Origin of the sequence: Streptococcus sp. oral taxon 061, assembly GCF_964211575.1 — a bacterium.
GTDB lineage: Bacteria > Bacillota > Bacilli > Lactobacillales > Streptococcaceae > Streptococcus.
Genome location: NZ_CAXOQQ010000011.1, coordinates 1 through 55,635, shown reverse-complemented (window position 1 = coordinate 55,635; position 55,635 = coordinate 1). Strand labels below are relative to the sequence as shown.

50 protein-coding genes, 1 tRNA gene, 1 rRNA gene and 3 pseudogenes are annotated in these 55,635 nt (G+C 39.1%); 50 read left to right on the top strand and 5 right to left on the bottom strand.

Annotation, left to right across the window (positions count from 1 at the left end):
* The coding region (locus tag AB8E63_RS08155) for a G5 domain-containing protein (protein ID WP_368910771.1) at positions 1 to 1,806 on the top strand (1,806 nt) is incomplete at its 5' end.
* A 113-nt stretch (positions 1,807 to 1,919) separates the two neighbouring features.
* Here the strand turns inward: AB8E63_RS08155 and AB8E63_RS08150 are convergent.
* Positions 1,920 to 2,771 carry a MurR/RpiR family transcriptional regulator gene (locus AB8E63_RS08150; RefSeq protein WP_368910769.1) on the bottom strand — a complete coding sequence of 284 codons (852 nt, stop codon included), beginning with the start codon at positions 2,769 to 2,771 and terminating at the stop codon, positions 1,920 to 1,922.
* A 193-nt stretch (positions 2,772 to 2,964) separates the two neighbouring features.
* Between AB8E63_RS08150 and pbp2b the strand changes: the two genes are divergently transcribed.
* From pbp2b to rpsI, 8 genes are all read left to right on the top strand, one after another.
* The gene (gene pbp2b, locus AB8E63_RS08145; RefSeq protein WP_368910767.1) at positions 2,965 to 5,010 is read left to right on the top strand and encodes a penicillin-binding protein PBP2B; all 2,046 of its coding nucleotides are present in this window, start codon (positions 2,965 to 2,967) and stop codon (positions 5,008 to 5,010) included.
* Between the two features lie 10 nt (positions 5,011 to 5,020).
* Positions 5,021 to 5,617, top strand: a complete 597-nt coding sequence (gene recR / locus AB8E63_RS08140; protein WP_000966747.1) for a recombination mediator RecR — start codon at positions 5,021 to 5,023, stop codon at positions 5,615 to 5,617.
* 166 nt (positions 5,618 to 5,783) lie between these two features.
* Complete coding sequence (locus tag AB8E63_RS08135) at positions 5,784 to 6,827, top strand: D-alanine--D-alanine ligase (protein ID WP_070678819.1); 1,044 nt, start codon at positions 5,784 to 5,786, stop codon at positions 6,825 to 6,827.
* Between the two features lie 53 nt (positions 6,828 to 6,880).
* Positions 6,881 to 8,254, top strand: coding sequence for a UDP-N-acetylmuramoyl-tripeptide--D-alanyl-D-alanine ligase (gene murF / locus AB8E63_RS08130; RefSeq protein ID WP_368910765.1), 1,374 nt, complete (start codon positions 6,881 to 6,883; stop codon positions 8,252 to 8,254).
* Positions 8,241 to 8,852 (top strand): NUDIX hydrolase N-terminal domain-containing protein, encoded by a 612-nt coding sequence (locus AB8E63_RS08125; protein ID WP_368910763.1) that lies wholly within the window; start codon positions 8,241 to 8,243, stop codon positions 8,850 to 8,852. Before murF ends, AB8E63_RS08125 begins: the two co-directional genes overlap by 14 nt.
* A gap of 120 nt (positions 8,853 to 8,972) precedes the next feature.
* A complete protein-coding gene (locus AB8E63_RS08120) occupies positions 8,973 to 9,680 on the top strand; it encodes a TIGR02206 family membrane protein (protein WP_368910762.1) in 708 nt (235 codons plus the stop codon).
* A 159-nt stretch (positions 9,681 to 9,839) separates the two neighbouring features.
* Positions 9,840 to 10,286, top strand: coding sequence for a 50S ribosomal protein L13 (gene rplM / locus AB8E63_RS08115; protein WP_002876943.1), 447 nt, complete (start codon positions 9,840 to 9,842; stop codon positions 10,284 to 10,286).
* Positions 10,287 to 10,304: 18 nt separating this feature from the next.
* Positions 10,305 to 10,697, top strand: coding sequence for a 30S ribosomal protein S9 (rpsI, locus tag AB8E63_RS08110; protein WP_002893764.1), 393 nt, complete (start codon positions 10,305 to 10,307; stop codon positions 10,695 to 10,697).
* 109 nt (positions 10,698 to 10,806) lie between these two features.
* Here rpsI and AB8E63_RS08105 read toward each other — a convergent pair whose 3' ends face one another.
* Together AB8E63_RS08105 and AB8E63_RS08100 are read right to left on the bottom strand one after the other, a co-directional pair.
* On the bottom strand, positions 10,807 to 11,028 hold the full coding sequence (locus tag AB8E63_RS08105) for a tyrosine-type recombinase/integrase (protein WP_002893762.1): 222 nt from the start codon (positions 11,026 to 11,028) through the stop codon (positions 10,807 to 10,809).
* A 244-nt stretch (positions 11,029 to 11,272) separates the two neighbouring features.
* Positions 11,273 to 11,881: a DUF1269 domain-containing protein gene (locus AB8E63_RS08100; protein WP_368910759.1), complete on the bottom strand. Its 609-nt coding sequence runs from the start codon at positions 11,879 to 11,881 to the stop codon at positions 11,273 to 11,275.
* Positions 11,882 to 12,234: 353 nt separating this feature from the next.
* Here AB8E63_RS08100 and AB8E63_RS08095 point away from each other — a divergent pair.
* The 8 genes and pseudogenes from AB8E63_RS08095 to glmS form a co-directional block, all read left to right on the top strand.
* Positions 12,235 to 12,360: pseudogene (locus AB8E63_RS08095) on the top strand (IS982 family transposase); the annotation flags it as partial.
* A gap of 18 nt (positions 12,361 to 12,378) precedes the next feature.
* Positions 12,379 to 12,712, top strand: a pseudogene (locus tag AB8E63_RS08090) (diacylglycerol kinase family lipid kinase); the annotation flags it as partial.
* Between the two features lie 467 nt (positions 12,713 to 13,179).
* Positions 13,180 to 13,677 carry a DUF6287 domain-containing protein gene (locus AB8E63_RS08085; RefSeq protein ID WP_368910757.1) on the top strand — a complete coding sequence of 166 codons (498 nt, stop codon included), beginning with the start codon at positions 13,180 to 13,182 and terminating at the stop codon, positions 13,675 to 13,677.
* 355 nt (positions 13,678 to 14,032) lie between these two features.
* Entirely contained in the window at positions 14,033 to 14,719 is a 687-nt protein-coding gene (locus tag AB8E63_RS08080; protein ID WP_006152803.1) for an XRE family transcriptional regulator, read from the top strand.
* A gap of 3 nt (positions 14,720 to 14,722) precedes the next feature.
* Positions 14,723 to 16,138: a Y-family DNA polymerase gene (locus AB8E63_RS08075; RefSeq protein WP_368910755.1), complete on the top strand. Its 1,416-nt coding sequence runs from the start codon at positions 14,723 to 14,725 to the stop codon at positions 16,136 to 16,138.
* Complete coding sequence (locus AB8E63_RS08070; RefSeq protein ID WP_223334619.1) at positions 16,135 to 16,497, top strand: hypothetical protein; 363 nt, start codon at positions 16,135 to 16,137, stop codon at positions 16,495 to 16,497. Before AB8E63_RS08075 ends, AB8E63_RS08070 begins: the two co-directional genes overlap by 4 nt.
* Before the next feature lie 37 nt (positions 16,498 to 16,534).
* Positions 16,535 to 17,080: pseudogene (locus tag AB8E63_RS08065) on the top strand (ADP-ribosylglycohydrolase family protein); the annotation flags it as partial.
* A 273-nt stretch (positions 17,081 to 17,353) separates the two neighbouring features.
* Positions 17,354 to 19,162, top strand: coding sequence for a glutamine--fructose-6-phosphate transaminase (isomerizing) (glmS, locus tag AB8E63_RS08060; RefSeq protein ID WP_368910752.1), 1,809 nt, complete (start codon positions 17,354 to 17,356; stop codon positions 19,160 to 19,162).
* A gap of 30 nt (positions 19,163 to 19,192) precedes the next feature.
* Here glmS and AB8E63_RS08055 read toward each other — a convergent pair whose 3' ends face one another.
* Both AB8E63_RS08055 and AB8E63_RS08050 read right to left on the bottom strand, forming a co-directional pair.
* Positions 19,193 to 20,668 carry a M protein trans-acting positive regulator PRD domain-containing protein gene (locus AB8E63_RS08055; RefSeq protein WP_368910751.1) on the bottom strand — a complete coding sequence of 492 codons (1,476 nt, stop codon included), beginning with the start codon at positions 20,666 to 20,668 and terminating at the stop codon, positions 19,193 to 19,195.
* Between the two features lie 156 nt (positions 20,669 to 20,824).
* Entirely contained in the window at positions 20,825 to 22,309 is a 1,485-nt protein-coding gene (locus tag AB8E63_RS08050) for a DUF1846 domain-containing protein (protein ID WP_368910749.1), read from the bottom strand.
* Between the two features lie 149 nt (positions 22,310 to 22,458).
* Here AB8E63_RS08050 and AB8E63_RS08045 point away from each other — a divergent pair, with 149 nt between their 5' ends.
* From AB8E63_RS08045 to AB8E63_RS07885, 33 genes are all read left to right on the top strand, one after another.
* Positions 22,459 to 24,069 (top strand): alpha-glucosidase, encoded by a 1,611-nt coding sequence (locus AB8E63_RS08045; RefSeq protein ID WP_368910747.1) that lies wholly within the window; start codon positions 22,459 to 22,461, stop codon positions 24,067 to 24,069.
* Positions 24,070 to 24,237: 168 nt separating this feature from the next.
* Positions 24,238 to 26,205 carry a peptide ABC transporter substrate-binding protein gene (locus AB8E63_RS08040; RefSeq protein ID WP_368910745.1) on the top strand — a complete coding sequence of 656 codons (1,968 nt, stop codon included), beginning with the start codon at positions 24,238 to 24,240 and terminating at the stop codon, positions 26,203 to 26,205.
* A 160-nt stretch (positions 26,206 to 26,365) separates the two neighbouring features.
* Complete coding sequence (locus AB8E63_RS08035; RefSeq protein ID WP_368910744.1) at positions 26,366 to 28,324, top strand: peptide ABC transporter substrate-binding protein; 1,959 nt, start codon at positions 26,366 to 26,368, stop codon at positions 28,322 to 28,324.
* Positions 28,325 to 28,522: 198 nt separating this feature from the next.
* The gene (locus tag AB8E63_RS08030) at positions 28,523 to 29,971 is read left to right on the top strand and encodes an LCP family protein (RefSeq protein ID WP_368910742.1); all 1,449 of its coding nucleotides are present in this window, start codon (positions 28,523 to 28,525) and stop codon (positions 29,969 to 29,971) included.
* A 1-nt stretch (position 29,972) separates the two neighbouring features.
* Complete coding sequence (cps4B, locus tag AB8E63_RS08025; protein ID WP_368910740.1) at positions 29,973 to 30,704, top strand: capsular polysaccharide biosynthesis protein Cps4B; 732 nt, start codon at positions 29,973 to 29,975, stop codon at positions 30,702 to 30,704.
* 8 nt (positions 30,705 to 30,712) lie between these two features.
* Positions 30,713 to 31,405, top strand: a complete 693-nt coding sequence (locus AB8E63_RS08020) for a Wzz/FepE/Etk N-terminal domain-containing protein (protein ID WP_368910738.1) — start codon at positions 30,713 to 30,715, stop codon at positions 31,403 to 31,405.
* Between the two features lie 10 nt (positions 31,406 to 31,415).
* A complete protein-coding gene (locus tag AB8E63_RS08015; protein WP_368910737.1) occupies positions 31,416 to 32,108 on the top strand; it encodes a tyrosine-protein kinase in 693 nt (230 codons plus the stop codon).
* Positions 32,109 to 32,131: 23 nt separating this feature from the next.
* The gene (locus AB8E63_RS08010; protein WP_368910735.1) at positions 32,132 to 33,502 is read left to right on the top strand and encodes a sugar transferase; all 1,371 of its coding nucleotides are present in this window, start codon (positions 32,132 to 32,134) and stop codon (positions 33,500 to 33,502) included.
* 4 nt (positions 33,503 to 33,506) lie between these two features.
* A complete protein-coding gene (locus AB8E63_RS08005; RefSeq protein ID WP_368910773.1) occupies positions 33,507 to 34,292 on the top strand; it encodes a phosphorylcholine transferase LicD in 786 nt (261 codons plus the stop codon).
* Between the two features lie 19 nt (positions 34,293 to 34,311).
* Positions 34,312 to 35,034 carry a WecB/TagA/CpsF family glycosyltransferase gene (locus AB8E63_RS08000; protein ID WP_223334654.1) on the top strand — a complete coding sequence of 241 codons (723 nt, stop codon included), beginning with the start codon at positions 34,312 to 34,314 and terminating at the stop codon, positions 35,032 to 35,034.
* Entirely contained in the window at positions 35,009 to 36,094 is a 1,086-nt protein-coding gene (locus AB8E63_RS07995) for a glycosyltransferase family 4 protein (RefSeq protein ID WP_223334539.1), read from the top strand. The genes AB8E63_RS08000 and AB8E63_RS07995 overlap by 26 nt, the downstream gene beginning before the upstream one ends.
* Positions 36,091 to 37,179, top strand: a complete 1,089-nt coding sequence (wecB, locus tag AB8E63_RS07990; protein WP_368910733.1) for a non-hydrolyzing UDP-N-acetylglucosamine 2-epimerase — start codon at positions 36,091 to 36,093, stop codon at positions 37,177 to 37,179. The genes AB8E63_RS07995 and wecB overlap by 4 nt, the downstream gene beginning before the upstream one ends.
* A 5-nt stretch (positions 37,180 to 37,184) precedes the next feature.
* Complete coding sequence (locus tag AB8E63_RS07985) at positions 37,185 to 38,150, top strand: glycosyltransferase family 2 protein (RefSeq protein ID WP_223334535.1); 966 nt, start codon at positions 37,185 to 37,187, stop codon at positions 38,148 to 38,150.
* A 6-nt stretch (positions 38,151 to 38,156) separates the two neighbouring features.
* Positions 38,157 to 39,572 carry a flippase gene (locus AB8E63_RS07980; protein ID WP_368910731.1) on the top strand — a complete coding sequence of 472 codons (1,416 nt, stop codon included), beginning with the start codon at positions 38,157 to 38,159 and terminating at the stop codon, positions 39,570 to 39,572.
* Positions 39,573 to 39,789: 217 nt separating this feature from the next.
* Positions 39,790 to 40,938 carry a polysaccharide polymerase gene (locus tag AB8E63_RS07975; protein WP_223334531.1) on the top strand — a complete coding sequence of 383 codons (1,149 nt, stop codon included), beginning with the start codon at positions 39,790 to 39,792 and terminating at the stop codon, positions 40,936 to 40,938.
* A gap of 128 nt (positions 40,939 to 41,066) precedes the next feature.
* A complete protein-coding gene (gene glf, locus AB8E63_RS07970; protein ID WP_223334529.1) occupies positions 41,067 to 42,164 on the top strand; it encodes a UDP-galactopyranose mutase in 1,098 nt (365 codons plus the stop codon).
* 15 nt (positions 42,165 to 42,179) lie between these two features.
* On the top strand, positions 42,180 to 43,235 hold the full coding sequence (locus AB8E63_RS07965) for a galactofuranosyltransferase (RefSeq protein ID WP_223334527.1): 1,056 nt from the start codon (positions 42,180 to 42,182) through the stop codon (positions 43,233 to 43,235).
* Positions 43,236 to 43,629: 394 nt separating this feature from the next.
* Positions 43,630 to 44,997 carry a cell division protein FtsA gene (ftsA, locus tag AB8E63_RS07960; RefSeq protein WP_004254135.1) on the top strand — a complete coding sequence of 456 codons (1,368 nt, stop codon included), beginning with the start codon at positions 43,630 to 43,632 and terminating at the stop codon, positions 44,995 to 44,997.
* A gap of 16 nt (positions 44,998 to 45,013) precedes the next feature.
* A complete protein-coding gene (gene ftsZ / locus AB8E63_RS07955) occupies positions 45,014 to 46,267 on the top strand; it encodes a cell division protein FtsZ (RefSeq protein WP_368910728.1) in 1,254 nt (417 codons plus the stop codon).
* Between the two features lie 5 nt (positions 46,268 to 46,272).
* A complete protein-coding gene (locus AB8E63_RS07950; protein WP_368910726.1) occupies positions 46,273 to 46,944 on the top strand; it encodes a YggS family pyridoxal phosphate-dependent enzyme in 672 nt (223 codons plus the stop codon).
* A 9-nt stretch (positions 46,945 to 46,953) separates the two neighbouring features.
* A complete protein-coding gene (locus tag AB8E63_RS07945; protein ID WP_368910724.1) occupies positions 46,954 to 47,502 on the top strand; it encodes a cell division protein SepF in 549 nt (182 codons plus the stop codon).
* On the top strand, positions 47,502 to 47,762 hold the full coding sequence (locus AB8E63_RS07940) for a YggT family protein (protein WP_006153053.1): 261 nt from the start codon (positions 47,502 to 47,504) through the stop codon (positions 47,760 to 47,762). The genes AB8E63_RS07945 and AB8E63_RS07940 overlap by 1 nt, the downstream gene beginning before the upstream one ends.
* The gene (locus AB8E63_RS07935) at positions 47,759 to 48,544 is read left to right on the top strand and encodes an RNA-binding protein (RefSeq protein WP_368910722.1); all 786 of its coding nucleotides are present in this window, start codon (positions 47,759 to 47,761) and stop codon (positions 48,542 to 48,544) included. Before AB8E63_RS07940 ends, AB8E63_RS07935 begins: the two co-directional genes overlap by 4 nt.
* Before the next feature lie 7 nt (positions 48,545 to 48,551).
* Positions 48,552 to 48,806 carry a DivIVA domain-containing protein gene (locus tag AB8E63_RS07930; RefSeq protein ID WP_368910721.1) on the top strand — a complete coding sequence of 85 codons (255 nt, stop codon included), beginning with the start codon at positions 48,552 to 48,554 and terminating at the stop codon, positions 48,804 to 48,806.
* Between the two features lie 16 nt (positions 48,807 to 48,822).
* Positions 48,823 to 49,635 (top strand): DivIVA domain-containing protein, encoded by an 813-nt coding sequence (locus AB8E63_RS07925; protein WP_223334511.1) that lies wholly within the window; start codon positions 48,823 to 48,825, stop codon positions 49,633 to 49,635.
* Positions 49,636 to 49,890: 255 nt separating this feature from the next.
* Entirely contained in the window at positions 49,891 to 52,683 is a 2,793-nt protein-coding gene (gene ileS, locus AB8E63_RS07920; protein WP_368910719.1) for an isoleucine--tRNA ligase, read from the top strand.
* Positions 52,684 to 52,783: 100 nt separating this feature from the next.
* On the top strand, positions 52,784 to 53,152 hold the full coding sequence (locus AB8E63_RS07915) for a hypothetical protein (RefSeq protein WP_004254107.1): 369 nt from the start codon (positions 52,784 to 52,786) through the stop codon (positions 53,150 to 53,152).
* A 130-nt stretch (positions 53,153 to 53,282) separates the two neighbouring features.
* The gene (locus tag AB8E63_RS07910) at positions 53,283 to 53,975 is read left to right on the top strand and encodes a phosphoglycerate mutase (protein WP_000240128.1); all 693 of its coding nucleotides are present in this window, start codon (positions 53,283 to 53,285) and stop codon (positions 53,973 to 53,975) included.
* 120 nt (positions 53,976 to 54,095) lie between these two features.
* Positions 54,096 to 54,248: a 50S ribosomal protein L33 gene (gene rpmG, locus AB8E63_RS07905; protein WP_001809375.1), complete on the top strand. Its 153-nt coding sequence runs from the start codon at positions 54,096 to 54,098 to the stop codon at positions 54,246 to 54,248.
* Positions 54,249 to 54,257: 9 nt separating this feature from the next.
* Positions 54,258 to 54,434 (top strand): preprotein translocase subunit SecE, encoded by a 177-nt coding sequence (secE, locus tag AB8E63_RS07900; protein WP_004254104.1) that lies wholly within the window; start codon positions 54,258 to 54,260, stop codon positions 54,432 to 54,434.
* A 49-nt stretch (positions 54,435 to 54,483) separates the two neighbouring features.
* Positions 54,484 to 55,020 carry a transcription termination/antitermination protein NusG gene (gene nusG, locus AB8E63_RS07895; RefSeq protein WP_004254102.1) on the top strand — a complete coding sequence of 179 codons (537 nt, stop codon included), beginning with the start codon at positions 54,484 to 54,486 and terminating at the stop codon, positions 55,018 to 55,020.
* Between the two features lie 109 nt (positions 55,021 to 55,129).
* Positions 55,130 to 55,201 (top strand) — tRNA-Glu (locus tag AB8E63_RS07890).
* A 227-nt stretch (positions 55,202 to 55,428) separates the two neighbouring features.
* Positions 55,429 to 55,635, top strand: a 16S ribosomal RNA gene (locus tag AB8E63_RS07885); the annotation flags it as partial.

Genomic DNA, 55,635 nt, shown 5'->3' with positions numbered 1-55,635 from the left:
TCAAAACCAGAAGAGTCTAAAGTTGACTACCATAAGGCGATTGCAGATTTGACTGAAGCTATCGAGAAAAAAGCAACAGAACTTGCCGATGATGTAGCTGCTCAGGAAAAACTAGTTGAACTTGGAGAACAAGCTCTTGCGGCTATCCAAGAAGCTAAGACTCAAGATGCTGTTGAAAAAGCCTTGCAAGATGCGTTGGTATCCATCAATAAGCTTCAAGCAACTCCAAAAGAGGAGCCAGCTCCAGAAGAACCAACACAACCAGAGGAACCAGCAAAACCAGAGGAACCAGCAAAACCAGAGGAACCAGCAAAACCAGAGGAGCCAAGCAAGCCAGAAGAACCAAGCAAACCAGTAGAGCCTAAGCTTGACTACGATAAAGCTATGGCAAGCTTGTCCGAAGCTATTAAAAGTAAAACAGCTGAGTTGGGTGATGACAAGGAAGCTAAGAAGAAACTAGTTGAACTAGCCGAAAAAGCCTTAGCTGCTATTGAAGAAGCAAAAACTCAGGATGCAGTAGATAAGGCCTTGCAAGACGCTTTGACATCTATCAACAATCTTCAGGCGACACCAAAAGAGGAACCAGCTCCAGAAGAGCCTGCAAGACCAGAGGAGCCAAGTAAGCCAGAAGAGCCTGCGAGACCAGAGGAGCCAAGTAAGCCAGAAGAGCCAAGCAAACCAGAAGAACCAAGTAAGCCAGAAGAGGAAGTGAAACATTCAAATCTTCCAACTGAAGGTGTTAAAGAATTGAGTGTAACTCAACCAAGCCTTGAAGTAACGACAGATCCGATTGCCTTCAACACTATTCGTCGTGAAAATTCTCTTCTACCTAAAGGTAAGGAACAAGTCGTTTCTGAAGGAAAAGATGGACAAGTAACGACCTATGTAGAAGTTGACGGCAGCGATCGTAAGGTTGTTAAGGTTGAACGTGAGGAAGCTCAAGACCGCATCGTTGAAGTAGGTACTCAAGAAGGAACTGCTATGCCGACAGAAGGCGTTATGAATCTGGACTTTAACCTGCCAAATCTAAAAGTAGAGAAAGAACCAATCGCCTTCAAGACTGTTCGCCGTGAGAATGCTGATTTAGCTAAAGGTAAGGAACAAGTTGTTTCTGAAGGAAAAGACGGACAAGTAACGACTTATGTAGAAGTCGATGGTGACAACCGTAAGGTTGTTAAGGTTGAACGTGAGGAAGCCCAAGATCGCATCATCGAAGTTGGAACTAAGGAAGAAAGTCCATCAACTGATAGCACATTGAAGGTCTTGAAAGATTCATCAACAAACTTGAAACTGATTGCTCGAGAAGGGGATCTCAATGGTGGTTCTGTTCTAGAGGTCGATAAGGTTGCTGACCAGGTCTTGGAAGGTCGCCGTTTCGATGCTTATCAAGTTCAATTGAAAAATGAGAAAGGCGAACTTGTTCAATTGAAAGGTGCAGCCCTTGTTCAAGTTGCTGTGGTGTCGGATGTAGCCAATGTCTATGCCATGAATGCAAATCGAGAATTGCAGGAAGTGAAGTTTGAACAGAAAGGTTCAGCACTTGAATTTGTAGCTCCACACCTAGGTGTCTATGCGGTAGTGTACAAGGATGTAGCTCAACCAAGTGCACCAGCAAATGTAGAAACTCCTGCAACACAATCTATGGGAGAAGATAAGCCTTTAGCAGAGGTCAAGGGAACTGTAGCAGATTCTACAAGCAAACAGTTGCCGGCAACAGGAGAAGAAGTAAGTTCAGCTCTCTTGCCTGCTCTCACTCTAGTTTCAGGAATGATGCTATTCTTCTTCAAAAAAGAGATGAAGGATTAGCAGAGACTAAATCAAAGAAAGTGTTTTAAACACTAAAAAAAGGGAGTCCTATAGTGGACTCCTTTTTGTGGGGAAAAATATTTTAAATAGAAAACCCTGAATGGTTTTCAATTTCAGGGTTTTCTATGTCTTGTGTTTCTACGATAACCATTCAGTCTATTATTCTCCCAATAGCTATTAAAGATTTTTTCTTTACTTTCGCGATCAATTTCTAGGAAATAAGCATAGAGTAAATCAATGATAATCAGCATTGGAAGCTGAGCAGAGATTCGTTGGATATATGAGGCTTGGCTTTGGCTTGCGACCAAAATAGTTTCTGTAAATGCTTGAGTATCCTTATTCGGTGCACTTGTAAATAGAACTGTCTTAGCTCCCATATCCTGGGCATCTAATAGGCTATCGATGATAGATGGTGTTGTTCCTGAGAGGGAAAAACCAAAGACCAAACATTTTTCATCAATGATACTAGTCGTCCAGGCAAAACCATCTGGATCTGTTAAGGCTTCACAGACGACACCCAGTCTCATAAAACGTAGCTTCATCTCACGTGCCACCAAACCAGAACTTCCTGTTCCGAAAAAGTATACACGTTCTGACTGGTCAATCATCTGAGCCACACGTTCCAGCTGCTCATCGTCAATCAATCCTTGAGAAATTTCTCGAAGGTTTGCATAACTTCTAAGGACTCTCTGAGTTAAAGGATTCATATCCTGTTGAGGAGCAGAAAGAGTGTCTTTTTGTTGTTGGTATTTGAAGATGAACTCTCGATAGCCCTTAAAACCACATTTTTTGGCAAAACGAGTGAGTGCTGCCTGGGAAATATGAAGTTTTTGCGTGACTTGTTGAGAGGATAAGTCATCATTTATGGTATCTGCCTGTAGAAAATAGCGGGCAATTTCTTGCTCTAAATCGGTCATCTCTTCAAAGTGAAGGTCGATAATCGTAGAGATATCTTGCTTATTCATGGAACTCCTTTTATAGCTATTTGTCAAAAATTACTTTGGCAAATCTAACAAATAAAATAGCACTTACCTCCATTATATCATAGAAAATACTTTTTGGACCAAAAAGGAAAAGTCTTTTCTTTTTCCATAATTTTCGGATTAAATTATGGTACAATGAAGAGTGTGATTTTGATTAGAAATGAGATTGATGTGTATGAGAAAATTCAATAGCCACTCGATACCGACACGGCTTAATTTGTTATTTGCAATCGTTATCTTGCTCTTTTTAGCAATTATTGGTCGTTTACTTTATATGCAAGTTCTTCACAAGGATTTTTATGAAAACAAACTCGCTTCTGCTAGCCAAACTCGAGTAACCATGGGTTCCGCTCGTGGAGAAATTTATGATGCAACAGGAAAACCTTTAGTCCAAAACACCGTTAAGCAAGTTGTTTCCTTTACACGAAACAACAAGATGACTGCGGCTGATTTGAAGGATATTTCTAAAAAATTGTTGACCTATGTCACAGTCACCTCTCCAGAGTTGACGGACCGTCAAATGGCTGATTATTACTTGGCTGATGCTGAAGTTTATAAGAAGACAGTTGAAGCTCTTCCAAAAGATAAACGATATGATTCAGATGGCAATCAACTTTCCGAATCTGAACTCTATAACAACGCTGCTGAGAGTATTACTTCCAGTCAATTAAACTACTCAGAGGATGAAAAGAAGGCAATCTATATCTTTAGTCAGCTCAATGCAGTAGAAAATTTTGCGACAGGAAATATTCAAACCGATCCTTTGAGCGATACACAGGTAGCTGTGATTGCTTCTGCATCTAAGGAATTGCCAGGTATTTCCATCTCTACTTCATGGGACCGAAAAGTCTTAGAAACTTCTCTTTCATCTATAGTTGGAAGTGTTTCGAGTGAAAAATCTGGTCTTCCAGCAGAAGAAGTGGACGCTTATTTGAAAAAAGGTTACTCACTCAATGACCGTGTTGGGACTTCCTATCTTGAAAAGCAATACGAAGAAGTCTTGCAAGGAAAACGTACCGTCAAGGAAATCCATTTGGACAAGCACGGAGATATGGAAAGTGTAGAGAATATCGAAGAGGGTAGCAAGGGGAAAAATATCAAATTGACCATTGATTTGGCCTTCCAAGATAGCGTAGACAGTCTCTTGAAGAGTTATTTCAACTCAGAACTTGCCAATGGTGGAGCTAGATATTCAGAGGGTGTCTATGCAGTAGCCCTCAATCCTAAGACAGGTGCTGTATTAGCCATGTCAGGAATGAAGCACAATGTAGAGACTGGAGAACTGACCACAGACTCACTCGGAACTGTCACCAATGTCTTTGTTCCAGGATCTGTCGTTAAGGCAGCTACCATCAGTTCAGGTTGGGAAAATGGGGTCTTGTCAGGAAATCAAACCTTAACAGATCAACCAATCGTCTTCCAAGGTTCTGCGCCGATCAATTCCTGGTATACCCCTTATTATTATGGTTCTTTCCCGATTACAGCCGTTGAGGCCTTGGAGTATTCATCCAATGCTTACATGGTCCAAACTGCTCTTGGAATCATGGGGCAAACTTATCAGCCTAATATGACAGTAGGAACCAACAATCTTGAATCTGCCATGGGAAAACTTCGTTCAACCTTCGGTGAGTATGGTTTAGGAGTTTCTACAGGAATCGACCTACCGGATGAGTCAACAGGCTTTATTCCTAAAGACTACGATTTGGCTAACTATCTAAATAATGCTTTTGGACAGTTCGATAACTACACACCGATGCAGTTAGCTCAGTATGTAGCAACGATTGCCAATAATGGTGTCCGCTTAGCTCCTCATATCGTGGAAGGAGTCTACGACAACAACGAACAAGGTGGTCTAGGAGAACTCATTAAGCAAACGGACAGCACAGAAATGAATAAGATTAATATTTCTGAGTCTGACATGTCTATCTTGCAACAAGGTTTTTACCAAGTATCGCACGGGACAAGTGCTCTCACGACAGGTCGCGCCTTTTCAAATGGGGCAGCAGTCTCTATCAGTGGGAAAACCGGTACAGCCGAAAGTTACGTCAATGGTGGTCAAAAAGCCAACAATACCAACGCCGTAGCCTATGCGCCAACCGATAATCCGCAGATTGCAGTCGCAGTTGTTTTCCCACATAATACGAATCTAACTAATGGTGTCGGACCTTCGATTGCTCGCGACATTATCAATCTCTACAACCAACACCATCCAATGAACTAGAAAGGAAGCCATGCTTTACCCAACACCTATAGCCAAGCTGATTGACAGTTATTCTAAACTTCCAGGTATCGGGATTAAGACAGCAACCCGACTGGCCTTTTATACTATTGGGATGTCGGATGATGACGTCAATGAATTTGCAAAAAATCTTCTTGCAGCCAAGCGAGAATTGACCTATTGCTCTATTTGTGGACGCTTGACAGATGATGATCCTTGTTCTATCTGTACCGATCCTAGCCGTGACCAGTCTACGATTCTGGTTCTGGAGGATAGCCGAGATGTTGCTGCTATGGAAAACATCCAGGAATACCACGGACTTTACCATGTTTTACACGGTTTGATTTCCCCTATGAATGGGATTAGTCCCGATGATATCAATCTCAAAAGTCTCATGACTCGCCTCATGGATAGCGAAGTTTCAGAGGTTATCGTGGCCACTAATGCGACTGCTGATGGTGAAGCGACTTCCATGTATATCTCTCGACTACTTAAACCTGCAGGGATTAAGGTTACTCGTCTAGCAAGAGGTCTAGCAGTAGGAGCAGATATCGAATATGCGGACGAAGTAACGCTCCTAAGAGCCATCGAAAATCGTACAGAACTTTAGTCTGTAAGGATATAGAACAGGCAATTAGCTAGTAGATACGATATATAAGAAATCAAGAGACTGGATTTATTTTTAATCCAGTCTCTTTTGTGCTATTCAAGTTTAAAAAAATAAACAAATGTGATATACTAAAAAGCGAGTATTCTAGTAGAAATAGGACAATCATATGAAACAAACAATTATTCTATTATATGGTGGACGCAGTGCAGAGCGTGAAGTGTCTGTATTGTCAGCTGAGAGTGTCATGCGTGCGGTTAACTATGACCGTTTTGAAGTCAAAACTTTCTTTATCAGCCAGTCTGGTGATTTTATCAAAACCCAAGAATTTACCCAAACTCCTGGCCAAGATGAACGTCTCATGACCAATGAAACGATTGATTGGGACAAGAAAATTGCTCCAAGTGCCATCTACGAAGAAGGTGCAGTTGTTTTTCCAGTTCTTCATGGACCTATGGGAGAAGACGGTTCCGTTCAAGGTTTCCTAGAAGTCTTGAAAATGCCTTATGTCGGTTGCAACATCTTGTCTTCAAGCCTTGCTATGGACAAAATCACGACTAAACGTGTCTTGGAATCTGCTGGGATTGCCCAAGTCCCTTACGTAGCCATTGTTGAAGGGGATGACTTAGCTTCTAAGATCGCAGAAGTTGAAGAAAAATTAAGGTATCCAGTCTTTACCAAACCATCTAATATGGGTTCTAGTGTTGGTATTTCTAAGTCTGAAAATAAAGAGGAACTCCATCAAGCTCTTGAACTCGCCTTTAAATATGATAGCCGTGTCTTGGTAGAGCAAGGCGTCAATGCGCGTGAAATCGAAGTTGGACTTTTAGGAAACTATGATGTCAAGAGCACTTTACCTGGTGAAGTTGTCAAGGACGTAGCCTTCTATGACTACGAAGCAAAATACATCGATAACAAGATTACTATGGATATTCCAGCCAAGATTAGTGATGATGTAGTAGCAGTCATGCGTAAAAATGCAGAAGCTGCCTTCCGTGCTATTGGCGGGCTTGGTCTCTCACGTTGTGATTTCTTCTATACAGATAAGGGAGAAGTTTTCCTAAATGAGCTCAATACCATGCCAGGATTTACCCAGTGGTCTATGTATCCATTGCTCTGGGACAATATGGGGATTAGCTATCCAGAACTAATCGAGCGTTTGGTTGAGCTTGCTAAAGAAAGCTTTAACAAGCGTGAAGCGCACCTATTGTAAAGATAGCTATAAGGGCGGGGCAAGACTCCCTGCCCCTTTTTAAAGGAGTAAACATGAAACTTACGATTCACGAAGTTGCGCGTGTTGTCGGTGCAAAAAATGATGTGACAAGCTATGCGGACAGTCCACTAGTTAAGGCAGAGTTTGATAGTCGTTTGATTGGACCTGGTGATCTATTTGTGCCACTCAAGGGGGCGCGTGATGGTCATGACTTTATCGAGACGGCTTTTGAAAACGGCGCTGTTGTAGCCCTGTCAGAGAAGGAAGTAGCAGATCATCCTTACATTTTAGTAGAGGATGTTTTGACAGCCTTTCAAGCTCTTGCGGCTTATTACCTTCAAAAGACAGGAGTAGATGTCTTTGCTGTTACAGGTTCAAATGGGAAGACAACGACCAAGGATATGTTGGCTCATTTACTTTCTACAAGCTACAAAACCTACAAAACGCAAGGAAATTACAATAACGAGATTGGACTGCCTTATACAGTTCTCCATATGCCAGATGACACTGAGAAATTGGTCTTGGAAATGGGACAGGATCACTTGGGAGATATTCATCTTTTGTCTGAACTGGCTCATCCGAAAACAGCTATTGTGACTCTGGTCGGAGAGGCACATTTGGCCTTCTTCAAGGACCGTTCTGAGATTGCCAAAGGTAAATTACAGATTGCTGATGGAATGGAGAAAGGTAGCTTGCTCTTGGCGCCAGCTGATCCCATTGTAGAGGATTATCTACCTGCTGACCAAAAGGTAGTTCGTTTTGGTCCGGGTGCAGAACTCGAAATTACAGACTTAATTGAGCGCAAGGATAGCTTGAGTTTTAAGGCTAATTTCTTGGAGAAATCCCTTGATTTACCAGTAACAGGTAAGTACAATGCGACTAATGCTATGATTGCTTCTTATGTTGCCCTGCAAGAAGGAGTGACTGAGGAGCAGATTGCTCAAGCCTTCCAGGATCTAGAATTGACCCGCAATCGTACCGAGTGGAAAAAAGCTGCCAATGGTGCGGATATCTTATCAGATGTTTACAATGCCAATCCAACTGCTATGAAGTTGATTTTAGAAACTTTCTCTGCTATCCCAGCTAATGAAGGTGGCAAGAAAATTGCAGTTCTGGCGGACATGAAAGAACTTGGAGACCAGTCTGTTCAACTCCACAATCAAATGATTTTGAGCATTACACCCGATGCCCTTGCTACCGTTATTTTCTACGGTGAAGATATCGCTGACTTGGCTCAATTAGCCAGTCAAATGTTCCCAATTGGTCATGTTTACTACTTCAAGAAAACAGCTGAGGAAGACCAGTTTGAAGCTATGGTTAAGCAGGTCAAGGAAAGTCTTGGTGCACATGACCAGATTTTGCTTAAAGGTTCGAACTCTATGAATCTAGCCAAGCTAGTAGAAAGTTTAGAAAATGAGTGCAACTGATTTCGCTAAAGCTATTCAGAGAATGTTGGCCATTACTGACACTGGACTGACCTATACCAAGGATCCTTTTGAGCGTGAACGTTATGAGGATTTACGGCAGATTTTATCAAGTATCTTGCAGGATCAAACAGAGCTCGATCAAGAGGAATTGACTGCAATTTTAAAACCAACAGGTAGCTATGCAACTCCCTTGATGGATGTGCGGGCATGGATTGTTCAAAATCAGAAGATTTGCCTGGTTAGAGGACAAGGAGAGGATACTTGGGCATTACCTGGTGGCTTTGGCGAGGTAGGATATTCTCCCAAGGAAAATATCCGAAAAGAAGTTCAGGAAGAAACAGGATTTTCGGCAGAAGTAGGTTCTTTATTGGCGGTTTTTGATACCAACCGCTTTCAACTTCAGAACAAACAGTATGCCAAGTTCGTTTTTGACTGTCAGTTATTGGATGGACAATTTCAAGAAAATCAAGAAATTGCAGAACTTGAATTTTTTGATATCAAGAATCTCCCACCCCTATCTGAAAAACGGATAACCCAAGAACAAATGGAAATTCTATGGCAGGTTTATCAGGGTGAGCGGGAACAATATGTCGATTAGAAGCTTTGCTTTATATTAAGATCGACAGTTTCTTTTACATAAAATTATAAGAAATAAATGTAAGCTAGGCTCTATAGAGATGAGTAAGAGGCCTGCTTATATGAAAATGAGGAAAGTTACATGAATGTTTGGGATGCTTTATTTAGCACGCAGCCGACGGAGCCACCCCGATTTGATCTTCTTTGGTATGGAAGTCTATTTAGTTTATTGGCATTGACTGTATTTCTTGCCTATCGCTATGGTGATAAAAAAGTTTGCCAACGATTTTTCCAGATTTTACAGGCTCTGCAGTTAATCCTGCTCTACGGTTGGTATTTGGTCAACCAGATGCCTCTAACAGAAAGTCTGCCCTTTTATCATTGCCGTTTAGCAATGTTTGTAGTGCTTTTGACCCCGGGTGTCTCTAGAGTCAAACAGTATTTTGCTGTTCTCGGAACCTTTGGGACTTTGGCGGCCTTTGTTTATCCAGTGCCAGATCCCTATCCCTTCCCCCACATCGCTATCCTGTCCTTTATTTTCGGGCACTTAGCCCTCTTTGGAAATTCCTTGATTTATCTTTTGAAGGACTATGATGCTAGCTTATTGGACTTCAAACGAATCCTAATCATCACATCTTCGCTTAATGCGCTGATCTTTGTGGTTAATCTAATGACGGGTGGAGATTATGGCTTTTTGACAAAACCACCATTGGTTGGAGACCACGGTCCTTTGATCAATTATTTAGTCGTTACCCTATTCTTGACTTTCGCCATTTACATAGTCTCTAAAGCTTTTCAGACCATGCTTGAGGAGAAGGGTGAAAGAAGATTACGAATCTGGCAGAAATAAAAAAATATTTTCCCAACCGCTTGACTTTTATCTGAGAATTTTGATACAATAGTAGGCGGTATTGTTTACCCCATTTGTAAGGCCCCGGAACCTTTCAAATAACTTGCGGACCGGAACATCCGCCCTGTAAACAAAAACGACATTCATATAGGAGAAATCATGAACAAAACTACATTCATGGCTAAACCAGGCCAAGTAGAACGCAAATGGTACGTTGTTGACGCAACTGATGTACCTCTTGGACGCCTTTCAGCAGTTGTTGCTAGCGTGCTTCGCGGAAAAAACAAACCAACATTCACACCTCACACTGATACAGGTGACTTCGTAATCGTTATCAATGCTGAAAAAGTTAAATTGACTGGTAAAAAAGCAACTGATAAGATCTACTACACTCACTCAAACCACCCAGGTGGATTGAAATCAATCTCTGCTGGTGAACTTCGTTCTAAAAATGCAGTACGTTTGATCGAGAAATCAGTTAAAGGTATGCTTCCACACAATACTCTTGGCCGCGCTCAAGGTATGAAATTGAAAGTATTCGTTGGAGCTGAGCACACTCACGCTGCACAACAACCAGAAGTTCTTGATATTTCAGGACTTATCTAAGGAAAGGAACAATAAAGTATGTCACAAGCACAATATGCAGGTACTGGACGTCGTAAAAACGCTGTTGCACGCGTTCGCCTTGTTCCAGGAACTGGTAAAATCACTGTTAACAAAAAAGATGTTGAAGAGTACATCCCACACGCTGACCTTCGTCTTGTAATCAACCAACCATTCGCAGTTACTTCAACTGCAGGTTCATACGACGTTTTCGTTAACGTTGTAGGTGGTGGTTACGCTGGTCAAGCAGGAGCTATCCGTCACGGTATCGCTCGTGCCCTTCTTCAAGTAGACCCAGACTTCCGCGATTCATTGAAACGCGCAGGACTTCTTACACGTGACTCACGTAAAGTTGAGCGTAAGAAACCAGGTCTTAAGAAAGCTCGTAAAGCATCACAATTCTCAAAACGTTAATCAATACGATTATATCAACGTTTACAGACATTCAAGAATTATTTCTTGGATGTCTTTTTTGTTTCAAAAAATCAAAGTTCACCCCAAAATTCACCCCATATTCACCCCATCAATTTTTTAAACTACGAAAAGCAATATCACCTACAGTCTGATTGACTTTATCTTTGATATTAACGTAAGTTTTTGTAATCTCTTTATCACTATGAGTAAGAGCTTCTGAGAAGGCTTCAAGAGAAACCCCAGCTTGTTTTGCGAGTGTCGCACCAGTATGTCTTAGTTTGTGTGGGGAAGCTGGTGCTAGTTCAGGGTGCCTGCGTCTGACTGATTTCATCTTGATAAAACTTAAAATCTTTCTAATTATAACAAAGCATAGTCAAAAAGCTATGACCTCTATATTCACAAAAAAATCCAGACCAATACTAGTCCAGATTTCTTGTCTATTAAACATTCTTTTCAAAGAATGGAAGAACGGCTGTAACGGATTTGTCAACGCAATTATTTAACTGTGAGAATCCGACGCACATAAATTTTAAATGGTGTCTCAGTCACATTTAAATTTATGAGACGCTTAGACGTTAGGCTTTCAATTTATCAAATTTTGATTTGATGTTTGCCTTGAACTCTTCAAGTTTGGCCTTGCGATCTGCTTTACGTTCAGCCTTCATTTGCGCACGCGCTTGGTTGTAGAGGTCTTCTTGGACTTGCAGGGCTGCTTCAACTTCAGCTACGACGGTTGCCACATCCCAACGCACGATTTGGGTGTCGTACTTGGTGAAGTAAGCATCGATGACTGCTTCGTTGTTTTCTTGCACCAAGGCGACAACGGCTGTTTCGCCGTCGATCAATTTTTGAGACACAACGTCAATCAAGCCAGCTTCTGTCGTGTCAACGGCGTCACCAACAGCCAGACCATAGAGGCTACCAAAACCATAGCCAAACAAGACACCGATGGGACCACCTAAAAGGCCGACAACAGCACCGACCAAGCCACCCTCTAAGGCTACATTCGTCGATGAGTCTTCAAAATCATAGCGCTCTTTTTCAACGATATGACCGTTTTCATTCTTGACCAGAGCGATTTGAGCAACCTTGGTTGTCGGAGTTTGGCGGAAAGCCTTCAAATCCGCAAAGGACTGATAAGCTTCGCTTTCAGTGTTAAAGATTGAAATTACCAAGTTTTCCATGGTTAGTACCTCTTTTCTAAATATACACGCACATTATAACACGGTTTCAATTACTTTTCAATCATTTTAGTGCGACATTTTATTTGATATGTCGCGTTTATCAGCGTTAAAGAACAGTTTCAGGCAGCGGTATATCTTTGCCATATCCCAGCCCAGACACTCTGGAGACTCTGAGTGACTATCAAGAAAGATGTCCATCAGATTCTTAAAGCCTCCCGTGCAAAAAGTAAATAAATAGTGTTTTTCCTGTATGCCTGTCACACGGCTAAAAGACCGCTTGACCAAATCTTCCAGAAAATTATAGCAGATATTATGTACCAGCTCTGTGTAGCGAGTCTGATGAGCGTGCCGAATCACATCGACGCTTTTATAGAATCTGCCAACTGTTTCCTTATGGTCGAATCCTTGAAAGAAGTCGCTTTATTTGTCGGTCAAGACAATTAATTTGGCTGGTGCAACTGATTCGCCAAGCTATGAATAAGCAATTATTACCTTTTGAAAGCGAAAATGGCAATTATGAAGGTGAAGCTACTCAGGTCTTAGTTCTTCTATCTAATTACTATGCAGACAAAAAACTATTTGATGAAAATACAGATGAATATGGAAATATCTTGATTTTAAAGGATTCATCCATCATTTCTAAATTATCGGCTATCCCAGATTTATTAAAAAGGGGATCTAGTAGGTAACAATAATATCGAATATATCAAAGTACGCAATATTAGGATTTCTTCAGAGGTTGAGTTAGAGTCAGATGTTGATGGGGATAAGTCGGATAATCTGCCAGTAGATATAAAAATACTAGAAAACAGGCTTGAAAAAGGCTCGTAAAGCTAGCCAGTTCTCTAAACGTTAATTCGTTGCTGGACAGCAGAATACAAACGAAAACACTTTGCATCTTGCAAGGTGTTTTTTTCTATGAGAACTGGCGGTGCGCAATTAGGATAGCTCTAGCGACTTTAGTCGCATAGAGATATGCTATGCACAGTTGCCCCAAGAAAACAAGCGAAGCGATGTTTGATTGGATGGCAACCACTGCACTCAAAACGTTCTTCGAAAGAATTACTGTACTTACAAAGAGCACCTTTCGGGGTGTTCTTTTTTAATCCTCAATAGAGAGTTCACCCCAAAATTCTCACCACTAGTCTTTGTCTTATACAATTTCTTCCTAGTATCAGTTTAGTATGATATAATTAAATACGAATAATTTAAAGGAGTTATAAATGAAAATAGGAAAAGGCATCAATTGGATTTTGATTCTGTTAAGTTCCTTAATTGCTATAGTACTGATAAGTTTTATGTTCTTCTTTAATCATAAGAAGCAAGATGCAGAAGCAGTAAATGCTACAACAGAACAGGTTTCTACTACTAGTACGACAGCGACTAGTATAACAACCACTAGTTCAACGACTACTCAAGATAGTGTTACGACTACTGAGGAAAAACTCTCGACACAAGAAGAGCAAACGAATGCTAGATCACAAAAACTAGATGAGCAAGCCATTCTAAATGGAGATTTCTCGACTCTAGTTGGAACATGGAGAAATGGACTTGGGCAAGAGTTTACATTCGATAAAAATGGACTAGTAAACAGTGGAAACATTGAAAAAAAGAGCATGGGTAGCCATGGAACGATTGAATTCAGCATTAGAGATGGTATCTCAGGCTATGGAATGAGTATTTATCCTGCTGGACTTATTATGGATGGGTTAGATACTGATTTAACTCAAAATAGGCTGATTGCTGGTCAAGCTGCTCCAACCAGATCAGAACAAGTTTTTTATAAAGTAGACTAAATGATAAGAGGTTGGGACAAAAGATCCCGACCTCACTTTTTATTAGCAATCAAACTTTGACGCGGTAGCTGATTGAACTTTTTGTTCGTCTTTTAGACTCCAAAAAGCTCCTAATCATCCTCGTGGGGCTGGGACTACGAAATCGAGACTTTGTCTATCGATTTCTGTCCCACCGCCTTTCTTCTTTATTTGTGAGTCATGATCATTTTATGAAGGTGAAGTAAACAGGGTTTAAAGTTGGATTTTTCCACTAGACATTCGTCTACTTTTTTTATATAATAAGACTAAACCAAAATGGTTGAATTTAAAAAATATAGTCAACTTACGATGAAAACATCATGCTAGGAGGTAAATCATGTACCAACCAGAAAAACTCAAGGCTCGGAGAAAAGAGTTAAAGCTAACACAGAAAGAGATTGCAGAGCAGCTTGGGATTAGTTTTCAGGCTTATTCAGCTTGGGAGCGTGGAGTCAAGGAGCCTTCTGAAGAAAAAGTTAAACAGCTAGAAGAGATTTTAAAAGTACCAAAAGGCTATTTTACTCAAATCGAAATTGTTCGTCTTTATAACAGCCTTTCCAATCAAGGGAAAGAGAAGGTGGTGGTCTATGCTCGAGATCTGGCTCAAGAAGAACAAGCCAAGAAGGTGACTGCTATTTCAGAAAAACTCTACGAGTATCATGTCTATGAACGCATGTCGGCTGGGATTGGAGCTTCAGTTTATGATGATCGAAACTTTGATACGGTTTACTTTAATGAAGAACTAGCTCACGATTTTGCTTCATGGGTGTCTGGAGATTCCATGGAACCCAAATATCAAAATGGATCAGTAGCTCTGATTAGAGAGACCGGATTTGATTATGATGGCGCTGTCTATGCAGTGGTTTGCAACAATCAGACCTATATCAAACGGGTCTATCGAGAAGAAGATGGTCTGCGTTTGGTCTCCATCAATCCTAAATATAAGGATATTCACATTTCTTACGAAGAAGATCCGCGGATTGTGGGTATTATCGTAGGCAATTTCGTACCCATGGAGGGATAGTCTATGGGCTACTTTGATTATTCCAGAGAGCCCAAAAGTGATATTGCCTTTGTCGATATGAAGTCCTTTTATGCTAGCGTTGAGTGTGTAGAAAGAGGACTCCATCCCCTCAAAACCTCCCTTTGTGTCATGAGCCGGGCGGATAATTCTGTTGGGCTGATTCTTGCCTCCTCGCCTATGTTTAAAAAGGTTTTTGGGAAAGCAAATGTCGGTCGTGCCTATGACCTCCCCTTTGATATTAAGACGCGTAAATTTTCCTACTATAATGCCAAAAAACAAGGCTTACGGACAGATCCAGACTATGTGAAATTTATCGAAGATTGGGCTCGGGTGACCGTCATTGTCCCTCCTCGGATGGATAAGTATATCGCGGTCAACATGGAAATTCAGCGCATTTTCCAGAATTATGGCAGTCCAGATGATATTTATCCTTATTCAATTGATGAAGGCTTTATTGACCTAACAAGTTCGCTCAATTATTTTGTCCCGGACCAGCAGATTTCTCGCAAAGATAAGCTGGACATGCTTTCGGCTCGTATCCAGAGAGATATCTGGCGGCAGACCGGGATTTACTCAACAGTCGGTATGTCGAATGCCAATCCTCTGCTTGCTAAGTTGGCCTTGGATAATGAAGCCAAGCACACACCGACCATGCGAGCCAATTGGTCTTACCAGGATGTGGAAGACAAGGTCTGGTCCATTTCAAAGATGACCGACTTTTGGGGGATTGGGCATCGGATGGAGAAACGCTTGAATAGCCTGGAAATCTATTCGATTAAGGAATTAGCTAATAGCAATCCGGATTTCCTGAAGAAAGAACTTGGCCAAGCTGGACTTCGCTTGTGGTTTCATGCCAATGGGATTGATGAGAGTAATGTTCACAAGCCCTATAAAGCCAAATCTCACGGCTTGGGCAATTCACAAATTTTACCGAGAGACTATGTCAAGCAGCGAGATATCGAAATTATCCTTCGAGAGATGGCTGAACAGGTGGCTGTCAGGCTTCGACGGGCCAGAAAGAAGACGACAGTGGTGTCTATTCATCTTGGATTTTCTAAGCAGGAACAAAAACGCTCCATCCATACCCAGATGAAGGTGGAGCCGACCAATAATACCAGTCTTTTAGTCAGTTATGTACTGAAATTATTCCATAGCAAATATACTTCTGGAGCCATCAGGAGTGTTGCTGTTAGTTATTCAGGATTTGTAGATGAATCCTTTGCTATGATTTCCCTTTTTGATGATGTTGACAAGCTAGAAAAAGAAGAAAGGATCCAGACTGCCATTGATTCCATTCGAGAACAATTCGGCTTTACTTCTCTTTTGAAGGCGACTGCCTTAGAGGATGCATCGAGAAGTATTGCCAGAAGTAAGCTCATCGGAGGGCACTCTGCTGGAGGATTAGATGGACTAAAATGATTGATCGCTCTTATTTGCCCTTTCAATCCGCGAGGGACTATCAAGATCCAGGCATGCAGAAGTGGATGGGCTTTTTTCTATCGGAGCATACCAGTTCACTCAGTGCAGAAAAAAATCGTGTCGATTTATCAACAGACTTGAATCCAGTCGAGAAGTTGTTGCTACTTTCCCAGCTCTACGTCGGACGACTAAAAGGCTCTTTTATGGTCAAGGAGAAAAATCATAAAAGCTCGATATTGGGTGAAGTAATAGAATTATCTCCTCAAGAAATCTCTGTTAGAACGGATGAAGGCTATCGATTAATAAGGGTAGATGATATTCTCGCCATCCAACTGTATCAGGAGGAAGTTTATGACTAGAAAAGAGTTATATGAAAACAAACTGCAGATGGATTATTTCTCAGATGATCCTCAACCCTATGGGAGTTATGGGAATGGCTCTGCTATGAGAATTAGCCCTGTTGGCTTTGTGGCAGATAGCATAGAGCAGGCAAAGGCTTTGTCCCAAGCAGTGACAGAAGTGAGTCATGACCATCCTGAGGGACTAAAAGGTGCAGAAGCAGTTGCAGTAGCTATCTTCTTGGCTAGAACTGGTTCTAGCCGCCATGAAATCAGAGACTACATCGATAAAAACTACTATTCCATGGACTTTACCCTGGACCAAATTCGTGAGGACTATAGCTTTGATGTGACTTGTCAAGGTTCGGTTCCTCAGGCTTTCCAAGCCTTTTTCAAGTCACAAGATTTTGAAGATGCTATCAGAAATGCTATTTCCATCGGAGGAGATAGCGACACCATCGCTGCTATCTGTGGAGGTCTTGCGCAAGCCTACTATGGAATTCCTGCTCCAATCAGAAATCAAGCTATGGCCTATTTGGATGATCATTTAGTAGAGATAGTGGATACTTTTGAAAGCACCTATCCCATCCACCCTAATAAATAATTGGCTGCGAGGAGTGAGAAAAGATAAACTATGATATCTAGTGTTAGACAGGGTATGGATATCAATTGATTAGCTATATTTCTAAGCCGTTCAAGAGCTATTTCTTGAATGGTTTTTTGTTTGCTGTTTAAAAACAATTGAGCTATACCAATTTTTATTCTTGACAAGTGAAAGAAACAAGTATATACTGTTTTCACTGATTCTAAAAACAGAAAATCAGACTATACCAATTTCGATAAGGAGAAAGCACAGCTTGCCTGTGTCGTATATACTATGTGTGGAATTGTTGGTGTTGTTGGAAACACAAATGCAACTGATATTTTGATTCAAGGGCTTGAAAAGCTCGAATACCGTGGTTATGATTCTGCGGGAATTTTTGTTCTAGGTGGTCCTGAAAGCCATTTGGTCAAGGCTGTTGGTCGTATCGCAGAATTGTCTGCCAAGACAGCTGGGGTTGAGGGAACAACTGGTATCGGACATACTCGTTGGGCCACTCACGGAAAACCAACAGAAGATAACGCTCACCCACATCGCTCTGAGACAGGACGTTTTGTCTTGGTCCACAACGGGGTGATTGAAAACTACCTCGAAATCAAAGAAGAATACCTTGCAGGTCACCACTTCAAGGGACAAACAGATACAGAAATCGCTGTACACTTGATTGGAAAATTTGTTGAAGAAGACGGCATGTCAGTACTTGAAGCCTTTAAAAAAGCCCTTCATATCATCCGTGGTTCTTATGCCTTTGCCTTGATCGACTCTGAAAATCCAGATGTCATCTATGTAGCCAAGAACAAATCACCACTCTTGATTGGTCTTGGTGATGGCTACAACATGGTCTGCTCAGATGCTATGGCTATGATTCGTGAGACCAACCAATATATGGAAATCCATGACCAAGAGTTGGTAATTGTGAAAGCTGATAGCGTCCAAGTTCAAGACTATGATGGCAATCGTCGTGAGCGTGCTAGCTACACTGCTGAACTTGACTTGTCTGATATCGGTAAGGGAACTTACCCTTACTACATGCTCAAGGAAATCGATGAGCAACCAACGGTGATGCGTAAGTTGATCCAAGCCTATACTGATGAGGCTGGTCAAGTAGTCGTAGACCCAGCTATCATCAAGGCTGTTCAAGATGCAGACCGTATTTACATTCTTGCAGCTGGAACATCTTACCATGCAGGATTTGCTTCTAAGAAGATGCTAGAAGAATTGACAGATACGCCAGTTGAACTTGGAATCTCTTCTGAGTGGGGTTACGGTATGCCACTTCTCAGCAAGAAACCAATCTTCATCTTTATCAGTCAATCTGGTGAAACAGCGGATAGTCGTCAGGTTTTGGTCAAGGCCAATGAAATGGGAATCCCAAGCTTGACAGTGACAAATGTTCCAGGATCCACTCTTTCTCGTGAAGCCAACCATACTATGCTTCTTCATGCAGGTCCTGAAATTGCCGTAGCATCAACTAAGGCTTATACAGCGCAAATCGCTGCTCTTGCCTTCCTTGCAAAAGCGGTTGGTGAAGCAAATGGCAATGAAAATGCCAAAGCTTTTGATCTGGTTCACGAATTGTCAATCGTAGCTCAGTCTATCGAATCAACCCTTTCAGAAAAAGAATTAATTGATAGTAAGGTTCGTGAACTTCTTGAAACAACACGCAACGCCTTTTACATCGGACGTGGCCAAGATTACTATGTAGCCATGGAAGCCAGTCTCAAACTCAAAGAGATTTCTTACATCCAATGTGAAGGTTTTGCGGCAGGAGAACTCAAACATGGAACCATTGCCTTGATTGAGGATGGAACACCTGTTTTGGCCCTCTTGTCAGACCCAGTTCTTGCTAACCACACTCGTGGAAATATCCAAGAAGTGGCAGCGCGTGGCGCTAAGGTCCTCACAATTGCAGAAGAAAATGTTGCCAAAGATACAGACGATATCGTTCTTACGACCGTACACCCTTACCTTTCACCAATCTCAATGGTCGTACCAACGCAACTAGTCGCTTACTTTGCAACCCTACATCGTGGACTTGATGTGGACAAACCACGTAACCTTGCTAAGTCAGTAACAGTAGAATAAAAAAAGTCTAGTTAAACTAGACTTTTTTTATTATAAATCTTGCATAGAAATCTTATTGAGTTCATTAACAACTTGCAGAATAGATAGTCGACTGATATTGATGACAAGCATGTCTTCGAGACCTTTGATGTCGAAATTAGTGATGATAGCATCATAGTCGCTATCTAAGATTTCTTCAATATTAAGAGTTTCCTTATCCCAAGTTTCATACTGGATGTTGTTAGAAGTATGGAATTCGTAGAGAGATATCAAAAACTGTGGATGGGCAAAGTCATACTCACTTAGGACTAAGACTTTGACTTTCTTCTTATGTTCAAATAATTGATCTGTAAGACCCTCGGCGTGAGTAAAGAGGGTGTAGATCAGGTGAGAAAGGGCAGGTGTCTTCTCCTTTTGTCCCATAATGCTCTTGTAACGCATCATTTCAAAGACGGTTGCTTCATAAAATTTAGGGAAGAATTTCTTAATTTTTCCAAGCGTATAATCCTTATTTTGTGAAATGATCGATTCGGAGTTGATTTCTCTTCTCTCAAGCAAGGCAGTATTGTGTAAGTTCCAAATCAAGGTATCCGTATTTGAAAATTGAACACCAAATCTTCGAGTCAAGTTGTCTAGAATGTCTCGTGCAGCATGATAGGAACGATCGACTTGTTCGTAAGATTGACGGGCAGCTAGGAAATCTTCAACTGTAAAGAAGAGAGCAGGTTCTGCAAAAGGGCTAAAAATCTGATTGAGGTTCTCTGGTGTAATTTCAACATTGAGGCCTTGGGCCAATTCTTGCAGTTGCTGTTGGAAATCATCAAGCTGGTCGTAGATTGGGCTCAACCAAGAAGTACTTTGTTTTGGCAAACGAACAAAATAGCCTCTCTTCATTCGGTGCAAATCGACTGTAGCCTGCGTTCTGATTTGGTAAAGATTTTGATATTTTGCAGGGAATTTCGCCAAATTGATAAAGAAAGAAACAAAATTATCAATGTCTGCTTCTTTGATTTCTGTGAAGGGCCATTCTAAAAAGCTATAGGCCTCGTGGAAATATTGGGAGAAGAAAAATCGAATATCTTTTTCATCGCCAATGATAGAGATAGGGGTTACCTTGAGCTTAAAGCGATAGGTTCCATCAAGAATCTTATTGATATCCGCAACCTTCTTACGCAAAGAAGGAAGAGAAATATCCAAAGATTCGGCAAGATGTTCATAGGTAAAAGGTCTGTCCAAGAGGAAGAAAGCTTTTAAAATTTGGAAATAATCAGATGTCTGTAAAAAATATTGATAGATTCGCTCGATACCATTATTTTGTACATTCACCATCATAATCCCTGCAGTTGAATGTCTGATATCAAAGTCAGGGAAGACTTCGCGTAAATCCTTGATATCACTCTTGATGATACGAGCGTTGTAGCCAATAATCTTAGATAAATCATCTAGGTAAATCCATTCAGGATTTTCAAACAAATATTCTAAAATCTTTAATTGTCTCTGCTCTTTTTGGCTGAGTAGTTCTCTCATTATAAATAAACTCCCGAAGTAATGTTAGAATAATTAGAAAAGAAGATAACCGGAGATTGTCAGAATTCTTGCATAAAAGAAAGTCACCCCTTAAGAGAGAGTCGAAATCTATCGAAGAGGGGTGATACTTGATAAGAAGTTCTACGAGTCTTCAATCTATTTACGATATAAACGATCGTATTGGTAGTATGGATCAAAGGTTACGTTAATTCCCAATTTACGGAGAACATTCTTATCTTCTTCCGTTAAGATGACAGTAGAATGAGCTTCGCTTCCTTTGAGATTTCCGAGTTCTTTCATAGCACGGTCTGCATCAGGATTCTGCATAGCTGTGATTGCAAGAGCGATAAGAATCTCATTAGAATGAAGACGTGGATTGCGACTGCCTAAGTGATTGATTTTCAAACCTTGGATTGGTTTCACCACTTCTGGTTCAATTAACTTGGTTTCAGCATCGATATTCGCTGACTTCTTGATAGCATTGATCACGGCAGCAGCTGTCGGACCAAAGAGTTCTGAATTCTTACCGGTGACGATTTCACCAGAAGGTAACTCAAGTGCTAGAGCAGGTCCATCTGTTTCTTCAGCTTTTTGTCGAGCAGCAACAGCAACCTTACGGTCAGCTGGCGTGATGCCGAGATCATTCATGAGAAGTTCGATTTTCTTGACAGCAGACTCAGCAACTTTTTCAGCCTTGAAGTCGAGAACTGTTTGGTAGTAGCGACGGATAATCTCTTGTTTCGATGCTTCGATTGCAGCATCGTTATCAGTGATTGCAAAACCAACCATATTTACACCCATGTCAGTTGGAGATGCATAAGGAGATTCACCCAAGATACGTTCGAGCATACGCTTGAGAACAGGGAAAATTTCGATATCACGATTATAGTTGACTGTAGTTTCACCGTAAGTTTGGAGATGGAATGGGTCAATCATATTGACATCATCAAGGTCTGCCGTAGCAGCCTCATAAGCCAGGTTAACTGGATGATGGAGAGGTAGATTCCAAACTGGGAAGGTTTCAAACTTAGCATAACCAGATTTGATACCATTCAGTTGGTCGTGGTACATGTTGGACATACAAGTTGCCAACTTACCTGAACCAGGTCCAGGAGCAGTCACGACAATTAAATTGCGACTCGTTTTGATATAGTCATTTTTCCCCATACCTTCAGGAGAGATGATATGGTCCATATCTGTCGGATAACCCTTGATTGGGTAGTGGAGATAAGAGTCAATCCCATTTTTTGCTAATTGATTACGGAAGGTATCTGCAGCAGGTTGACCGGCGTATTGTGTGATAACAACAGAACCAACAAAGATACCAAGTTCGTTAAATTTATCAATCAAGCGAAGCACTTCTTGGTCGTAAGAAATACCCAAGTCACCACGAGCTTTTGAGTGCTCGATATTGCTAGCGTTAATGGCAATAACAACTTCGACTTGTTCTTTCAACTCTTGCAAGAGTTTGATTTTGTTATCTGGCTCATATCCAGGAAGTACACGGGCAGCGTGGAAGTCCTCCAACATCTTGCCTCCAAACTCCAAGTAGAGTTTGCCGTCAAACTGGTTAATACGCTCCAAAATATGGTCGCGTTGTAAATTTAGATATTTTTCAGAACTAAAAGCTTGTTTTTTCATTTTTTTACCTCTATTTTCTATTATATAAAAAAAATAGAAGATAAGAAACTACAGAGTAATAAAAGTAAGAAAAAAGATAACGCAAACGCTTGCATAAATGATAAAAAAAGTCTATGATGGAGTAAAGTGAATTTAAAAGAGGTGAAAATATGCAAGAAAAATGGTGGCATAATGCAGTTGTTTATCAAGTTTATCCAAAAAGTTTCAAGGATAGTAATGGAGATGGGATTGGTGATTTGCCTGGAATTACTAGCAAGTTAGACTATCTAGCTAAGCTTGGGATCACAGCGATTTGGCTTTCTCCAGTTTATGACAGTCCAATGGATGATAATGGCTATGATATTGCCAACTACCAAGATATCGCTTCTATCTTTGGAACCATGGAAGATATGGATGAGCTGATTGCTGAAGCCAAAAAACGAGATATTCGAATCATCATGGACTTGGTTGTCAATCATACATCCGATGAGCATGCTTGGTTTATTGAAGCGCGTGAAAATCCTCAAAGCCCCGAACGTGACTACTACATTTGGCGAGATAAACCCAATGATTTAACCTCTACTTTTAGTGGTTCTGCATGGGAATACGATGAAAAGTCTGGTCAATACTATCTACACTTTTTCAGTAAGAAACAACCAGACCTCAATTGGGAAAACGAAGAGCTCCGTCATAAAATCTATGAGATGATGAATTTCTGGATTGATAAAGGGATTGGTGGATTCCGTATGGACGTTATTGACATGATTGGGAAAATTCCTGATCAGAAGATTGTCAACAATGGTCCCATGCTTCATCCCTACCTCAAGGAAATGAATCAGGCTACTTTCGGCGACAAAGAGCTCTTGACAGTAGGGGAGACATGGGGAGCAAATCCAGAAGAGGCCAAGAAATATTCGAATCCAGAAGGTCAAGAGTTGTCTATGGTCTTCCAGTTTGAACATATCTGTCTTCAGTATCAGGAAGGACAACCTAAGTGGCACTACCAAAAAGAGCTAAATGTAGGAAAATTAAAAGAGATTTTCAACAAATGGCAGACAGAATTAGGAGTTGAGGATGGCTGGAATTCCCTTTTCTGGAATAACCATGACCTCCCGCGAATCGTATCTATCTGGGGAAATGACCGAGAATACCGCGAAAAATCTGCTAAAGCGTATGCAATCTTGCTTCATCTTATGAGAGGAACACCTTATATTTATCAAGGCGAAGAAATCGGCATGACCAATTTCCCATTTGAAACACTGGAACAAGTAGAAGATATTGAATCTATCAACTATGCCAAAGAAGCGCTAGAACAAGGTGTACTGCTAGAGCAAATTATGGATAGCATTCGTGTGATTGGACGTGACAATGCTCGTACCCCAATGCAGTGGGATACTACAGACTACGCTGGCTTTTCAAGCGCGAAACCATGGTTAGGAGTCAATCCAAACTATGCGAAAATTAATGTAGAAGAGGCTTTAGCAAACCCAGATTCCATCTTCTATACTTATCAAAAATTAGTTCAGATTCGAAAAGAAAACAGCTGGCTGGTTCAAGCTGACTTTGAATTATTAGAAACGGCTGAAAAAGTCTTTGCTTACATCCGTAAAGATGGCGACCGTCGATTCCTAGTTGTGGCTAACCTCTCAAATCAAGAACAAGAATTTCACTTTAATGGGGTTCTCAAATCAATCTTAGTTGCTAACACCGAGATTCAAGTAAATCTCGAGCAACTAGCACTGGCTTCTTGGGATGCATTCTGTGTCGAATTGACCAATTAAACCTAAAAAACTCAAGTATCCAAGATGCTTGAGTTTTTTCTAAAATAAGTGTAGAAATTTCTTAAAAAAATATTATTTTGAATTTTCTAAAAAATACCCTTAAAACCCTTGCTTTTATAAAAAAATAGGGTATAATGGTGAAAAATAGTATTTTAAAGGAGAATACCGATGAAATCGAAAAAGTTGCTCGCAGTAGCAGGGATAACGATGAGTGCAGCTCTTCTTTTAGCGGCTTGTGGAAAGACAGAGAAAAAAGCAGACGCTCCAACAACATTTTCATACGTATATGCCATCGATCCATCAACATTGGATTATAGCGTTACAAGTAAAAGTTCAACATCAGACGTCATCGCTAACTTGGTCGACGGACTCTTGGAAAATGACAAATACGGAAACTTGATTCCATCTCTTGCTGAAGACTGGTCGGTTTCGCAAGACGGTTTGACCTACACTTACAAGCTACGTAAAGGTGTCAAATGGTATACTTCTGAAGGTGAAGAGTACGCTGAGGTCAAGGCTCAAGACTTTGTGACTGGTTTGAAGCATGCTGCTGATGGTAAGTCAGATGGTCTAACTCTTATCCAAGATTCTATCAAAGGCTTGGCAGAATACGTTAGTGGTGAAAGCAATGACTTCTCAACAGTTGCAGTTAAAGCAATTGACGACTACACTGTTCAATACACCTTGAACAAACCAGAAAGCTTCTGGAATTCCAAGGTAACAACAGCGACTATGCTCCCAGTTAATGAAGAATTCCTGAATTCTCAAGGTAAAGATTATGGTGCAGCAACACCTTCAGGTATTCTCTATAATGGACCATATATTTTGAAGAACTTCACTTCAAAATCAGTGATCGAGTACGAAAAGAACCCTAATTATTGGGATAAAGACAATGTTAAGATTGACCACGTCAAACTTACTTTCTACGATGGTTCTGACCAAGAATCATTGATTCGTAGTTTCTCATCAGGAGCTTATACAACAGCTCGTCTCTTCCCAACAAGTTCAAACTTTGATTCAACTAAGCAAGAATACGGGGATAAGATTGTCTATAGTCCACAAGAAGCGACTAGCTATTACTTTACTTTCAACGTGAATCGTCAGTCTTACAATAAAACTGCAAAGACGGATGAAGCACAAAAAACTTCTACAAAAGAAGCGCTTCTCAATAAAAACTTCCGCCAGGCAATCAACTTTGCTCTTGACCGTCATTCTTACTCTGCACAGATGAATGGTGAAGAAGGTGCAGACAAGATTATTCGTACCAGCCTTGTACCTTACGACTATGTTCAGGTTGGTGAAAAGACCTTCGGTGAATTGGCTCAAGAACAATTAGTAACATACGGAGACCAGTGGAAAGATGTGGCTTTGACAGATGGTAAAGACACTATTTACAATCCAACAAAAGCAAAAGCTGCCTTTGAAAAAGCAAAATCAGAATTGCAAGCCAAAGGTGTAACCTTCCCAATCCATTTGGATATTCCAGTTGAACAAACAGATGTCATTGCTGTTCAACAAACCAACTCCCTCAAACAATCTGTCGAAGCAGCACTTGGAACTGAAAATGTTGTCATCGATGTGCTTCAAATGACAGATAATGAGAAAATGAGTATTACTTCTCAAGCTAAGGTTCCTTCTCAAAAAGACTATGACTTGAACGGAACTGGTTGGGGACCAGACTATCAAGATCCAGCTACCTATCTAAATATCTTGGATGCTAAGAAGGGTTCTGCCCTTAAACACTTGGGTATCACAAAAGGTAAAGATCCAGAAGTCATGGCTCAAGTTGGACTTGATGAGTACAAGAAACTCTTGGATGATGCAGCATCAGAAACAACCGACCTTAACAAACGCTATGAAAAATATGCTAAAGCACAGGCTTGGGTATCTGATAGTTCACTTCTCATTCCTGTAGCATCTTCAGGAGGTTCTCCTACAGTTAGTCGTACAGTACCATTCTCGAAAGCCTACTCTCAAGTTGGTATCAAGGGAGATCCGTTTGTATTTAAAGGTTTAGAGTTGCAAAATGATATTGTAACCACTAAAGAATACGAAGAAGCTCTCAAGAAATGGCAAAAAGAGAAACTTGAAACAAATGCTAAATATCAAAAAGAGTTAGCGAACCACGTTAAATAATTTTAAACAACGGTGAAAGAAATCCTGATTTTATGCGGGGTTTCTTTCTTTTTTCATATACTGACGAGAGGGCAAATAATTAAATAACTTTACTTTTGGGGCGAAATTTGGTAGAATAGCTATATGTCATAAAACCTAACATACAAGGAGAAAATGAATCATGAAACTCAAAAAACGACTGATTGGAGCGGGGTTGACGCTTGCCGCGGCGGTCTTATTGACAGCGTGTGGGAAGTCAGCATCAGATGTTAAAACCTACTCGTCAACATTTGGTGCCGACCCGACAACCTTCAACTACCTGTTGGACTACTCTGGTGATAATACTGCTGTTGTAACCAACTTGGTAGATGGTTTGCTTGAAAATGACAATTATGGAAATCTCATTCCTGCTCTTGCAGAAGATTGGAGTGTTTCAAAGGATGGTTTGACTTACACTTATAAGCTTCGTCAGGATGCTAAATGGTTCACTGCTGATGGGGAAGAATACGCTTCAATTAAAGCGCAGGATTTCGTCACAGGTATCAAGTATGCAGCTGATAACAAGAGTCAAGCTCTCGATTTGATTCAGAACTCAATCAAGGGATTAGATGATTATGTGACAGGCGCAAATACTGACTTTTCAAATGTTGGTGTCAAAGCCTTGGATGACTATACTGTCCAATATACCTTGACACGACCAGAACCATTCTGGAACTCTAAGACAACTAACAGTATCTTGTTCCCTGTAAACGAAGAATTCCTTGCTTCTAAAGGTAAAGACTTCGGAACCCTGAAACCAGATAGCATTCTTTATAGCGGACCATATTTGTTAAAAGATTTTACATCTAAGTCTTCTATCGAATATGTGAAAAACCCACATTACTATGACCAAGAAAAAGTAACGATTGAAAAGGTAAAATTGGCCTACTTTGATGGTTCAGACCAAGACTTGACAATTCGTAACTTTGAAAGTGGTGCTTACTCATCTGCAGGTGTTTATCCAAATAGCTCAAACTTCGCTAAGACAAAGGAAAAATACAAGGACAACATCGTCTATAGCTTGCAGGATGCGACTTCTTGGTACTATAATTTTAACGTTAATCGCCAAACATATAATCATACAGCTAAGACTAGCGATGAGCAAAAACAAGCTACCCAAGCTGCGATTTTAAATAAAAATTTCCGTCAAGCGATCAACTTTGCCATTGACCGTACAGCTTATTCGGCTCAGTCTAATGGAGAAGAAGCAGCTAAAAACACTCTTCGTAACTCGCTTGTACCACCAACTTTCGTGCAAGTAGGTGACAAGACTTTTGGTGAGACAGTTTCATCTAAGTTGGTAAACTATGGTACACAATGGTCAAATATGAATCTTGAAGATGCTCAAGACGGTTATTTCAATAAAGAAAAAGCACAAGCGAAGTTTGCAGAAGCTAAAAAAGAATTGGAAGCACAAGGTGTGAGCTTCCCAATTCATTTGGACTTGCCTGTAGACCAGGTTAACAAGACCTTGCTTTCTGGAACAAACTCAATCAAACAATCAATCGAATCAACGCTCGGTTCTGAAAATGTAGTGGTTGATGTTATCCAATTGTCAACAGATGATTATACAAATGCAACAGTTCAAGCACCAACTCCTGCAGATCATGACTATGATTTGAACTTGGATGGATGGTCAGCTGACTACCAAGATCCTTCAACTTACCTCAATCCTTTCAATGCTGAGGATGGATTCTATCTCAAGATTTTAGGACTTGATCCAAGTAAGGACACAGCTAAGATTACTAGTCTAGGATTGGACCAATATACTCAAAAATTGAAAGCAGCAGATGCAGAAAACACAGACGTAGCTAAACGCTATGAAAACTACGCAGAGGCACAAGCTTGGTTGATTGATAGTTCTCTTCTAATCCCAGTTGTGTCAAACGGTGGTGGAGCTTCAGTAACACGTGTGACACCATTTACACGAGCTTACTCACTTGTCGGAATCAAAGGTACTGGAAGTAACTATAAGTACATGAAATTGCAAACCGAAGTCGTAACAACTGCTCAATTTGACGAAGCTAAAGCCAAATGGGAACAAGAACGTAAAAACTCAGTTGAAAAGAGTCAAAAAGAATTCGAAAGTCACGTTAAATAATAAAAAAATAGAGCTTTTTAAGAGCTCTATTTTTTTTATTTTAGCTGTTTTTTGAAAACATAAAATGTAGTAAAAGCGTTAATAAATATACACTAACTAAATACATTTTCAAAATAAAACGTTTCCTTGACTAATGTAGATAGCCTTTAGAGGTACTTTGTGATATAATTGAATTAAAATGTTTTGAAGAGGTGTTCCATGAAAAGTAGACGCATAAAAAAAAGTAAATCTAGCAAGTTTCAGCAGAGTTTAAACATTGGTTTGTTGCTAATCTATGCTGTTCTAGCTTCTTTTTTATTGTTTTTGATTTTTAAATATCAAATTTTAGCAGTCAGCTATTTCAATATTATCTTGGCAGTAGTTTTAGTGCTCATAGCATTATTATCCCTCTTGTTGATAGTTAAACGCAAAGCCAAGGTGTTCACCTTGATAGTCCTATTGCTCTCGATTTTATTTAGCTCTGTAGCTTTAGTAGCTGTAAATCGATTTGTAGGACTTGCCAATCAATTTAACGCAACTTCAAATTATTCAAGCTACTCTATAAGTGTGGCGGTGTTAGCAGACAGTGAGATTAATAACGTTTCTCAACTTTCTAGTGTAGCTGCTCCAACAGGATCAGATGCTGAGAATATTCAAAAATTGATAGATGACATTAAAACAACTCAAAACAAGGAATTGACAGTAGAAGAAGCGTCTTCTTACCTAGCGGCCTATAAGAGCTTGTTAGATGGAGAAACCAAAGCAATCGTCTTAAACAGTGTTTTTGAAAATCTGATTGAGCAGGAATATCCTGACCACGCTAAGAAGATCAAGAAAATCTACACCAAGGATTTGACCAAGAAAGTGGAAGCGCCTAAGGTGGCTACAGGAAATTCTTTCAATGTCTACATCAGTGGGATTGACACCTATGGTCCTATTAGTTCAGTTTCGCGCTCAGATGTCAATATCATCATGACAGTGAATCAAGATACTAAGAAGATTCTTTTGACGACAACTCCTCGAGATGCCTATGTCCCTATTGCAGATGGTGGAAACAACCAAAACGATAAATTGACGCATGCGGGGATTTACGGTGTAGATGCTTCTATCCATACCTTAGAAAATCTTTATGGTATCGACTTGAACTACTATGCCCGCCTTAATTTTACTTCGTTCTTGAAATTGATTGACCTTCTTGGAGGCGTTGACGTCTATAATGACCAAGAATTTACATCGCGTCATGGGCAATACCACTTCCCGGTCGGCAATGTCCATCTGGATTCTGAACAAGCTTTAGGATTTGTACGTGAGCGTTATTCGCTTGCGGATGGTGATGGGGATCGCGGTCGTAACCAACAAAAAGTCATTGCGGCCATTATCCAGAAATTAACCTCGGCAGAATCCCTAAAAAACTATGATAGTATTATTCAGAGCTTGCAGGATTCAATTCAGACCAATATGCCACCAGAAACAATGGTCAGTCTTGTCAATACTCAGTTGGCAAGCGGAGGAAAATATACCGTTACCAATCAAGATTTGAAAGGGACTGGTCATATGGGTCTTCCTTCTTACGCCATGCCTGATAGCAATCTTTACATGTTAGAAATCGACCCAACAAGCTTGGAAACTGTTAAAGCAGCCATTAAAGATACCATGGAAGGAAAATAAGATGATTGATATTCATTCACATATTGTTTTCGATGTCGACGATGGACCTAAAAATAGAGCTGAGAGTAAGGCTCTCCTAGAGGAAGCTTACGCACAAGGTGTTCGAACCATTGTTTCAACCTCTCATCGAAGAAAAGGGATGTTTGAAACACCAGAGGATAAAATTGCAGCTAATTTTAGCGAAGTCAAACAGTTGGCTCGAGAGGTTGCTCCAGACTTGAATGTAGTATACGGAGCTGAGATTTATTTTTCAAGTGACGTTATAGAAAAACTTGAACAAAATATCATCCCAAAACTCAATGGTACTCGTTATGCCTTGATCGAGTTTAGCATGAATACACCCTACAGAGATATTCATAGCGCCTTGACAAAAGTTCTCATGTTGGGGATTACACCTGTGGTTGCTCATATTGAGCGCTATCACACCTTAGAAAATGATGAGAAAAAAGTAAGGGAGCTCATCAATATGGGTTGCTATATGCAGATTAATAGTTCGAGTGTATTAAAACCACGACTATTTGGTGACACCTACAAATTTATGAAAAAGCGTGCTAGGTACTTCTTGGACAAGGGCTTAGTACATGTAGTGGCTAGCGATATGCACAATTTGGATAATCGACCGCCTTATATGAGTGAAGCTTATGAGCTCATTGCTAAAAAATACGGAGCAGAGAAAGCTCGTGAACTTTTTGAAACAAACCCATCAAAAATAATAAATGACCAACTAATTTAGGAGAAATGATGAAAGAACAAGATAAATTTGAAATTGATGTATTTCAATTGGTAAAAGTGCTATGGAAACGAAAATTCCTCATCGTCTTAGCTGCGCTAGTAGCGGGTCTAGGAGCTTTCGCTTATAGCTCGTTTGTGATTAAACCTCAGTACGCTAGTACCACCCGTATCTATGTTGTTAATCGTAACCAAGCAGATAAGCCAGGTTTGACGAACCAAGACTTACAGGCAGGGGCTTACTTGGTAAAAGACTACCGTGAAATCATCCTCTCTCAGGATGTTCTTGAAAAAGTAGTGGCCGACCAAAAATTAACTATGGATGCAAAAACTCTTGGAAGAAAAGTTTCAGTAGCAGTTCCGGCAGAAACTCGTATTGTATCTATCTCGGTTCGAGATGGAAATCCTGAGGAAGCAAGTCGTATTGCCAATGCACTCAGAGAAGTAGCCGCTCAGAAAATTATTTCTGTAACACGGGTGTCAGATGTAACGACACTTGAAGAAGCAAGGCCTGCAACATCACCATCTTCTCCAAATATTCGTCGAAACACAATGATGGCTACTATAGCAGGTGTAGGATTTATTGTAGTTATTGTACTTTTGGTTGAATTGTTAGATGATCGAGTGAAGCGTCCAGAAGATATCGAAGAAGTTATGCACCTCTCGCTTCTAGGTGTTATTCCAAATCTTGAGAAATTAAAGTAAAGAGGGAAATATGGCAAAGTTAGAATTATCAGAACAACGATTACACTCTGTAAAAAAAGCTGAAGAGTATTATAACGCACTACGGACCAATATCCAGTTGAGTGGAGATGGTCTCAAAGTGATTGCCCTTTCTTCAGTTCGACCTGGAGAAGGGAAATCTACAACTTCAACCAATATTGCCTGGGCCTTCGCGCGTGCGGGCTATAAAACTCTCCTTATCGATGCCGATATTCGTAATTCGGTCATGTCAGGTGTCTTTAAATCTAGAGAAAAAATTACCGGTTTAACAGATTACTTATCAGGGACTAAAGACTTATCGCATGGTTTGTGTGAAACAAACGTAGAAAACTTGTTTGTCATTCAATCAGGAGCTGTTTCGCCAAACCCAACTGCCCTTCTTCAAAGTGAAAAATTTGAAGCAATGATTGAGACCTTGCGCAAATATTTTGACTATATCATTGTGGATACTGCTCCTATCGGGGTTGTAATTGATGCGGCCATTATCGTACAAAAATGTGACGCCTCAATATTGGTGGCTGAAGCTTCTGCAACAAAACGGAGAGAAGTTCAAAAAGCTAAAGATCAGCTAGAGCAAACAGGAACACCATTCTTAGGAGTTATTCTGAATAAATTTAATATTCAGTTTGAAAAATATGGTTCATATGGTTCATACGGGAACTACGGTTCATACGGGAAGAAATAAGTAAGAAAAAAAGGGAGTAAAAAATGGAAGGAAGGGGTTTCTACAACGTAACTCTAGCGTTTTTGCAGAGTATACTGGTCAGTATATTGGCTTATATACTAATCTCTGTATCTGAAACAGAAATTGTTGCAAAAACGGTTTTTGTTCTGTATTTTCTTCATTTTGCAGCCTTCTATATCAGTGGCTACGGAAAGAATTTTTTCAAACGCAGTCAATCCGTCGAATTGATAGAGATAGTAAAATATATCATCTTTTTTGCATTGCTGATTAGTTTTTCTAGTTTTTTTCTGAAAGATCAATTTGTAATTTCTAGACGGGGTATGATTTACTTCCTATCTTTGTACGGAGTGTTTAATTATTTCCTGAGTTTTGCTATCAAAAAATATTGGGTCCATTTTAACCATAATTTAAAGGGGAGCCGTAAAATCATTTTGATCACTGCGACATCCCGAATTGAGAAGGTTATCGACCGTTTGTTAAATGCAACTGATGTCGGTGGGAAACTTGTCGCTGTGAGTGTACTAGATAAACCAGATTTTAAACACAATAAAGTAACGGTTATTCCTCGAGAGAACCTCATTAATTATGCAACTCATGAGGTTGTGGACGAAGTTTTTGTGAACCTGCCTAGTGAGGATTATGATATCGGTAGCATTATTTCACAATTTGAAACAATGGGAATTGATGTTACTGTAAATTTAAATGCCTTTGATAAGAATTTAGGTAGAAATAAACAGATCCATGAGATGGCTGGATTAAATGTAGTAACTTTTTCTACAAACTTATATAAACCAAGCCACATAGTTGCCAAACGAATTATTGATATTTTAGGGGCAATTGTTGGGTTAATCATCTGTGGACTAGTAAGCATAGTCCTTGTTCCAATGATTCGAAAAGATGGTGGACCAGCAATTTTTTCTCAAACCCGAATAGGAAAAAATGGTCGTCATTTCACTTTTTATAAATTCCGTTCTATGCGAGTAGATGCGGAAGAAATCAAGCAGCAATTGATGGACCAAAATACCATGCAGGGTGGTATGTTTAAGATGGACAATGACCCTCGCGTTACCAAAATTGGACACTTTATTCGAAAGACAAGTTTGGATGAACTGCCCCAATTTTGGAATGTGTTGATTGGTGATATGAGCCTAGTAGGAACTCGACCTCCAACAGTGGACGAATACGAAAAATACACACCTGAACAAAAACGTCGTTTGAGTTTCAAACCAGGAATTACTGGCTTGTGGCAAATTAGTGGTCGTAGTGAAATTACCAACTTTGATGATGTTGTCAAACTAGATGTGGCTTATATCGATGATTGGACAATTTGGAAAGATTTTGAAATTTTATTAAAAACAATAAAAGTAGTGCTGATGAGAGATGGAGCAAAATGATTCTATGAATAAAGTGAGAGAAATTCAATTAGGAGAGTTAACACTTTTAGAAAGTTATATCGATCTTTGTAAAAGACATAATTTGCGTTATTATGCATTGGGTGGGACTTTACTCGGTGCCATTCGTCATAAAGGATTTATCCCATGGGATGACGATATGGATTTAGGAATGCCTAGAAAAGATTATGAAAAATTCTTGTCAATCTGTGAGAAAGAGCTTCCTGAAAGTGTTATTTTAAGACTTCACGATGATAATCTAGGTAATACTTCGATTATGGATACTTCAATCCAAATTCAATTTGGTAATGAATGGTGTAGTCCTTTTATTGATATCTTTCCTTTAGATGGTTATCCAGAAGATGGGATCCAGTACTGGTTGCATACGAATAAAATAAAATTGTATCGTGCCTTGTCTAAAATTTCTGTCATCGATCGTTTGCATGAAAGAGATAGAGGCTTGTTCGAAAATGCAATTGTGAAAGTTTCCAAAGCCTTAAAATTAAATAAGCTCTTAAACACTTCAAAAATTAATAAAAAATTACAAAATATCATTAAACAATATGATTACGAGACTAGTACCATGGTTGGAAATGTCTTAGGTTCTTACCGCGAGCGAGAACTCGCAAGAAAAGAAGTGTTCGGGGAACCGCAATTACTAGAGTTTGAAAACTTACAAATTAGTTGTCATGCAAATCCTGATGAATATTTGACAAAAATATATGGTGATTACATGCAACTACCAAAAGAAGCTGAACGGAAGGGTCATTTTGAGTCTACGTGGGGAGATTAAATTGAATAGTTTTAATTTAATGGGGGTCAGAATTGACCCCTTAACAATGGACGAAACTGTCCAAGCTGTTGAAAAATTTGTTCTTGAGCAACGGCCACTCCATCTAATGGGGGTGAACGCAGACAAAATTAATCAATGTCAAACAGATGAATCTATTAAAAAGATAGTGAACGCTTCTGAGATTATTAATGCAGATGGAGCTTCAGTTGTTCTTGCTTCCCGCTTTTTGGGTTATCAAGTTCCTGAGAGAGTTGCTGGGATTGATTTGATGCAAAGATTGCTCTTGTTGGCCAATGAAAAGTCTTATTCGGTTTATTTTTTTGGTGCCAAGGAAGAAGTTTTAATAGACATGCTAGAAATCTTTAAGAAAGACTATCCAAATTTACGAGTCCTTGGATATCGTAATGGTTATTTTTCTGAAGAAGATGAATACGGTATTCAAGAAGATATCCGAGAGAAAAATCCTGATTTTGTTTTTGTTGGGATTACCTCTCCCAAGAAAGAATACATCATTCAAAAATTTATGGATCAAGGTGTTAATTCTGTCTTTATGGGAGTTGGAGGTAGCTTTGACGTTTTATCTGGCCATATTAAACGAGCTCCTCTCTGGATGCAAAATGTGCATCTTGAATGGCTGTTCCGAGTGGCAAATGAACCTAAACGTCTCTTTAAACGTTATTTTGTAGGGAATGCCACTTTTATTAAGCGAGTTTTAGATGAAAAACGAAAATCAAAAAAATAATATTTTACATATTTCACGTACCATGGATATCGGTGGTGCAGAGCGTATTGTTTACCAGTTGAGCTCAGATTTGAAAGATGAGTTTGACAGTGTTCATGTCGCATCTACAGGTGGAATTTGGGAGAGCAATCTTGCTGCTAAAGGTATTCAACATCATAAAATTATAGATATTGATAGTAAAAATCCACTGACAGTATTAAAGCTTCTATATTCTATTCACCAGATTATCAAAAACAATGAGATTACTATAGTCCACACTCATCACCGGATGGCTGCTTTTTATATCCGATTATTAAAGCTTTTTAATTCAAAATTAAAACACATTTATACAGCTCACAATGTCTTTAAGGATAAATTACCTCTATATAGATTTGCTTTAAAAAATGCTAAAAGTGTAGCAGTAGGAGAGGCGGTAAATAAAAACCTAAAAGAAGACGTAGGAATTACTGATAGTAGGGTTATTTATAATGGAGTCGTTTTAAAAGAAACGAATGACCAGGTCGATGAGATTATCAGTTATAGTGGGATTAAACTTGGCTGTATTGCTAGGTTATCTGAACAAAAAGGTTTGACTTATCTTATTGATGCTATGTCTTTACTGACTATTAAGGATATTCGATTATTTATCGTTGGTGAAGGTGAGCTTCGAGAAGAATTGGAAAACAAGGTTAAAGAGCTAGACCTTCAAGATTCGGTAATTTTTTTAGGATATCGCAAGGATATTGTGGAATGTATTAATAGTTTTGATTTTTGTGTTTTACCTTCAGTATTTGAAGGATTTGGCCTAGTTGCTATTGAGGCATTTATGAATAGCAAAACCTTAGTTGCGACGGATATACCGGGATTAAACGAAGTAGTAACAAATAAAAATGGGGTTCTAGTTCCGGCAAAAGACTCTGCTGCTCTGGCATCTGCTATTGATAAATTAGCTACAGATGCAACACTAAGACAGGAACTTGCTAGTCAAGCAAAGAAAGACTATGAAAATAAATTTAGTTATCCTTTATTCTTGGAGAACTATAGGGAACTGTATAGAGAACTAAAGGGAGAATCAAAATGAAAAAAGTCATGTTGGTTTTTGGGACGCGCCCAGAAGCAATCAAAATGTGTCCCTTAGTAAATGAGTTGAAGAAAAATGACTCAATTAAGACTCTTGTCTGCGTGACTGGACAGCATAAGGAAATGCTTGAACAGGTTTTGGACGTTTTTAAAGTAGTACCAGACTATGATTTAGGGATTATGAAGGCAAACCAAACCTTATTTTCAATCACGACCAGTATTCTAGATAAAATCCAACCGGTGCTTGAACAAGAAAAACCAGATATTGTACTTGTTCACGGAGATACGACGACAACTTTCGCAACGGCCTTGGCAGCCTTTTACATGGGAATAAAAGTTGGACACGTGGAAGCAGGTTTAAGAACCTACAATCTTCAAAGTCCATTCCCTGAGGAGTTCAACCGTCAGACTGCTTCTATTATTGCAGATTATAATTTTGCTCCGACAGAAGTTGCAAAGGAAAATCTTCTAAAAGAGGGAAGAGGGAATATTTTTGTAACAGGGAATACCGTTATTGACGCTTTGAAGACAACTGTTCAGGATGATTACAATCACCCAATTTTAGAGTGGGCTAAGGATAGTAAGTTGATTATGTTGACAGCTCACAGACGTGAAAATCTTGGGGAACCAATGGAAAATATGTTTAATGCTGTTAATCGTATTTTAAATGAATTTGAAGATGTAAAAGTTGTTTACCCAATTCATAAAAACCCTAAAGTTCGTGAATTGGCCAGTAAAGTCTTTGGCGATAATGAACGCATGAAAATCATTGAACCTTTAGAAGTTATTGATTTCCATAATTTCATGAATCAAAGCTACATGATTTTAACAGATTCTGGTGGAGTTCAAGAAGAAGCTCCATCGTTAGGGAAGCCTGTTTTAGTCATGCGTGATACAACAGAGCGTCCAGAGGGGATTGCGGCTGGAACATTAAAATTAGTGGGTACGGAAGAAGAAAATATTTACTCTAATTTTAAGCTTCTTTTAGAAAACCAAATAGAATATAACAAGATGAGTAAGGCTAGCAACCCTTATGGAGATGGAAAAGCTTGTGAAAGAATCGTCAATATCATTTTGGAAGGATAGGGATAATGGATAAGGTTTCTATTATTGTACCAGTATACAATGTCGAAGATTGCTTAAGCTATTGTGTAGACAGTCTAAGACAACAGACCTATAAAAATATAGAAATTATACTGGTAGACGATGGTTCTACAGATTCTTCAGGAGAAATTTGTGACCAATATGCTCAAGAAGATGACAGAATAAAAGTTCTGCATATTGAAAATGGGGGATTATCCAATGCCCGCAATACTGGGGTAAAAGAATCTTCAACAGATTGGATTGTTTTCATTGATTCAGATGATTATTATGACCATAGAGCCATTGAATATTTAGTAGAACTTAGAGATAAGTATAGAGTTGATCTTGTAGCAACTCCAGTGATTGAAGTTAGAAACTATGAAAATAGCGATTTCCTAGGAGATTTCAGAGAGAAATATTCTGGAAAATTAGATCGTCGAACAGCTTTAGAACAAATGTTTTATGGAAATTATGTTGGGACACATTCAGGTGGTAAACTATATAAGAAAGAAATTTTATTAAGGTTTCCATATCCTAATGGGATGTTGTATGAAGATTTAGCTCTTGCTTATGAGCATATTGCTTCCTGTGAAAATATTGCTGTTAGTGATCTAAATCTTTATAAATACTATCGAAGACCAGGAAGTATTGTAAATTCTAAGTATAGTGATCGTCTCTTAGATTTTTACAAGGCAATGGAATGGAATATAAGTTATGTTGAACGAGACTATTCAGGTGATAGGGATATGAGAAGAGCCTTGAATGTTCGCTATGTTTTTAATGGTCTGCATATTGTACATGCTATGCTTAGTTCAGATATGTATGCTGAAGTTAATAAAATTAGAAAAGAATACATTCAATATTTCAAAGATGTTATTCTGAATTCAAATGTTACAAGGAAAAATAAAGTGAAATACTTGATGCTTTTGGTTTCTCCAAAACTGTATGAAAAAATTAGAGAGAAGATGAGTTAGGTAAGAATGAAGATTTTAAAAAATTATGCATATAATCTCTCTTACCAGCTACTAGTGATAATTCTTCCTATTATAACAACACCTTATGTAACTAGGGTATTTAGTTCAACTGATTTAGGTACTTATGGTTATTTCAATTCAATTGTAACCTACTTTATTTTATTGGCGACATTGGGCGTGGCCAATTATGGTACAAAAGAAATTTCAGGCCATCGTAAAGATATCCGAAAAAACTTTTGGGGCATATACACCTTGCAGTTTGGTGCGACCATTCTGTCAATATGCTTATACATTCTCTTATGTTTGTCCTTGTCATTTATGCGAAATCCCGTTGCATATATTTTGGGCTTGAGTCTGGTATCTAAAGGGATGGATATCTCCTGGTTATTTCAAGGGTTAGAGGATTTTCGCAAGATAACAGTTAGAAATATTACTGTTAAACTGGTCGGTGTCATTTCAATCTTCTTATTTGTAAAATCAGCAAATGATTTATATCTTTATGTGTTTTTGCTAACAATATTTGAATTATTGGGGCAGTTTAGTATGTGGTTGCCAGCTAGAGAATTTATCGGGAAACCACATTTTGATTGGTCCTATGCTAAACAACACTTGAAACCAGTTGTTCTCTTGTTTTTGCCGCAAATAGCTATTTCGCTATATGTTACTTTGGATCGTACTATGCTAGGGGCATTAGCCTCAACTAAAGACGTCGGAATTTATGACCAAGCCTTAAAATTGGTCAATATTTTGCTTACACTAGTGACTTCGTTAGGAAGCGTAATGCTTCCTCGTGTTGCCAATCTCCTATCAACTGGAGATCACAAGGCTGTAAACAAAATGCATCAGATGTCTTTCTTAATATACAATTTAGTCATTTTTCCTATAATAGCAGGAATGTTAATTGTTAATGATGATTTCGTGCAATTTTTCTTAGGACAGGATTTCCAAGATGCTAAATATGCGATAGCAATTATGATTTTTAGAATGTTCTTTATTGGCTGGACAAATATTATGGGTATTCAAATTTTGATTCCACATAATAAAAATAAAGAATTTATGATTTCGACAACTATTCCAGCTATTGTGAGTGTCGGTTTAAATTTATTATTACTACCTAAATTAGGTTATATCGGAGCAGCCATTGTTTCTGTATTAACAGAAGCCTTAGTATGGGCTATTCAACTGTATTTTACCAGAAACTATTTAAAGGAAGTGCCTCTTCTAGCTTCGACAGTTAAAATTATAGGAGCATCAGCTCTCATGTACGGTGTACTATTCGTTGTAAAAACTACAGTGAATTTTACGCCTGTTATAAATGTTATGGTATTTGCTACAATAGGAGCGATACTTTACATTTTTCAAATACTATTCTTAAAGGTAATTAGTCCAAAAGAGTTGAAACAGCAGTTATTGAATAAGTGAAATTGAATGGAATAAATAGAAATTTCAGTAGCTTATAGTCTTATTGTAAAATGAACTCTTGTATAGATTAAATTCGCTTTGGTTGATTAAATAGTTAGGAAAGGGAGGATAGAAGAGTATAAGTGAACTAGAAGATTAAAGAAATATTATTTTTTCTCATTCAATTCCATATTTCTTTTTCTTATAAATCACTCTGTATGATTCTTTTTCAAAAAATATGATAAAAATTAAATTTGAAAACCTACTAGTCAGCATTGTTGTATCTGTAGTGGTATTTTTTAATACCATATCAACTACGATGCTGGATAGGACTTTTTTTCAAGTCAAAGTAAATTTCCTATTTTTGGTTGTATTGCTTTTAGGGCTTCGTTTTTTGTATAAAATGCGGGTCTCATACAAATATCTAATACTTTCTATTCTATTGTTGCTTTCGGGGGTTTTAGTGTATTTTCAAACGAATAGACTTAATTTTCTAGTCTATTCGATGCTACTAGTCCTCTTGGTTAATGTAGATATGAAAGTAGTTTTGAGGAACTATGTAGTTGTAGCTGGTATTCTCGTAGTTGGAGTTTTTCTTTTATCACTTGCTGGCATAGTTCCTAATCTACAATATAATCGTGCGGGAGTTATTCGAAATTCGTTTGGGTTTATTTATCCTACGGACTTTGCATCACATTGCTTCTATCTATTTTTAGCAATTTCCTATCTTCTAAAAGATAAATTTATATGGACCAGATCTCTGTTTGGTGTCTTGCTATCAGCTTTCATTATAAAATACTGTGATGCACGTTTAAATGCTTTGTCAATCTTGTTAGCGACAGTTATTTTCATTTATTTTTATTACAGCAAAGAGAAAAAACTAAAGATATTTGCCTTGTTCCCATATTCGGCTGTTATATTCGCATCAATTGTTACCTATTTGTCATACAAGTTTTCTTGGTCTAATCCATTTTTAGTATCGATAAACAAATTAATTACGGGAAGGCTGGCTCTAGGCAGGAATGCATTTACTACATTTGAAGTGCATCTATTTGGGACTAGAAACGTTCAATTTATCGGATCAGGTGGAAAAACAGAATCTGTAATTGGGTATAACTATGTAGATTCTTCTTATGTGCAGATGTTATTTACATATGGAATAGTTCCTGTAGTCCTATTGATCGTAATTTATGTTGTCGCCTCGAGAAAACAGTATAAGGATGGTCAATATTTATTCGTTGCGATTTTATCATTGATTGCTTTTAACTGTATGATTGAAGCCTTTTGGTTTGTTCCTACATATAATATATTCATGTTTTTACTATTTACAACAAATACTTTTAGTAAAAAAGAATCGAATGATATTACTAAATTAAATGCGACCTAGTTCTAGTACTAGACTTTAGGAGGCTTTAATAGATGCTAAGAGTCCTTTCTAAGAAAGAAAAAATAACGTTTGCTGGCCCGGAGTCAGCATTAATAAGAAATTGTAGAGTTCATTAACGGAGTTTTAATATGTATGACTATTTAATTGTTGGTGCAGGTTTGTCTGGAGCAATCTTCGCACACGAAGCTACAAAACGTGGTAAAAAAGTAAAAGTGATTGACAAACGTGATCACATCGGTGGAAATATCTACTGTGAAAATGTTGAAGACATCAATATCCACAAGTATGGTGCCCACATTTTCCATACCTCAAACAAAAAGGTTTGGGATTATGTCAACCAATTCGCTGAATTCAATAACTATATCAACTCACCAGTGGCTAACTACAAGGGCAGCCTCTACAATCTTCCTTTCAACATGAATACCTTCTACGCTATGTGGGGAACTAAGACACCACAAGAAGTCAAGGATAAGATTGCCGAGCAAACGGCTGACATGAAGGATGTTGAGCCTAAGAACTTGGAAGAACAAGCTATCAAGTTGATTGGCCCAGATATCTATGAAAAGTTGATTAAGGGCTATACCGAAAAACAATGGGGCCGTTCTGCTACAGATCTTCCACCATTTATCATCAAACGTCTACCAGTTCGTTTGACCTTTGATAACAACTACTTTAATGACCGTTACCAAGGAATTCCAATCGGTGGATACAACGTCATCATTGAAAATATGCTTGGTGATGTGGAAGTAGAGCTTGGCGTTGATTTCTTTGCTAATCGTGAAGAGCTTGAAGCATCAGCTGATAAAGTTGTCTTTACAGGGATGATTGACCAGTACTTTGACTACAAACACGGTGAGTTGGAGTATCGCAGTCTTCGTTTTGAACACGAAGTCTTGGATGAGGAAAATCATCAAGGAAATGCCGTGGTCAACTACACCGAGCGTGAGATTCCTTATACTCGTATCATTGAGCATAAGCACTTCGAATATGGTACACAACCTAAGACAGTTATCACACGTGAATACCCAGCTGATTGGAAACGTGGAGATGAACCATATTACCCAATCAACGATGAAAAGAACAACGCTATGTTTGCTAAGTACCAAGAAGAAGCAACCAAAAATGATAAGGTTATCTTCTGTGGACGTTTGGCAGACTATAAATACTACGACATGCACGTGGTTATTGAGCGTGCTTTGGAAGTCGTAGCAAATGAATTTGATTGAAAGAAATAGTGATTCATGAAGTATTTTCTAAAAGAAGAGTTTTTAAAAGATTCTGGTGCTCGAAACGCTGGAAATAAGGCCAGAAATGATGTCGAGGAAATTGTCAAACGAGAAGGCTATCAACCCTTGTTGTTAACAGTTGAGGATTGGTATCAAATGGGAACCGTTAAAGCCCAACGACACAAGGCAAAAGCTCTAGCTCAAGCTTTTTCTCAGTTGAAATCAGGGGATCAATTATTGATTCAATTCCCCATGCTCCATCATAGTTTTTTCACCACTCGCTTGGTAAGAAAAATCCAGCGAAGAGGGGTACAAGTCTATTTTATTATCCATGATTTGGAAGCTTTGCGCTATGCCAATCTGGATACAGTACCTTTGAAGCATAAGATTCGAGTCCATCTTCAAGAATCGAGTCTATTGAAGGTGGCTGATGGAGTGATTGCTCATAATCCGATTATGAAATCAGTATTGGTGGAGAAGGGGCTCCCAGAGCACAAACTAGTTAGTTTAGAAATTTTTGACTACCTCATTCCGAATTACCAAGAGAAAGATGGTCTATCAAAGGATCAACCAATCATTGTAGCAGGGAATTTAGCCCAAGAAAAAGCAGGTTACCTTTATCAATTGCCTGCTAGACCGGCCTACAATCTCTATGGTGTCGGTTTTGATGAGAGTAGAGCTTTAGAGAATGAGGCTTACTTTGGTTCTTTCTTGCCAGACGAACTTCCTGCAGCCCTTGAGGGTGGTTTTGGGCTTGTATGGGATGGTGATAGTGCTGAAACATGTAGTGGTGTTTTCGGAGAGTACCTCCGTTATAACAATTCTCACAAGGCATCCCTTTATTTGGCATCTGGATTCCCGCTTGTAGTGTGGAAACAGTCTGCCTTGTCTCACTTTGTGCTTGAGAAGAACTGTGGTGTTGCAGTGGAGTCTCTTCATGATTTAAAAAACACGATTGAAAATCTATCAGATGCCGATTATCAAGAATTGGTTGCAAATGCAAAAAATATTGGTAAAAAAATACGAGATGGTTTTTATCTAACCAGTGCTCTTAAAAAATTAACAAAATAAGAAGTCTTTTTGGACTTCTTATTTTTGTTACAAAGTTAATCTTCTAGTATATAAGTTAGAGAAGAAGCGATTAGTTTTTAGGGACAATTTAAGTATTTCATCTTAACGCAAAATTGAAATGAAGTTGGCATGAAATTACTTGAAAAATACAATAAATTACACAGCATTTTTCAGCTTTTCTGACATTTTTACACTGTTTTTCATAGAAAAAATAAAAAAGAGGGACTTGTAATGGAATATTAAAATAAATTTAATGAAAAACCTTCGATAAAATCACAAAAAATTAGGCACGAATCGGATTTTTGTGATATAATATTCTGTGAATAGCTATGCCTTCTTGTAGCTGTTAAAAAATCAAAGTGTGAAACTTGGAAGATAGAGAGGACGCAATGTAATGACTAGAAATGGTTTCTTTACAGGCTTAGATATTGGAACAAGCTCAATTAAAGTGTTAGTTGCTGAGCTTGTAGATGGTGAAGTAAATGTAATCGGTGTTAGCAACGCCAAAAGTAAAGGTGTCAAGGATGGGATTATCGTTGACATCGAAGCCGCAGCAACGGCTATCAAATCTGCTATTTCTCAAGCAGAAGAAAAAGCAGGGATTTCAATTAAATCCGTAAATGTTGGACTTCCAGCAAACTTGTTGCAAGTGGAACCAACTCAAGGAATGATTCCTGTAACATCAGATACAAAAGAAATTACAGATCAAGATGTTGAGAATGTTGTCAAATCGGCTTTGACTAAGAGTATGACACCTGATCGTGAAGTGATTACGTTTGTGCCAGAAGAATTTGTAGTAGACGGTTTCCAAGGTATTCGTGACCCACGTGGTATGATGGGTGTTCGTTTGGAAATGCGTGGGCTTCTCTATACAGGTCCAAGAACCATTCTTCACAACCTTCGTAAAACTGTAGAACGTGTTGGAGTTCAAGTTGATAACGTGATTATTTCACCGCTTGCAATTGTAAACTCTGTTCTTAACGAAGGCGAACGTGAGTTTGGAGCGACTGTTATTGATATGGGTGGTGGCCAAACAAGTGTTGCTACTATCCGTAATCAAGAACTACAATACACAAATGTTTACCAAGAAGGTGGCGATTACGTCACTAAGGACATTTCAAAAGTTCTTAAAACTTCTAAGAAAATTGCAGAAGGTTTGAAGCTTAACTACGGTGAAGCTTATCCGCAACTTGCAAGCAAAGAAACTTTCCAAGTTGAAGTGATTGGTGAAGTAGAACCTGTTGAAGTTACAGAAGAATACTTGGCTCAAATTATTTCAGCTAGATTGAAACACATCTTTGAACAAATCAAACAAGATTTGGAAAGAAGACATTTGTTGGACTTGCCGGGTGGTATTGCTCTGATTGGTGGGAATGCTATTCTACCAGGTATCGTTGAGCTTGCCCAAGAAGTACTTGGAGTTCGTGTGAAACTTTATGTTCCAAACCAAGTAGGTATCCGCAATCCTGCATTTGCTCATGTGATTAGTTTGTCAGAATTTGCTGGAAGTCTTACAGAAGTGAATGTTTTGGCTCAAAGAGCTATCAGAGGAGATCAAGTTCTACGTCAACAACCAATTGATTTCAGAACTTCAAGTCAGGAAAAACCTGCAGCTTCTCAACGCTCAGTGTTTGGTACAACTTCAACTGAATCAGCAGAACCAACTTATACTGCTGAATCAGCAACTCCAAATCAATCAGAAGAGAAACCAAAATTAACTGAGCGATTCCGTAGCTTAATCGGAAGCATGTTTGATGAATAGGATAGAGGGATAAAATATGACATTTTCATTTGATACAGCAGCAGCACAAGGTGCAGTAATTAAAGTAATTGGTGTCGGTGGTGGCGGTGGAAACGCCATTAACCGCATGGTTGACGAAGGCGTTTCAGGTGTTGAGTTCATCGCAGCCAACACAGATGTACAAGCCTTGAGCAGTACAAAAGCTGAAACAGTTATCCAACTTGGTCCAAAATTAACTCGCGGACTTGGTGCTGGAGGACAGCCTGAAGTTGGTCGTAAGGCTGCTGAAGAAAGCGAAGAAGTAATTACTGAAGCTATCAGTGGTGCAGATATGGTCTTCATCACTGCTGGTATGGGTGGTGGTTCTGGTACAGGTGCTGCACCAGTTATCGCTCGTATCGCTAAAGGTTTAGGTGCTTTGACTGTCGGTGTTGTGACACGTCCATTTGGTTTCGAAGGAAGCAAACGTGGTCAATTCGCAGTTGAAGGTATTAACGAACTTCGCGAACATGTTGATACTCTTTTGATTATCTCAAACAACAACTTATTAGAAATTGTTGACAAGAAAACTCCACTTCTTGAAGCTTTGTCTGAAGCAGATAACGTTCTTCGTCAAGGTGTTCAAGGGATTACAGATTTGATTACAAATCCTGGTTTGATCAACTTGGACTTCGCAGACGTGAAGACAGTAATGGCAAACAAAGGAAATGCCCTCATGGGTATCGGTATCGGTAGCGGAGAAGAACGCGTTATTGAAGCGGCTCGTAAAGCTATTTACTCACCACTTCTTGAAACAACTATTGATGGAGCAGAAGATGTTATCGTTAACGTAACTGGTGGTTTGGATATGACTTTGATTGAAGCAGAAGAAGCTTCTGAAATCGTCAATCAAGCTGCTGGACATGGCGTAAATATCTGGCTCGGTACTTCTATTGATGAATCAATGAAAGATGAAATCCGTGTAACTGTTGTTGCAACTGGAGTTCGTCAAGATGCAGTCGAAAAAGTTGTAGCGCCACAACCAAGACAAGCGTCATTCCGTGAACCAGTAAAATCTGGACATACACACACTTATGACCGTCATTTTGATTTGGCAGAAACAGCTGAACTTCCAACTCCTTCACAACGTCACACTGAAGCGCCTAAAGCATCAGCTTTTGGTGACTGGGACTTGAGACGTGATTCAATTGTTCGTCAAGGTGAATCAGTCGTATCACCAGTTGAACGTTTCGAAGCACCAGCTTCTGACGAAGATGAGTTGGAAACACCGCCATTCTTTAAAAACCGTTAATAGAGATGGATTTAAAAGAAAATACAAATCAGGTATTTCAACAGGTTACAAAAGCAATTACAGAAACCGGCCGTGAAGACGGTTCGGTTTCTGTAATTGCCGTAACAAAATATGTTGATATTGCAACTGCAGCAAATTTGATTGACCAAGGAGTCAAACACATCGGTGAAAACCGTGTTGATAAATTTCTTGAAAAGTATCATGCTTTAAGTGATAAAGATGTTACTTGGCACTTGATTGGTAGCTTGCAAAGAAGAAAAGTCAAGGATATCATTCCTTATGTTGATTATTTTCACGCTTTAGATTCTTTGAAATTAGCCCAAGAGATTCAAAAACGTGCCGATAGAACAGTTAAATGTTTTTTGCAGGTCAATATTTCTGGAGAGGAAAGCAAGCATGGTTTTTCAAAAGAAGAACTATTGACAGTCTTGCCAGACTTGTCTAGCTTGGATCAAATCGAGTATGTTGGTCTCATGACCATGGCTCCCTTTGAGGCCCAAACAGAAGAGTTGCAAAAAATCTTTAAAGAAACGCAAGAGTTGCAACAATACATTCGTGAACAACAATTCCCCAATATGCCAATGACAGAACTAAGTATGGGAATGAGTCGTGACTACAAAGAAGCGATTCAATGTGGCTCGACTTTTGTTCGAATTGGTACAGCATTTTTTAAATAGGAAATAATCATGTCATTAAAAGATAAATTTGATAAATTTATAGATTACTTTACAGAAGATGGAGATGAAGTTGCTTCAGAAGTTGTAGCTGCACAACCTGAACGTTCACTAGTTTCGGTGCCTCAAAAAAGAGAATTGCCACAGCAAGCTGCTGCTCAAGAATCTTCTTCAGTTGAAACAAAAGAGAAAAACATTACAAAACTTCATGCACGTCAGCAACAACTAGCGATGGAAAGTCATCGTTCTACTGAAAAAGTAACCATCGATGTTCGTTACCCACGCCGTTACGAAGATGCAACAGATATTGTTGATTTGTTGGCTGGAAATGAGAGTATCTTGATTGACTTCCAATATATGACAGAAGTTCAAGCTCGTCGTTGTTTGGATTACTTGGATGGAGCACGTCATGTCCTTGCTGGTGAGTTAAGAAAAGTAGCGAACACAATGTATCTTTTGACACCTGTTGGTGTTGTGGTAAACATTGAAGATATTCGTTTACCTGAAGAAGCTCAAAGCGAAGAGTACGACTTTGACATGAAGAGAAATAGAGTACGTTAATGTTTCTAATAATTCGTTTTATCCAAAATGCTACAGATATCTATTCACTGATACTTGTAGCTTTTGCTCTATTATCATGGTTTCCAAATGCCTATAACACACAGTTGGGGAAATTTTTAGAGACTTTGTGTAAACCAATTCTTGAGCCTCTAAAACGTCTACCTCTTCAAATCGCAGGTTTGGATTTCTCTGTTTGGATTGCCCTAATTCTCTTGCGGATGATTAGTCGCTATCTCATCAATTTACTGGTCGTATTATGAGCAAGGAACTTTACCAACATTTCGCAACGGAGGATATTCCATTCATCGATAAGGGGTTGGAATGGTTGAGTCAAGTCGAGGAGCACTATGCACCGATTTTATCTCCTTTTATAAATCCTCACCAAGTATTTATCTTGGAAACTTTGGGAAATAATAGAGGGATAAAAGTCTTCTCTAGTACGAGTTATATCTCTTCGGAGTACGCTAGGGTTATTTTAGCGCCCGATTACTTCACGCCAAGTTTGGAAGATTTTGAAATGACCTTGCTTGAGATCGTGTATCCTAGCAAGTTTCAGCAACTGACCCATTCAAAGATATTGGGTACAGTTCTCAATCGACTAGGTATTGACCGTAAGTTATTCGGAGACATTCTGGTGACAGAAGAGAAAGCCCAAATTATTGTCGATCGAAGATTTACCACTCTTTTCCAAGATGGAATTCAAAAGATTTCCAAGTTGCCTGTAAGTTTAGTAGAACGTCCTTTTTCAGATATGATAGAATCCAAAGATGACTATCAAGAAAAAGAAGTCTTGGTTTCAAGTCTTCGACTGGATGCCTTCTTATCTAGCATATTGAAATTATCTCGTTCCCAAACTTCGGCTCTGGTTGAAAAAAAGTTGGTTCAAGTCAACTATCATATAGTTGAAAAATCGGACTATCCGGTAAAATTTGGTGATTTAATCAGCGTCAGACGCTTTGGTCGAATTATCTTACTCAAAGAAAATGGTCAAACCAAAAAGGATAAGAAAAAATTAACAGTCCAGATACTATTAAGCAAGTGAGAAAAATATGTCAATTACACCACAAGAAATTAGTGATAAAGCTTTCTCAAGATCATTCAGAGGCTACAATCAGGAAGAAGTTGATTTATTTCTAGATAAGATTTATTTTGAATTAGAGGAATTAATCCGAAACAAAGAGGAAACTGAACTCTACATCAAAAAACTAGAAGAACGTCTTTCCGACTATACGAATGATATTCCTAAGAGAACAGTAACAAACGAGCAAGAACCAGAAGCAATTAATGATTCTATTTTTTATTAAATAAGTGAGGAAAAATATGCCAATTACATCGTTAGAAATTAAGGATAAAACCTTTGGTGTTCAGTTTAGAGGTTTTAACCGTGAAGAAGTTGATGAATTTTTAGATATTGTTGTTCGTGACTATGAAGCACTTGTACGAAGCAATCATGAAAAAGAACAACACATTAAAAACTTAGAAGAACGTTTGTCGTATTTTGATGAGATTAAGGATTCATTGAGTCAATCAGTTTTGATTGCCCAAGACACAGCTGAACGTGTGAAACAAGCTGCGAATGACCGTTCTAATAACATCATTAAGCAGGCTGAGCAAGATGCCCAACGCTTACTTGATGAAGCTAAGTATAAAGCCAATGAAATTTTGCGTCAAGCTACAGATAATGCTAAAAAAGTTGCTGTAGAAACTGAAGAGTTGAAGAATAAGAGCCGCGTCTTCCACCAACGTTTGAAATCAACAATCGAAAGTCAGTTGGCTATTGTTGATTCATCAGATTGGGAAGAAATTTTGCGTCCGACTGCAACTTATCTTCAAACTAGCGACGAAGCATTTAAGGAAGTCGTCCAAGAAGTTCTAGGTGAAGATGTATCCTCATATCATGATGAAGAACCAATTGACATGACTCGTCAATTTTCTCCAGAAGAAGTTGCAGAACTACAAGCGCGTATTGAAGCAGCTAACAAAGAATTGTTAGAGGCTGAACAAGCTGCTGAAGAGTCAACTGAAACTGAAGTTGAACTTCAGCCAGTTGCTGAAACTCCTGTTGAACCAGCACATGAGGAAGGACCTCAAGATGATGCTGACACTCAACAAGAATCAGTTCTAATTTTATAAGAATCTCATTAGAGAACAAGAATTTATCAAACACATTTCTAGCGAGTAGGAGATGGTGAAAGTCCTACAATCCCTGTTGGTAAATTCATCCTCTCTTAGTATCAAATCTGAAAATAGTAAGATTTGACGTTGCCCACGTTACGGGAAAAGAGGGAAAGAGACTAGGTCTTTTTCCGAACAAAGGTGGTACCACGATTTTCGTCCTTTTTGCGAGTCGTGGTTTTTATATTGTCAATTTACATTAAAGGAGTACTAATGAAACTTAAAGAAACCCTCAATCTTGGGAAAACAGAATTTCCAATGCGTGCCGGTCTTCCGACCAAAGAGCCAGTTTGGCAAAAGGAATGGGATGAAGCTAAACTTTATCAACGTCGTCAAGAATTAAATGAAGGAAAACCGCATTTCACCCTTCATGATGGCCCTCCGTATGCCAACGGAAACATCCACGTTGGACATGCCATGAACAAGATTTCAAAGGATATCATTGTTCGTTCAAAATCGATGTCAGGATTTTACGCACCATATATTCCAGGTTGGGATACTCATGGTTTGCCAATCGAGCAAGTTTTAGCAAAACAAGGTGTTAAACGCAAAGAAATGGACTTGGTTGAATACTTGAAACTTTGTCGCGAATACGCTCTTTCTCAAGTAGATAAACAACGCGAAGACTTCAAACGTTTGGGTGTTTCTGGTGACTGGGAAAATCCATATGTAACCTTGACGCCAGACTATGAAGCAGCGCAAATCCGTGTCTTCGGTGAAATGGCTAACAAAGGCTATATCTACCGTGGAGCTAAGCCAGTTTACTGGTCTTGGTCATCTGAGTCAGCTCTTGCTGAAGCAGAGATTGAATACCATGACTTGGTTTCAACTTCACTTTACTATGCTAACAAGGTCAAAGATGGCAAAGGTGTTCTTGATACAGATACTTACATCGTTGTCTGGACAACAACTCCATTTACTATCACAGCCTCTCGTGGTTTGACTGTTGGAGCAGATATTGACTATGTAGTCGTACAACCTGCTGGTGAAACTCGTAAGTTTGTAGTTGCTTCAGAGTTGTTGAATAGCTTGTCTGAGAAATTTGGATGGGCGGATGTTCAAGTGTTGGCGACCTACCGTGGTTCAGAATTGAACCACATCGTGACAGAACACCCATGGGATACAGCAGTAGATGAACTCGTTATCCTTGGTGACCACGTTACAACAGACTCCGGTACTGGTATCGTCCATACAGCGCCAGGTTTTGGTGAGGATGATTACAATGTTGGTGTTGCCAATGGTCTCGAAGTTGCTGTAACTGTCAACGAACGCGGAATCATGATGGCCAATGCAGGTGCAGAGTTCGAAGGTCAATTTTATGACAAGGTTGTGCCAACGGTTATTGAAAAACTTGGTGATTTACTTCTTGCTAAAGAAGAAATCTCTCACTCCTACCCATTTGACTGGCGTACTAAAAAACCAATCATCTGGCGTGCAGTGCCTCAATGGTTTGCTTCTGTATCTAAATTCCGCCAAGAAATCTTGGACGAAATTGAAAAAGTGAAGTTCCACTCAGAATGGGGTAAGGTCCGTCTTTACAACATGATCCGTGACCGTGGTGACTGGGTTATCTCTCGTCAACGTGTTTGGGGAGTTCCTCTTCCAATCTTCTACGCAGAAGACGGAACACCAATCATGACAGCTGAAACCATCGAACATGTAGCGCAACTCTTTGAAGAACATGGTTCCATCATCTGGTGGGAACGTGATGCCAAAGACCTCTTGCCAGAAGGGTTTACCCATCCAGGTTCACCAAATGGCGAGTTCAAGAAAGAAACAGACATCATGGATGTTTGGTTTGACTCAGGTTCATCATGGAATGGTGTCGTGGTTAACCGTCCAGAACTCAAATATCCAGCAGATCTATACCTTGAAGGTTCAGACCAATACCGTGGTTGGTTCAACTCATCACTCATCACCTCTGTGGCTAACTATGGTGTAGCACCATACAAACAAATCTTGTCACAAGGTTTTGCCCTTGACGGTAAAGGTGAGAAGATGTCTAAATCTCTTGGAAATACCATTGCTCCAAGCGATGTTGAAAAACAATTTGGTGCGGAAATTTTGCGTCTCTGGGTAACAAGTGTTGATTCAAGCAACGACGTACGTATCTCTATGGATATCTTGAGTCAAGTTTCTGAAACTTACCGTAAGATCCGTAACACCCTTCGTTTCTTGATTGCTAACACATCTGACTTTAACCCAGCTGAGGATGCAGTCGCTTACGAAGAACTTCGTTCTGTTGATAAGTACATGACTATCCGCTTTAACCAACTTGTTAAGACTATTCGTGACGCTTATGCAAACTTTGAATTCTTGACAATCTATAAAGCACTAGTGAACTTTATCAACGTTGATTTGTCTGCTTTCTACCTTGACTTTGCCAAAGATGTTGTTTACATTGAAGGGGCTAAGTCACTTGAACGCCGTCAGATGCAAACAGTCTTCTATGACATCCTTGTGAAAATCACGAAACTCTTGACACCAATTCTTCCACACACTGCTGAAGAAATCTGGTCATATCTCGAGTTTGAAACAGAAGACTTTGTTCAATTGTCAGAATTGCCAGAAGCACAAACATTTGCGAATCAAGAGGAAATCTTGGATGCCTGGTCAGCCTTTATGGACTTCCGTGGACAAGCTCAAAAGGCTTTGGAAGAAGCTCGTAATGAAAAAGTGATTGGTAAATCACTTGAAGCTCACTTGACAGTTTATCCAAATGAAGTGGTGAAAACTCTTCTTGGAGCTGTTGATAGCAATGTAGCCCAACTCTTGATCGTCTCTAAATTGACAATCGCTGAAGGTCCAGCTCCGGAAGGTGCAGTTAACTTTGAAGATGTGGCCTTCACAGTTGAGCGTGCAACTGGTGAAGTTTGTGATCGTTGCCGTCGTATCGATCCAAGTACAGTAGAACGTAGCTATAATGCAACCATCTGTGATCACTGTGCAAGCATCGTTGAAGAAAACTTTGCGGATGCAGTAGCAGAAGGATTTGAAGCTAAATAATCTAACAAAAATACAGGATCTTCCTGTATTTTTTTTAAAAAATAAAAACTTTAATAAAAATATGGTATAATATACCTTATTAAAATAAAAGGAGATATTTATGAAGACAAAAACACTAGCACAAGTAGATGGCTTTATTGGTATTATTGCAGGGGCAATTTTAGCTTTCTTACCAATTTTTATGGTATTTCTTGCAGCCATTTCTGAAGACGAAGATGCTGCAGGGCTAATTTTGGGCATTATTTTCATTGTTTTCTCTTTAGTGAAAATTGCAACCCTCATTCTTGGAATCCTCTCACTTGTCTACTATAAGGATGACAATCGTATTTCACTAGCACCATCGATTCTATTTATCGTAGGATCTGTAGTTGCCTTGATTCCTTTCCTTGGATGGATTGGTGGAATTGTCCTTGTGATTGGTGGGGCTCTGTACCTAGCAAGCTTGAAACAATTTAGAATTGAAGAATAAATTTTTTTAGGGAAGAGTCCATGAGCTCTTCTCTTTTTCGTTGATTTTAACTAGCTTTTTTGTGAAAAATTGTGTAAAATAGAATAGATAAACGAGGGCAACCTCGAAAAATAAAAGGAGAATCCAACTAATGGTAAAATTGGTTTTCGCTCGCCACGGTGAGTCTGAATGGAACAAAGCTAACCTTTTCACAGGATGGGCTGACGTAGATCTTTCTGAAAAAGGTACTCAACAAGCTATCGATGCTGGTAAATTGATCAAAGAAGCTGGTATTGAATTTGACCAAGCTTACACTTCAGTATTGAAACGTGCAATCAAAACAACTAACCTTGCACTTGAAGCATCTGACCAACTTTGGGTTCCAGTTGAAAAATCATGGCGCTTGAACGAACGTCACTACGGTGGTTTGACTGGTAAAAACAAAGCAGAAGCTGCTGAGCAATTTGGTGATGAGCAAGTTCACATCTGGCGTCGTTCATACGATGTATTGCCTCCAGCAATGGATCGTGATGATGAGCACTCAGCTCACACTGACCGTCGTTACGCTTCACTTGATGACTCAGTAATTCCAGATGCTGAAAACTTGAAAGTGACTTTGGAACGCGCTCTTCCATTCTGGGAAGATAAAATCGCTCCAGCACTTAAAGATGGTAAAAACGTATTCGTAGGTGCACATGGTAACTCAATCCGCGCCCTTGTAAAACACATCAAACAATTGTCAGACGACGAAATCATGGATGTGGAAATCCCTAACTTCCCACCATTGGTATTCGAATTTGACGAAAAATTGAACGTAGTTTCTGAATACTACCTTGGTAAATAATGTAAAATAGAGTCTAGGATTACTCCTAGGCTTTTTTATTTTGAAAATAGAAAATTGCAGAGTGCAATTTAACTTGTCAAAGACAGGGATTCTTGTTATAATAGATAAGATGGAGGCGCTATGGCACTTAAAAAAGCAAGTTTAGCCTGTGCGGTTTGTGGTTCAAGAAACTACTCAATTAAAATTAGTGGGAATCCAAAACCGACTCGCTTAGAAGTAAATAAATTTTGTAAACATTGTGGTAAATACACAACACATCGAGAAACGAGATAGGAGATAAGAATGGGTTTTATTAAGGATATCTTTACACTTCTTAAAGATACAACTTGGCCAACTCGAAAACAAAGTTGGGTAGATTTCAAATCTATCATGGAATACACTGCCTTCTTTGTTGTCATCATTTATATTTTTGACCAGTTAATCGTTAGCGGATTAATCCGATTCATTAACATTTTTTAAGATAGTATAAATAGGCTGAAAGAAGTTTACCATTAAGAAAGGAAAAAAGATGGATAGTTTTGATAAAGGATGGTTTGTCCTACAAACATATTCTGGTTATGAAAATAAAGTAAAAGAAAATCTCTTGCAACGTGCACAAACATACAATATGTTGGATAATATCCTACGTGTGGAAATTCCAACTCAAACTGTGCAAGTTGAAAAAAATGGGAAGAAAAAAGAAGTTGAAGAAAATCGCTTCCCAGGATATGTCCTTGTAGAAATGGTTATGACCGATGAAGCTTGGTTTGTAGTTCGTAATACACCAAACGTTACGGGATTTGTCGGCTCACACGGAAACAGATCTAAACCAACTCCGCTTTTGGAACAAGAAATCAGAGATATCTTGGTATCAATGGGACAAACGGTTCAAGAATTCGACATCAATGTTGAAGTTGGTCAAACAGTTCGAATCATTGATGGTGCCTTTGCTGATTATACAGGAAAAATTACTGAAATTGATAACAACAAAGTGAAAATGATTATTTCAATGTTTGGTAATGATACAGTAGCAGAAGTAAACTTGAATCAAATTGCTGAATTGTAATCTCAGTTACTCATCTACTTGTGAATCTAGAATTCTGTCAACTATTTTTAAAAAAACTAGTTGACAAGATTCTAAAAGTAGGTATAATAGAAAGAGTTAAAAAGCTCAAGGTCCGTTGGTCAAGGGGTTAAGACACCGCCTTTTCACGGCGGTAACACGGGTTCGAATCCCGTACGGACTATGAGTGTATCTCGGTTGATGGAAATAGGATTTAAAAAAAGTTAAAAAAACCTGTTGACAGAGAAAAGTGACTGTGATATACTAATATAGTTGTCGTAAGCGCGACAAAGACCTTTGAAAACTGAACAAGACGAACCAATGTGCAGGGCACTACAACTGATGTTGTAGTACTGAACAATGAAAAAACAATAAATCTGTCAGTGACAGAAATGAGTGAGAACTCAAACTTTTAATGAGAGTTTGATCCTGGCTCAGGACGAACGCTGGCGGCGTGCCTAATACATGCAAGTAGAACGCTGAAGGAAGGAGCTTGCTCTTTCCGGATGAGTTGCGAACGGGTGAGTAACGCGTAGGTAACCTGCCTGGTAGCGGGGGATAACTATTGGAAACGATAGCTAATACCGCATAACAGTAGATATCGCATGATAGCTGCTT

Bases quoted from the DNA above. Each gene is read 5' to 3' on its own strand.
- AB8E63_RS08005 (WP_368910773.1), top strand. From the start codon at position 33,507: ATGAATAAAGTGAGAGAAATTCAATTAGGAGAGTTAACACTTTTAGAA.
- rpsI (WP_002893764.1), top strand. From the start codon at position 10,305: ATGTCACAAGCACAATATGCAGGTACTGGACGTCGTAAAAACGCTGTT.
- AB8E63_RS07915 (WP_004254107.1), top strand. From the start codon at position 52,784: ATGAAGACAAAAACACTAGCACAAGTAGATGGCTTTATTGGTATTATT.
- pbp2b (WP_368910767.1), top strand. From the start codon at position 2,965: ATGAGAAAATTCAATAGCCACTCGATACCGACACGGCTTAATTTGTTA.
- rpmG (WP_001809375.1), top strand. From the start codon at position 54,096: ATGGCACTTAAAAAAGCAAGTTTAGCCTGTGCGGTTTGTGGTTCAAGA.
- wecB (WP_368910733.1), top strand. From the start codon at position 36,091: ATGAAAAAAGTCATGTTGGTTTTTGGGACGCGCCCAGAAGCAATCAAA.
- AB8E63_RS08045 (WP_368910747.1), top strand. From the start codon at position 22,459: ATGCAAGAAAAATGGTGGCATAATGCAGTTGTTTATCAAGTTTATCCA.
- AB8E63_RS08010 (WP_368910735.1), top strand. From the start codon at position 32,132: ATGGAAGGAAGGGGTTTCTACAACGTAACTCTAGCGTTTTTGCAGAGT.
- murF (WP_368910765.1), top strand. From the start codon at position 6,881: ATGAAACTTACGATTCACGAAGTTGCGCGTGTTGTCGGTGCAAAAAAT.
- AB8E63_RS08055 (WP_368910751.1), bottom strand. From the start codon at position 20,668: ATGAGAGAACTACTCAGCCAAAAAGAGCAGAGACAATTAAAGATTTTA.
- AB8E63_RS07985 (WP_223334535.1), top strand. From the start codon at position 37,185: ATGGATAAGGTTTCTATTATTGTACCAGTATACAATGTCGAAGATTGC.
- AB8E63_RS07975 (WP_223334531.1), top strand. From the start codon at position 39,790: ATGATAAAAATTAAATTTGAAAACCTACTAGTCAGCATTGTTGTATCT.
- AB8E63_RS07965 (WP_223334527.1), top strand. From the start codon at position 42,180: ATGAAGTATTTTCTAAAAGAAGAGTTTTTAAAAGATTCTGGTGCTCGA.
- AB8E63_RS08050 (WP_368910749.1), bottom strand. From the start codon at position 22,309: ATGAAAAAACAAGCTTTTAGTTCTGAAAAATATCTAAATTTACAACGC.
- AB8E63_RS08000 (WP_223334654.1), top strand. From the start codon at position 34,312: ATGGGGGTCAGAATTGACCCCTTAACAATGGACGAAACTGTCCAAGCT.
- AB8E63_RS07930 (WP_368910721.1), top strand. From the start codon at position 48,552: ATGTCAATTACACCACAAGAAATTAGTGATAAAGCTTTCTCAAGATCA.
- AB8E63_RS08070 (WP_223334619.1), top strand. From the start codon at position 16,135: ATGATTGATCGCTCTTATTTGCCCTTTCAATCCGCGAGGGACTATCAA.
- AB8E63_RS08015 (WP_368910737.1), top strand. From the start codon at position 31,416: ATGGCAAAGTTAGAATTATCAGAACAACGATTACACTCTGTAAAAAAA.
- AB8E63_RS08135 (WP_070678819.1), top strand. From the start codon at position 5,784: ATGAAACAAACAATTATTCTATTATATGGTGGACGCAGTGCAGAGCGT.
- AB8E63_RS07950 (WP_368910726.1), top strand. From the start codon at position 46,273: ATGGATTTAAAAGAAAATACAAATCAGGTATTTCAACAGGTTACAAAA.
- AB8E63_RS07945 (WP_368910724.1), top strand. From the start codon at position 46,954: ATGTCATTAAAAGATAAATTTGATAAATTTATAGATTACTTTACAGAA.
- AB8E63_RS08105 (WP_002893762.1), bottom strand. From the start codon at position 11,028: ATGAAATCAGTCAGACGCAGGCACCCTGAACTAGCACCAGCTTCCCCA.
- ftsA (WP_004254135.1), top strand. From the start codon at position 43,630: ATGACTAGAAATGGTTTCTTTACAGGCTTAGATATTGGAACAAGCTCA.
- AB8E63_RS08020 (WP_368910738.1), top strand. From the start codon at position 30,713: ATGAAAGAACAAGATAAATTTGAAATTGATGTATTTCAATTGGTAAAA.
- AB8E63_RS08030 (WP_368910742.1), top strand. From the start codon at position 28,523: ATGAAAAGTAGACGCATAAAAAAAAGTAAATCTAGCAAGTTTCAGCAG.
- AB8E63_RS07980 (WP_368910731.1), top strand. From the start codon at position 38,157: ATGAAGATTTTAAAAAATTATGCATATAATCTCTCTTACCAGCTACTA.
- AB8E63_RS07925 (WP_223334511.1), top strand. From the start codon at position 48,823: ATGCCAATTACATCGTTAGAAATTAAGGATAAAACCTTTGGTGTTCAG.
- secE (WP_004254104.1), top strand. From the start codon at position 54,258: ATGGGTTTTATTAAGGATATCTTTACACTTCTTAAAGATACAACTTGG.
- AB8E63_RS08100 (WP_368910759.1), bottom strand. From the start codon at position 11,881: ATGGAAAACTTGGTAATTTCAATCTTTAACACTGAAAGCGAAGCTTAT.
- AB8E63_RS08035 (WP_368910744.1), top strand. From the start codon at position 26,366: ATGAAACTCAAAAAACGACTGATTGGAGCGGGGTTGACGCTTGCCGCG.
- glf (WP_223334529.1), top strand. From the start codon at position 41,067: ATGTATGACTATTTAATTGTTGGTGCAGGTTTGTCTGGAGCAATCTTC.
- AB8E63_RS08150 (WP_368910769.1), bottom strand. From the start codon at position 2,771: ATGAATAAGCAAGATATCTCTACGATTATCGACCTTCACTTTGAAGAG.
- recR (WP_000966747.1), top strand. From the start codon at position 5,021: ATGCTTTACCCAACACCTATAGCCAAGCTGATTGACAGTTATTCTAAA.
- rplM (WP_002876943.1), top strand. From the start codon at position 9,840: ATGAACAAAACTACATTCATGGCTAAACCAGGCCAAGTAGAACGCAAA.
- AB8E63_RS08120 (WP_368910762.1), top strand. From the start codon at position 8,973: ATGAATGTTTGGGATGCTTTATTTAGCACGCAGCCGACGGAGCCACCC.
- AB8E63_RS08080 (WP_006152803.1), top strand. From the start codon at position 14,033: ATGTACCAACCAGAAAAACTCAAGGCTCGGAGAAAAGAGTTAAAGCTA.
- AB8E63_RS08040 (WP_368910745.1), top strand. From the start codon at position 24,238: ATGAAATCGAAAAAGTTGCTCGCAGTAGCAGGGATAACGATGAGTGCA.
- AB8E63_RS07910 (WP_000240128.1), top strand. From the start codon at position 53,283: ATGGTAAAATTGGTTTTCGCTCGCCACGGTGAGTCTGAATGGAACAAA.
- AB8E63_RS08125 (WP_368910763.1), top strand. From the start codon at position 8,241: ATGAGTGCAACTGATTTCGCTAAAGCTATTCAGAGAATGTTGGCCATT.
- ftsZ (WP_368910728.1), top strand. From the start codon at position 45,014: ATGACATTTTCATTTGATACAGCAGCAGCACAAGGTGCAGTAATTAAA.
- nusG (WP_004254102.1), top strand. From the start codon at position 54,484: ATGGATAGTTTTGATAAAGGATGGTTTGTCCTACAAACATATTCTGGT.
- AB8E63_RS08085 (WP_368910757.1), top strand. From the start codon at position 13,180: ATGTTCTTCTTTAATCATAAGAAGCAAGATGCAGAAGCAGTAAATGCT.
- glmS (WP_368910752.1), top strand. From the start codon at position 17,354: ATGTGTGGAATTGTTGGTGTTGTTGGAAACACAAATGCAACTGATATT.
- cps4B (WP_368910740.1), top strand. From the start codon at position 29,973: ATGATTGATATTCATTCACATATTGTTTTCGATGTCGACGATGGACCT.
- ileS (WP_368910719.1), top strand. From the start codon at position 49,891: ATGAAACTTAAAGAAACCCTCAATCTTGGGAAAACAGAATTTCCAATG.
- AB8E63_RS07935 (WP_368910722.1), top strand. From the start codon at position 47,759: ATGAGCAAGGAACTTTACCAACATTTCGCAACGGAGGATATTCCATTC.
- AB8E63_RS07995 (WP_223334539.1), top strand. From the start codon at position 35,009: ATGAAAAACGAAAATCAAAAAAATAATATTTTACATATTTCACGTACC.
- AB8E63_RS08075 (WP_368910755.1), top strand. From the start codon at position 14,723: ATGGGCTACTTTGATTATTCCAGAGAGCCCAAAAGTGATATTGCCTTT.
- AB8E63_RS07940 (WP_006153053.1), top strand. From the start codon at position 47,502: ATGTTTCTAATAATTCGTTTTATCCAAAATGCTACAGATATCTATTCA.